Below are 56,616 nucleotides of genomic sequence, written 5' to 3'. Positions count from 1 at the left end.
AGAAGGCCTGCGTGTGATCGTTCAGCTGCCCGCCGACGATGCCACGGCCGCCGCCCTGGACCGCCTCGACGGCCGCCGCCCCGGCGCGCTGCGGGCCGTGGGAGAGGCCGGCTGAGCGGACTCAGCCGTCCAGCTCGTGCGCGTACGGCGGTTCCGCACCCGCCCGTGAGCAGGTGACCGCCGCGGCGCGGGCCGCGAAGCCCAGCAGTTCCGTCCAGCCGTCGGACCCCAGTGCGGCCAGGGCCGGCTCGCTGAGGGCGTCGCGTACCGCGAGCCCGTGCAGCAGCGCCGCGTTGACCGTGTCGCCCGCGCCGATCGTGTCCACGACCTCCACCCGCTCGCCCGGTACGGAGTACTCGCCGCCGTCGGCGGTGAAGACGGTCAGCCCGTCGCCGCCCCGGGTGATCACGACCGCTACGGGGCCGGCCGCCAGCCAGTCCTGGGGCGTGCCGCCCAGCCACTGGGCGTCCTCGGCGGACAGCTTCAGCAGCGACACCGCCGGCAGCCAGCTCTTGAACCGCGCCCGGTAGGCGTCCGCGTCCGGGATCAGCCCCGCCCTGATGTTGGGGTCCAGCGCGGTGAACACTCCCTGCGCGGCGGCCGAACGCATCAGTTCCTCGTACGCGCTCGCCCCCGGCTCCAGCACCAGCGAGCAGGTGCCGAAGGAGACCGCACGGGTGCCCGACGGCAGTGCGGAGGGCGCTGCGAACAGCCGGTCCGCCGTCCCGTCCACATAGAAGGAGTACGCCGCCGAGCCGTCCACACCGACCGTGGCGACGGCGAGGGTCGTCGGCTCGGCACCGCGCTGCACCGACGACACGTCGACGCCGGTCTCGCGCAGCCGGTCCAGCAAAGCTTCCCCGAAGGCGTCGGACGACACCCGGGAGCAGAAGGCGGCGGGGGAGCCTAGGCGGCCCAGTGCCACGGCCGTGTTGTACGGGCCGCCGCCGAGCGCCGGCTGCAGCGCCGCCAGGGCACCCGCGCCCCGCGGTACCAGGTCGATCAGTGCCTCACCGGCGACGACGATCATGCGACGGTTCCTTTCTCGGGCTGTGCGGACTGCTCGAACCGGACCGACTGCCCGGACTCCTCGGGGCAGCCGCAGGAGGTGCGATGGACGAAGGCGGAGGGGAGCCGCACCGTCCGCGCCGGCCGGTCCGGCTCGGCGAGACGCTCCAGGAGCACGTGTACGGCCTGGGCGCCGATGTCCTTGCTGGGCTGTGCGATCGCGGTGAGCCGGGGTGAGAACAGATCCGCCCAGGCGAAGTCGTCGAAGCAGCACAGCGCGATGTCGCCCGGCACGGACAGGCCGCGGGCACGCAGGGCACGCAGGGCCCCGATGGTCATGGCGTTGTTGCCGGTGACCATCGCGGTGGGCGGCACAGCGAGCGACAGCAGGGCCGCGGCTGCCCCTTCGCCACCGGCCGACTCCGAGTCGCCGTGCACGAGGAGCCGTTCGTCGTACGGCAGTCCCGCGAAGGCGAGACCGGTCCGGTAGCCGGCGATCCGCTCGCTCGTGGTGCTGAACCCGGGCCGTCCGGCCACCAGCCCGATCCGCCGGTGGCCGAGGCCGGCGAGATGAGTGACCAGCAGGGACGTCGGTTCGGCGTTGTCGGCGCACACCTGGTCGAAACGCGGATCACCGTCGTCCGCCGGGGCGCCCACCAGCCGGTCGAGGAACACCGCCGGTACGTCGTGCCGCTCCAGGTAGGCGAGCAGCCCGCGCGGATCCGCCGAGGGCGCGACGATCATGCCGTCCACCCGGCGCTCGTGCAGCAGCTGGACGACCTTGCGCTCGTGCTCCGGGTCGTCGTGCGGATCGGCGATCAGCAGGCTGTAGCCGTGCTCCAGGGCACTGGCCTCGACGCCCTGGAGGATCTCCGTGAAGTACGGGTTGCTGATCGCCGAAACCGCCAGCCCGATGGAACGGGTGCGGGACGTCACCAGGGAGCGGGCCAGCGTGTTCGTTGTGTAGCCCAGCTCCTCCACGGCGTCCAGGACCGCCTGGCGGGTGCGCGGCAGCACCGGCCGGGTGCCGTTCAGCACGTGCGAGACGGTCGCCACGGAGACACCGGCGCTCCGTGCGACGTCGGCCATGGTCGCCATGCCGTTCCTCCTCCGCTCCCGGTGTCCCGGCGGGGAACGTATCGCATCCATCGGCGGACGTAAACGCTTGCGCAAGCGTTTACGTCCGACCGAGCCCAGGACCGAGCCCAGGACTGAGCCCGAGACCGCGTCCACAGGCCGCCGCCGAACCCGGTCCCGCGTCGTGACGCCTACTCCCAGTCCCAGCCGATCCCCAGAAACCCGGCCCGCACCCGTGGCTCGACCACATGCACTGACCGGTGCCGTCCGCTCAGTGCCAGGTCCTGGCACCCACTGCGCGGCGCCGCAGCCGAGTGCTGCGCGAACCGGTGGCAGCGCACCGGGACGGCCGCCGTGTCGAAGCACACCTGGAGCGCGTACTGGCCGCCGGGGACGTCGAAACCGCGGACGTACTCGCGCGCCTCGTCCGCCGTCCCGTCCTCGACGCCGTAGCGGAACAGGAACGTGTCCCCGGCCCGCAGCCGGATGTCGAAGAGCAGCTCGGCGGCGAGCATGCCGGTGTCGCGGTGCCAACGGACGCGACCCGTACGGCAGTTCTCCAGGGCATGCACCCTCATGCGCTCGGGCACAGCTCCCCGGTCGCCGTGGTGGACGGCGACGAAGCGGTCGATGCCGTCCCGGTGGGCGCGCACGATGTGGTGCGACTCGCGCTCGGCCAGCTCGCGCCGCGCCCCGATCCGCAGCCGCTCGTGGTGCCCGAGGGTGTGCAGGCCCCCGTCCGGCGGACAGTCCAGCTCGGCCAGCAACTGGTCCAGGGCCCCGGAGGCCTCCACGAGGGATCGATACGACCGGGCCGCGGACCGCTGCCCGGACGCGCCGGCGTCGGACTCGGCGAGCAGCCTGATCAGCGACTCCTCGGGAAGCTCCAGGATCTCTTCCAGTGCACGGACGGCTCGCAGCGACTCGGGGCGCTGCGGACGCCTGGCCCCCTGCTGCCAGTAACTCAGGCTCGTGACACCGACCTTCACGCCGTGGCGGGACAGATGGTGCTGCACGCGTTGCAGCGGCAGCCCGCGGGCCGCGATCGCCGCACGCAGGGCGACGTGGAAGGGGCCACCTCGCAGGGCCGAGTCCAGGTCCGCGCTGGCGACGTCCGCGTGCTGTGTGGCGTGCGGCATGCAGGGGCCTCTCTGTGAGTCGGCAACGGCTGCCCCGAGTTCCACCGCATTGAAGCGTGTTGACCTGGTCCCGACAACACCTGAAGCCGGACAGTGATGTACACCCCGCCGGACATACGAACGCCCGGGGCGGCGTACACCCCGGGCGTTCGTGGCTGACGGTGGGTTTCTAGGAGCGGTCGTTTCCGCTCTGTTCCTCGAGGGCGAGACGCTTGGCCCGCACTATGTCGGGGTCGCGCGGGTCCAGGGCGTCGCGCAGCGCGAACGGCTCGTCCGCGTACCGGCGGGCACGGACCGTCCGCCGGGTTTTCTCGATCCGCATCTGCTTCATCTGCGCAGCCCTCCGACCCGTGGCCCGCCCGCTCCGTGTGGGAAGCGGCCGGTCCGCACTGACATCCTGTGCCTGCACCGACACGGCCCTCGTCCGCCGGACGCCGCCGTGTCCCCGTGGGAAGCCTGCATTCCCGCTACCGGCGTGCCGTAATCCCCGCGGCGGGACATGCCGTTGGAAACTGCCACCGCCAAGCCTGTGATCGTGCCCCGCGCTCCCGTCGGACTGTCGGTGCTCGCCAGTAGGGTGTGAGACATGGCCGACCCCTCCAGCTACCGCCCCAAACCGGGTGAGATCCCCGATACGCCGGGGGTCTACAGGTTCCGCGACGAGCACCGCCGGGTGATCTACGTCGGAAAGGCGAAGAGCCTGCGCCAGCGCCTGGCGAACTACTTCCAGGATCTGGCGGGAATGCACCCGCGCACCCGGACCATGGTCACCACGGCCGCGTCCGTGGAGTGGACGGTGGTGTCCACGGAGGTCGAGGCGCTCCAGCTGGAGTACTCCTGGATCAAGGAGTACGACCCCCGGTTCAACGTCAAGTACCGCGACGACAAGAGCTACCCGTACCTCGCGGTGACGATGAACGAGGAGTACCCGCGCGTGCAGGTGATGCGCGGTCACAAGAAGAAGGGCGTCCGCTACTTCGGGCCGTACGGGCACGCGTGGGCCATCCGCGACACGGTCGACCTCCTGTTGCGCGTCTTCCCCGTGCGCACCTGCTCGGCCGGTGTCTTCAAGAACGCCGCCCGCACCGGCCGCCCCTGCCTCCTCGGCTACATCGGCAAGTGCTCGGCCCCCTGTGTGGACCGGGTCTCCGCTGAGGAGCACCGCGAACTGGCCGACGAGTTCTGCGACTTCATGACCGGCCGGACGAACGCCTACATCCGCCGCCTGGAGAAGCAGATGGGCGAGGCGGCCGAGGAGATGGAATACGAGCGGGCGGCCCGGCTGCGCGACGACATCGGGGCCCTGAGGAAGGCCATGGAGAAGAGCGCGGTCGTGCTCGCCGACGCGACCGACGCCGACCTGATCGCGGTCGCCGAGGACGAGCTGGAGGCGGCCGTCCAGATCTTCCACGTACGTGGCGGACGCGTGCGCGGCCAGCGCGGCTGGGTCACCGACAAGGTGGAGGAGATCACCACCGGGGCCCTCGTGGAGCACGCCCTGCAGCAGCTCTACGGCGAGGAGACCGGCGACGCCGTCCCCAAGGAGGTGCTGGTCCCGGCCCTGCCCGAGCCCGTGGAGCCCGTCCAGGAGTGGCTCACGGGGCGGCGCGGCTCGAACGTCTCCCTGCGCGTCCCGCAGCGCGGCGACAAGAAGGCCCTCATGGAGACAGTCCAGCGCAACGCGCAGCAGTCGCTCGTCCTGCACAAGACCAAGCGCGCCTCCGACCTGACCACGCGCTCGCGTGCCCTGGAGGAGATCGCCGACGCCCTCGACCTGGACAGCGCCCCGCTCAGGATCGAGTGCTACGACATCTCCCACCTCCAGGGCGACGACGTCGTGGCCTCCATGGTCGTCTTCGAGGACGGCCTCGCCCGCAAGAGCGAGTACCGGCGCTTCCAGATCAAGGGCTTCGCCGGGCAGGACGACGTCCGCTCCATGCACGAGGTGATCACCCGCCGCTTCCGGCGCTACCTCGCCGAGAAGGAGAAGACGGGGGAGTGGACCGACGGCGAGAACGCCGATACCCCCGAGGCCGAGACACCTGAGATCGACAGCAACGGCGAGATCGTCGGGACCGGCCTCACCGAGGACGACGGCCGCCCCAAGAAGTTCGCCTATCCGCCCCAGCTCGTCGTCGTCGACGGTGGCGCCCCGCAGGTCGCGGCAGCCCGGCGGGCCCTGGACGAGCTCGGGATCGACGACATCGCCGTGTGCGGCCTCGCCAAGCGCCTGGAGGAGGTCTGGCTGCCCGGTGACGACGACCCGGTGGTCCTGCCCCGTACCAGCGAGGGCCTGTATCTGCTCCAGCGGGTCCGTGACGAGGCCCACCGGTTCGCGATCACCTACCAGCGCGCGAAGCGGGCCAAGCGCTTCCGGTCCAGCCCTCTGGACGACGTCCCCGGTCTCGGGGACACGCGGAAGCAGGCACTCCTGAAACACTTCGGTTCGTTGAAGAAACTGCGATCTGCCACCATCGACCAGATCTGCGAGGTTCCCGGCATAGGCCGAAAGACCGCCGAGACCATCGCGGCGGCCCTCGCCCAGGCGGCCCCGGCCGCACCCGCCGTCAACACGGCGACCGGAGAGATCATGGAAGAGGAACCCGGCACGGAAGCCGGCTCGGAACCCGGCACCATGGGTTCCAGTGGGGAACCCGTGACGATGGGAGCCCCGGACGAACGACGGGGGCAGGAGACATGAATGTGAACGAGCACGACGGGCAAGAACAGCAAGCCGGAGACGGAGCACAGGTGAGCACGGGCACGCCCAACGACAAGGCCCCGGTCCCGGAAGCGGCCATCCCCGAGCTGGTGATCATCTCCGGCATGTCCGGGGCCGGCCGGTCGACGGCCGCGAAGTGCCTGGAGGACCTCGGCTGGTTCGTCGTCGACAACCTGCCGCCCGCGCTGATCCCCACCATGGTGGAGCTCGGCGCCCGCTCCCAGGGCAACGTGGCCCGGATCGCCGTCGTCGTCGACGTCCGAGGCCGCCGCTTCTTCGACAACCTCCGCGAGTCCCTCGCCGACCTGGAGGCGAAGAACGTCACCCGGAGGATCGTCTTCCTGGAGTCCTCCGACGAGGCCCTGGTGCGTCGCTTCGAGTCGGTGCGCCGCCCGCACCCCCTCCAGGGCGACGGCCGCATCGTCGACGGCATCGCCGCCGAGCGCGAGCTGCTGCGCGAGCTGCGTGGCGACGCCGACCTGGTGATCGACACCTCCAGCCTGAACGTGCACGAGCTGCGCGCCAAGATGGACGCCCAGTTCGCGGGCGAGGAGGAGCCGGAGCTGCGGGCCACGGTGATGTCCTTCGGCTACAAGTACGGCCTGCCGGTCGACGCCGACCTCGTCGTCGACTGCCGCTTCCTGCCTAACCCGCACTGGGTCCCGGAGCTGCGTCCGTACACCGGCCTCAACGAGGAGGTCTCCGGATACGTCTTCAACCAGCCCGGAGCCAAGGAGTTCCTCGACCGGTACACGGAGCTCCTCCAGCTCGTCGCCACCGGCTACCGCCGTGAGGGCAAGCGCTACGTGACCATCGCCGTGGGCTGCACGGGCGGCAAGCACCGCTCGGTCGCCATGTCGGAGAAGCTCGCCGCTCGGCTCGCGTCCGAAGGCGTGGAGACAGTGGTCGTACACCGGGACATGGGACGCGAATGACACGACGTACTCCGCGGCTGAGCCGGCTGCGCCGGGTGGTGCCCGACGGCAGCACCGACGCACGGGCCGGCCGGCCCGCCGAGGCCCGGGGCGGCAGACCGCGCCGCCGGGGCACCCAGCCCAAGGTCGTCGCCCTCGGCGGCGGCATGGGCCTGTCCGCCTCGCTGGCCGCACTGCGCCGCATCACCGGCGATTTGACCGCCGTCGTCACCGTGGCCGACGACGGCGGCTCCAGCGGCCGGCTCCGCGACGAGCTGGGCGTGCTGCCGCCCGGCGACCTGCGCAAGGCGCTGGCCGCGCTGTGCGGCGACGACGACTGGGGCCAGACCTGGGCCCGGGTCATCCAGCACCGCTTCCAGTCCCAGGGCGACCTGCACGAGCACGCGGTCGGCAACCTGCTGATCGTCGCCCTCTGGGAGCAGCTCGGCGACCATGTGCAGGCCCTCGACCTGGTCGGACGGCTGCTCGGCGCACAGGGGCGCGTGCTGCCCATGTCCGCCGTCCCGCTGGAGCTCCAGGCCCTGGTCAAGGGCCACGACCCGGAGCGCCCGGAGGAGGTCGACACGGTCCGCGGTCAGGCCACCGTCGCCCTCACCCCGGGCGAGGTGCAGTCCGTGCACGTCGTGCCGCACGACCCGCCCGCCGTGCCCGAGGCGGTCGAGGCCGTCCTGGACGCGGACTGGGTGGTGCTCGGCCCGGGCTCCTGGTTCTCCTCGGTCATCCCGCATCTGCTCGTGCCGGAGCTGCTGGACGCGCTCACGCAGACCAAGGCCCGCCGGGTGCTCTCCCTGAACCTCGCCCCGCAACCTGGAGAAACCGAGGGCTTCTCCCCGCAGCGTCATTTGGAGGTTTTGGGACGACACGCCCCTAAACTCGCCCTGGACGTGGTGCTGGCCGACGAGGCCGCCGTGCCCGACCGTGACTCCCTGACCGATGCCGCGAAGCGGTTCGGGGCCGCGGTCGAGCTGGCGCCGGTGGCCAGACCCGACGGGACCCCGAGGCACGACCCGGAGCTGTTGGCCGCCGCGTACGACCGTATTTTTCGGATGCATGGAAGGATCGGCCCATGGCGATGACGGCAGCGGTGAAGGACGAGATCTCCCGGCTCCCCGTCACCCGGACCTGCTGCAGAAAGGCGGAGGTCTCCGCCATGCTGCGGTTCGCCGGCGGCCTCCACCTGGTGAGCGGTCGGATTGTGATCGAGGCGGAGCTGGACACCGCGATGGCGGCCCGCCGTCTGAAGCGGGACATCCTGGAGATCTTCGGCCACAGCTCCGAACTGATCGTGATGGCACCCGGCGGACTGCGCCGCGGGTCCCGCTACGTCGTGCGCGTCATCGCGGGCGGGGACCAGCTGGCCCGCCAGACCGGCCTGGTCGACGGGCGCGGCCGCCCGATCCGCGGCCTTCCCCCGCAGGTGGTCTCGGGGGCCACCTGCGACGCCGAGGCAGCCTGGCGCGGCGCGTTCCTCGCGCACGGCTCGCTCACCGAGCCCGGCCGCTCCTCCTCCCTGGAGGTGACCTGCCCGGGCCCCGAGGCCGCGCTCGCACTGGTCGGCGCCGCCCGCCGCCTGTCGATCGGCGCCAAAGCCCGTGAGGTGCGCGGCGTGGACCGGGTCGTCGTCCGTGACGGTGACGCCATCGGTGCCCTGCTGACCCGGCTCGGTGCCCACGAATCGGTGCTGGCCTGGGAGGAGCGCCGGATGCGCCGCGAGGTGCGGGCCACGGCGAACCGGCTCGCCAACTTCGACGACGCCAACCTCCGTCGCTCGGCCCGCGCGGCCGTCGCCGCCGGTGCCCGCGTGCAGCGCGCCCTGGAGATCCTCGCCGACGACGTTCCCGAGCACCTCGCCGCCGCCGGCCGGCTGCGCATGGAGCACAAGCAGGCCTCCCTGGAGGAGCTGGGCGCGCTCGCCGACCCGCCGCTGACCAAGGACGCCGTCGCCGGCCGCATCCGCCGCCTGCTGGCCATGGCCGACAAGCGCGCCTCCGACCTCGGCATCCCGGGCACGGAGTCCAACCTCGCGGACGACCTCGCCGACAACCTCGTCGGCTGACCTCACAGGCCGTCAATCAGCCGGTGCCCGGCGCCCACTTGGGTGACCGGCACCGGCTTTTTGCGTGTCGCTGAGGCACCCTTGACTCGATCATGGACTGTCATGAGCCTGGCATCTGTTCGCTGCTGTGGCGAACCCACGCAAGGGGGGTTCATGAGACGAAGAGCGAGATCGATCCTCGCTGTCGGCGCGCTCCTGATCGGCGGAGCGAGCATCGCACCCATCGCCCAGGCACAACCGGGAAGTTCGGCCCCGTCCGACTCGGACGAAGTCAAGGTCTTCCGGGCCGAGGTCACCCAGAAGCAGGTACCCCTGCTGCTGGCGGCCGGCCAGGACGGTCACGAACTCGGCGAGCAGGTGCCCGAGAAGGGCACCGGCACCGTCGAGGTCTATCTCACCGACCAGCAGGCGAAGAAGCTTCGCAAGCAGGGCGTCGGCCTCACCGAGCACAAAGTCTCCGCAGGTGCCGAGAAGCGCGTCAGGAACGCCGCCGAGGGCGTGTTCCGCCCGTACAGCGGAGGGGGCGGCCTGAAGGAGGAGATCCTCCGCGCCGCGCAGCAGCACCCCGGCCTCACCAAGGTCGTCTCCATCGGCAAGACGGTGAACGGCCAGGACGTCCTCGCCCTGAAGCTCACCAAGAACGCGAAGAAGACGAAGGACGGCTCCAAGCCCTCCGTCCTCTACATGTCCAACCAGCACGCGCGCGAGTGGATCACGCCGGAGATGACCCGGCGCCTGATGCACCATTACCTGGACAAGTACAAGACGGACAAGCGCGTCAAGAAGATCGTCGACTCCACCGAGCTGTGGTTCCTCCTGTCGGCCAACCCCGACGGCTACGACCACACCTTCAAGAGCGACGACAACCGCATGTGGCGCAAGAACCTGCGGGACAACAACGGCGACGGCGCCATCGGCACCGGCGACGGCGTCGACCTCAACCGCAACTTCACCTACAAGTGGGGCTACGACGACGAGGGCTCGTCCCCCAACCCCACCAGCGAGACCTACCGTGGCGCGAGCCCGGGCTCCGAGCCGGAGACGAAGGCCCTGGACGCCTTCCAGAAGCGGATCGGCTTCACGTACGGCATCAACTACCACTCCGCCGCCGAACTCATCCTCTACGGAGTCGGCTGGCAGGTGGCCACGGAGACCCCGGACGACGTCCTGTACAAGGCGCTCGCCGGCACGCCCGAGAACCCGGCGGTCCCCGGCTACCACCCGCAGGTCTCCTCCGAGCTGTACACGACGAACGGCGAGGCCGACGGCCACGCGGCGAACGTCAACGGCCTGGCGATGTTCACCCCCGAGATGTCGACCTGCGCGACGGCCTCGAACATCGACCCGAACGACGAGTGGAAGGCGTCCGACTGCCGGTCGGTCTTCACCTTCCCGGACGACGAGAAGCTGATCCAGCAGGAGTTCGCCAAGAACGTCCCGTTCGCGCTCTCGGTCGCCGAGTCGGCCGCCCACCCCGACCGGCCGTCCTCCTCGGTCGGCATGAGCGCCGCCGACTTCACCCCAGCAGCCTTCTCCACGTCCTACTCGCGCGGCGCAGACCAGGAGATCTCCGTCGTCGCACGCAAGTCCGTGCGCGACAAGGAGCTGAGGTACCGCGTCAACGGCGGCCGCACCGAGGACATGGCGCTCAAGCCCTGGAAGGGCGGCGAGACGTACGGCGGTGAGGACAACCTCTACTTCGATGAGTACCGGGCGAAGGTCAAGGACGGCGACCCGGGCGACAAGGTCGAGGTGTGGTTCACCGGGGAGACGAAGAACGGCAAGCCGGTCTCCAGCAAGCGCTTCACCTACACCGTGGCCGAGCTCCCCAGGGCGAACACCCTCGTGGTCGCCGAGGAAGGCGCCACCGCCACGCAGGCGAAGGCTTACGTCGACGCGCTCAAGGCCAACGGCCGCAAGGCGGTCGTCTGGGACGTCGCCCAGCAGGGCGCGCCCGACGCGCTCGGTGTGCTGAGCCACTACGACACCGTCGTCCACTACACGGGCGCGGGCACCCCGGGCGTCGCCACCCAGCTCCAGCTGCGGTCTTTCCTCAACGAGGGCGGCAGGCTGATCGAGGCGGGCGAGCAGGCCGGCGGCAGCGTCGACCTGGGCGGCGGCACCCTGTCGAACGACTTCAGCCAGTACTACCTGGGTGCCTACAGCCGCACCTCGACCCCAGGGGCGACCGGCTTCACCGGCTCCGGCAGGCTCGGCAGCTTCACGGGCACGCTCGCCGGCGCCCCCGGCAACCCGCTGGACAGGGCGGGCACCTACGCGGTCACCTCCGGCGAACTGCCCGCCGACAGGTACCCGCAGTTCGCGAGCGAGGGCGCGGGACAGTTCGCCGGCACGGTGAACCCGTACGGCCCGTACGCGGGCTCCGCCATGGCGGCGGCCGTCCACACCAACGACGGCTACAAGCGCCTCACCCGCACCGTGGACCTCACCGGCACCACGACCGCCGACAAGCCCACGCTGCGCACCCAGTTGCTGTGGGACACCGAACCCGGCTACGACCACGTCCTGGTCGAGGCCCACACCACCGGCGCCGACGACTGGACGACCCTGCCCGAGGCGGGCGGCGCCACCAAGGCCACCGTGCCGGAGGAGTGCGCGGCCGGCTTCTACGTCAATGAGCACCCCTGGCTGAAGCGCTACCTCACCCTCACGGACGACGGCTGCACCGCGTCCGGCAGCTCCGGCCAGTGGCACAGCCTCACCGGTACCTCTAATGGCTGGCAGCAGGTGAACTTCGACCTGAGCGCCTACGCCGGCAAGACGGTCGAGCTGTCGATCAGCTACGTCACCGACCCGGGTACCGGCGGGCACGGCGTCCTCGCCGACGACGCCTCGCTCGTCGTCGGCGGCACGGCGAAGGAGACCGAGGGCTTCGAGACCTCCCTCGGCGCCTGGAAGACGGCCGGTCCGCCCGCGGGCAGCCCGGCCGTCCTCAAGGACTGGACGCGCACCGGGGCGCTGTTCCAGACATTCGGCGCGGTCACCACGGACGACACCGTGCTGCTGGGCTTCGGCCTCGAACACGTCGCCGCGGCGGCTGACCGGACGGCACTGATGAGGAAGGCGCTCGCTTCGCTGGACGGGTGACCTTCCTGCCCTGAAAGGGTGACGTCCCTGGTCAACAGGGACGCGCTCTGTGTAGCGAAATCGAGTGATCTTGATCTCAGCGGTGGGCGGTCCGTACCCCTACTGGCGGGTACGGACCGCCCTGCCGTGTATGGGGCATCTGGATGTCACCACCTGGGGCTCAGGGAGGTAGGGTCGTAGGCGGTCGGGGACATCCCAAACAGAGCTCGCCGGCTCTTCATGGCCGGCGTACCAACGAGGAGATCGGTTCGTGACGATCCGCGTAGGCATCAACGGCTTCGGCCGCATCGGCCGCAACTACTTCCGTGCGCTGCTGGAGCAGGGTGCGGACATCGAAATCGTGGCTGTCAACGACCTGGGTGACACCGCGACCACCGCTCATCTGCTCAAGTACGACACCATCCTGGGCCGTCTCAAGGCAGAGGTGTCGCACACCGCAGACACGATCACGGTCGACGACCACACCATCAAGGTGCTCTCCGAGCGCAACCCCGCGGAGATCCCGTGGGGCGAGCTGGGTGTCGACATCGTCATCGAGTCCACCGGCATCTTCACGAAGAAGGCCGACGCCGCCAAGCACCTCGCCGGCGGCGCCAAGAAGGTCCTCATCTCGGCTCCGGCCAAGGAGGAGGACATCACCATCGTGATGGGTGTCAACCAGGACAAGTACGAGCCGGCGAACCACCACGTCATCTCCAACGCCTCCTGCACCACCAACTGTGTGGCGCCGATGGCCAAGGTCCTCGACGAGAACTTCGGCATCGTCAAGGGCCTGATGACGACGGTCCACGCGTACACCAACGACCAGCGCATCCTGGACTTCCCGCACTCGGACCTGCGTCGCGCCCGCGCCGCCGCCGAGAACATCATCCCGACCACCACGGGTGCCGCGAAGGCCACCGCGCTGGTCCTGCCGCAGCTCAAGGGCAAGCTCGACGGCATCGCGATGCGTGTCCCGGTCCCGACCGGCTCGGCCACCGACCTGGTCGTGACGCTCCAGCGCGAGGTCACCAAGGACGAGGTCAACGCCGCGTTCAAGAAGGCGTCCGAGGACGGCGACCTCAAGGGCTACCTGGCCTACACCGAGGACCAGATCGTCTCCTCGGACATCGTCAGCGACCCGGCCTCCTGCACCTTCGACGCCTCCCTGACCATGGTCCAGGAGGGCAACTCGGTGAAGATCCTCGGCTGGTACGACAACGAGTGGGGCTACTCCAACCGCCTCGTGGACCTTACGGTCTTCGTCGGCAACCAGCTCTGATCAACCGAGCAGGCACGACAGTGTGAGAGCAGGGCTCGGGCAGCGTGACGACGCGCTGCCCGAGCCCTGACGCACGTACAGATCAGAGCTGTTCGATCACGAGCGCTTACGAGCGATCACGAGCTCTTTCAGGAGTCCCCTCATGAAGACGATCGACGAACTCCTCGCCGAAGGGGTCGCGGGCAAGCGGGCTTTCGTCCGCGCGGACCTGAACGTGCCGCTGGACGGCACGTCGATCACCGACGACGGCCGTATCCGCGCCGTGCTGCCCACGGTCAAGGCCCTCGCCGAGGCGGGCGCCCGCGTGGTCGTCGCCTCCCACCTGGGCCGCCCCAAGGGCGCCCCGGACCCGGCCTTCTCCCTCGCCCCCGCCGCCGCGCGCCTCGGTGAACTCCTCGGCGCCGACGTGGCCTTCGCGACCGACACGGTCGACGAGTCCGCCCAGGCCACTGTCGCGGCCCTCACCGACGGCCAGGTCGCCGTCATCGAGAACCTGCGCTTCAACGCCGGCGAGACGAGCAAGGACGACGCCGAGCGGGCTGCCTTCGCCGACCGGCTCGCCGCCCTCGCCGACGTCTACGTCAGTGACGGCTTCGGAGCCGTGCACCGCAAGCACGCCTCCGTGTACGACCTCCCGGCCCGGCTGCCGCACTACGCCGGCCATCTCATCGCGACCGAGGTCGGCGTCCTGAAGAAGCTCACCGATGACGTCAAGCGGCCCTACGCCGTCGTCCTGGGCGGCGCCAAGGTGTCCGACAAGCTCGCCGTCATCGACCAGCTGCTCGGCAAGGCCGACCGCCTGCTCATCGGCGGCGGCATGGTCTTCACCTTCCTCAAGGCCAAGGGTCACGAGATCGGCACGTCCCTGGTCCAGGAGGACCAGCTCCCGGCCGTCCGGGAGTACATCGAGCGCGCCGAGAAGAACGGCGTCGAGCTGGTGCTGCCGGTGGACGTCGTGGTCGCGCCCAACTTCCCGGACCTCAAGACCAAGGCTCCGGCCGGGCCCAGTACCGTCGCCGCGGACGCCATGCCGGCCGGTCAGATGGGCCTTGACATCGGCCCCGAGTCCCGCAAGCTGTACGCCTCGAAGATCGTCGACGCCGCCACCGTCTTCTGGAACGGCCCCATGGGCGTCTTCGAGCACCCTGATTTCGCCGAGGGCACCAAGGCGGTAGCCCAGGCTCTCCTCGACTCCCAGGCCTTCACGGTGGTCGGTGGTGGCGACTCCGCCGCGGCCGTCCGCATCCTGGGCTTCGACGAGAACGCATTCGGCCACATCTCGACCGGTGGCGGCGCCTCCCTCGAATACCTCGAGGGCAAGACGCTCCCCGGCCTCGCCGCACTGGAGGACTGACCCACATGACCGCGCGCACGCCGCTGATGGCGGGCAACTGGAAGATGAACCTCAACCACCTCGAGGCCATCGCCCACGTCCAGAAGCTCGCCTTCGCCCTGGCCGACAAGGACTACGAGGCCGTCGAGGTCGCCGTCCTGCCGCCCTTCACCGACCTGCGCTCCGTGCAGACCCTGGTCGACGGCGACAAGCTCAAGATCAAGTACGGCGCCCAGGACATCTCGGCGCACGACGGCGGTGCCTTCACCGGCGAGATCTCCGGCCCGATGCTGGCCAAGCTGAAGTGCTCGTACGTCGCGATCGGCCACAGCGAGCGGCGCCAGTACCACGCCGAGACCGACGAGCTGGTGAACGCCAAGGTCAAGGCCGCCTACAAGCACGGCCTGACGCCCATCCTGTGCGTCGGCGAGGAGCTGGAGATCCGCGAGGCGGGCAACCACGTCTCCCACACCCTCGCCCAGGTCGAGGGCGGTCTGAAGGACCTCCCCGCCGAGCAGGCCGAGACCGTCGTGATCGCCTACGAGCCCGTCTGGGCCATCGGCACCGGCAAGGTCTGCGGAGCCGGGGACGCCCAGGAGGTCTGCTCGGCGATCCGCGGCAAGATCGCCGAGTTGTACTCGCAGGACCTGGCCGACAAGGTCCGCATCCAGTACGGCGGCTCGGTCAAGGCGGGCAACGTCGCCGAGATCATGGCCCAGGCCGACATCGACGGCGCCCTGGTCGGCGGCGCCTCGCTGGACGCCGACGAGTTCGTCAAGATCGTGCGGTTCCGCGACCAGTGAGTATGCGGTAGCGGCGTAACGTCGTACCCTTGCGGGGTCCAGCCTTGTGCTGGGCCCCGCGTCGTCCGTCAGAATCCGAGGAAGTTGGTCCAGCCGTGGTTATGGGGTTCTCGATCGCCCTGATCGTCTTCAGCCTGCTGCTGATGCTGCTGGTGCTGATGCACAAGGGGAAGGGCGGCGGTCTCTCCGACATGTTCGGTGGCGGCATGCAGTCCTCCGTCGGCGGCTCCTCGGTCGCCGAGCGCAACCTCGACCGAATCACCGTCGTGGTCGGTCTGGGCTGGTTCGCGTGCATTGTCGTGCTCGGCATCCTGATGAAGGTGAACAACTGACCGAGACGCACTCCGCACGGAACTCGTACGCAAGACCCCATGTTCGGTACGCGCAGCTGAGCGCGGCCTATCATGGGGCTTGCGTCTTCGTGTGAGGGTTGTAACTCCAATCACTGGACGCGCGTTGGGCCTTACGTAGACTGAGGCGCTCGCAGCGAAGCGGAACGCCGACTCGCTTCGCGGCACCATCACGCAGGGAGTTACGACCGTGGCAAGTGGCAACGCGATCCGGGGAAGCCGGGTCGGGGCGGGGCCGATGGGCGAGGCCGAGCGCGGCGAGTCCGCGCCGCGGCTGCGCATCTCCTTCTGGTGCTCCAACGGACACGAGACCCAGCCGAGCTTCGCCAGCGACGCGCAGGTGCCCGAAACCTGGGACTGTCCCCGCTGCGGATTCCCGGCCGGCCAGGACCGGGACAACCCCCCGGACCCGCCGCGCACCGAGCCCTACAAGACGCACCTGGCGTATGTACGGGAGCGGCGCAGCGACGCGGACGGCGAGGCGATCCTCGCCGAGGCGCTCGCCAAACTGCGGGGCGAGATCTAGGAATTGACCGGCCGGGCACCAGCAGGTGCCCGGCCGGAGCTGGTTTCCGAGCCCGCCGCCGGCCCGCTCGCGGACCGATTGTCAGTGGTGCCCTCTACGGTTTGTGCATCGGGGCGAACCGTGAGGGGGCGAACAGTGGCGACGGTCGGGGTGGGGAGCGTGGGCGCGCCCGCGTGGCGCGGGGGTTTCGGACGGCTGTGGAGCGCTGCCGTCCTGTCCAGCTTCGGTGACGCGCTGCGTACGGCCGCACTGCCTCTGCTGGCGGTCACACTGACCGACGAGCCGCTGCTCATCGCCTCCGTCACGGCCTGCGGCTATCTGCCCTGGATCGTCTTCGGGCTGCTCGGCGGGGCCGTCGCCGACCGTGTGGACCAGCGGCGCGCCATGTGGATGGCGGACGCGTTACGCGGCCTGCTCGTCGCCGCCTTCGCCGTGGCCGTGGCGCTCGGTCACGCCTCGATCGGCCTGCTCATCGTGCTGGCCGTCGCCCTCACCACCCTCCAGACCCTCTTCGACAACGCCGCGACCGCGCTGCTGCCCGCCCTGGTCGACCGGGACGCGCTGGGCAGTGCCAACGCCCGGCTGATGACCGGCCAGCGGGTCGCGGGCGGCCTGCTCGGCGGACCCGTCGTGCCGCTGCTGCTGGCGGCGGGGGCCGCCGTGCCCTTCGCTGCCGACGCGGTGACCTTCCTGGTGGCCGCCGCGCTGATCGCCACACTGCCGGCGACCCGGACCGACCGGGAGCCGAGGCCGGCGGGCAGCACCCTGCGCCGTGAGATCGCGCAGGGACTGCGCACCCTGTGGCGCGACCACGCCCTGCGCGGCCTGTGCGCCGCCACCGCCCTGTGCAACGTCGGGATGGGCACCCTGCTCGCCCTGCTGGTCGTCCTCGTCTCGGACTGGCTGGAGGCGGGCCCCGCGGGTTACGCGGCGGCTGGCACCGCCTTCACCCTGGGCAGCCTGGCCGGGGGAGTCGTGAACGGCCGGCTGGTGGCGCGGCTCGGCCGGCAGCGGTCGGTGCTGCTCGCCGGATCGGTGCAGACCGCGGCCCTCGTCGTCATGGGCACCGTGCGCAGCCTGACCGTGCTGGTGGGGATGCTGGCCGTCTTCGGGCTCATGAGCATGGTGTGGAACGTCAACACGACGACGCTGATGCAGGAGCGCAGCCCCGCCGGGCTGCTGGGCCGGGTCAGCTCGGCCTTCCGCACCTTGGCCTTCGCCGGCGTACCCCTCGGCGCCCTGCTGGGCGGAGCCGTCGCCACCGCCTGGGGCCCGAACACCCCGCCCCTGCTCACCGCCGCCTTCTTCCTCCTGGCCGTCATCGCGCTGATACCCACGCTCCACGCGAACGTATCCGTTGTTGAACCGGACGACGGTGCCACGACAACCGACGCCACACGCTGATCAATTAGGTTGGTCCGGCAGCGGGGCAAGGTACGCAGGCAGGACAGGAAAGAAGGCTGAAGTCCGAGATGAACGCAGACGGCCGTACCAGGCTCAACCACATGCCCGAGTGGACGGCACTGGCCAAGCACCGGGAGGAGCTGGGCGAGGTCCGGCTGCGCGAGCTGTTCGCCGCCGAGCCCGGCCGCGGCACCGCGTACGCCCTCCGGGTCGGCGACCTGTACGTCGACTACTCCAAGCACCTCGTCACCGACGACACACTGCGACTGCTGCGGGAACTGGCCGACGCGACCGATGTCTTCGGGCTCCGGGACGCCATGTTCCGCGGGCAGAAGATCAACACCACCGAGGACCGGTCCGTGCTGCACACCGCGCTGCGGGCGCCGCGGGACGCGGTGGTCGAGGCCGACGGCGAGAACGTGGTGCCGGGTGTGCACGCGGTGCTCGACAAGATGGCCGGCTTCGCCGACCGTGTCCGCTCCGGGGAGTGGACCGGCCACACCGGCAAGCGCATCCGCAATGTCGTCAACATCGGCATCGGCGGTTCCGACCTCGGCCCCGCGATGGCGTACGAGGCGCTGCGCGCTTACACGGACCGCTCGATGACGTTCCGCTTCGTGTCGAACGTGGACGGCTCTGACCTGCACGAGGCGGTCGGCGATCTGGATCCGGCGGAGACGCTGTTCATCGTCGCCTCCAAGACCTTCACCACCATCGAGACGATCACCAACGCCACGTCCGCCCGTGGCTGGCTGCTGGCCGCGCTCGGTGACGAGGCCGCCGTCGCCAAGCACTTCGTCGCCCTGTCGACGAACGCCGGGAAGGTCGCCGGGTTCGGCATCGACACCGCCAACATGTTCGAGTTCTGGGACTGGGTCGGCGGCCGCTACTCGTACGACTCCGCGATCGGCCTGTCCCTGATGATCGCCATCGGCCCGGACCGCTTCCGGGAGATGCTCGACGGCTTCCGGATCGTCGACGAGCACTTCCGGACCGCGCCCGCCGAGTCCAATGTGCCGCTGCTGCTGGGCCTGCTGGGCATCTGGTACGGCAACTTCCATGACGCCCAGTCGCACGCGGTGCTGCCCTACAGCCACTACCTGTCCAAGTTCACGGCCTACCTCCAGCAGCTCGACATGGAGTCCAACGGCAAGTCGGTGGACCGCGACGGGCATCCTGTCCAGTGGCAGACGGGGCCGGTGGTGTGGGGCACGCCCGGCACCAACGGGCAGCACGCCTACTACCAGCTCATCCACCAGGGCACGAAGCTGATCCCGGCGGACTTCATCGGCTTCGCACGACCCGTCGCCGAGCTGAGCGAGGAACTCAAGGCACAGCACGATCTGCTGATGGCCAACTTCTTCGCCCAGACGCAGGCGCTCGCCTTCGGCAAGACGCCGCAGGAGGTGCGGGCCGAGGGTGCGCCGGAGGAGCTGGTGCCGCACAAGACGTTCCAGGGCAACCACCCGACGACCACGATCCTGGCGCCCGAGCTGACGCCGTCCGTCCTCGGCCAGCTTGTCGCCCTCTACGAGCACAAGGTGTTCGTGCAGGGCGCGGTGTGGAACATCGATTCCTTCGATCAGTGGGGCGTCGAGCTCGGCAAGGTCCTCGCCAAGCGCGTCGAGCCCGCGCTGACCGAGGGCGCCGAGGTCGAGGGCCTGGACGCCTCCACCGAGGCCCTGGTCGCCACGTACCGGGAGCTGCGCGGCCGGCGGTGACGACGAGCCAGGCGGGGAGACGGGCCGGGCGGGAACGCGGGCGGTGGCGCGTCGTCCGCTTCTCGTAGCCCACCGGAGGCGGCATCCCGTGCACGCCCACCGGCAGTACCCCAACGGCGGCTGAGCGGCGAAGCCGACGAGGTCAGGCGACCGCGCTCAGCGTGTCCGCGAGCCGGCGGCGTGCCGCCCGCGCCGCGGGTACGGCGGCCAGTGCGGCCGCGCAGAGCACCGCCGCCGCACCCAGCAGCAGCATGAGCAGGGCCGACGGGCCTCGGGCGATGCCCGCGCCGATGCCGCTCCATCTGCCCTGGGCGTCGATGAGCCAGTGGGCGAGCGGCAGGCCCAGGGCGGTGGCGGCGAGCACGGCCGCCAGGGCCGTGCAGCCGGTGGCCGTGGCCGTGATCGCCGTGATCTGCCGTGGGGAGAGACCGATGGCCTTCAGCGCCAGCAGGTCCCGTTCGCCCTCGCGGACGGCGCCGCCGATCGCGGTCAGCAGTTCGATGAGCCCGATGAGGGCGAGCACGGCGATCAGCCCCGCGACGACGGCCCGCAGTGGGGAGAGCCCGTCGGCGGGGTTGGCCACGGTGTGCACGTCCAGATGGCCGCGCCCGGCCGTGGCGAGCCGGTCGGCGACCTCCCCCGGGTCGGCGCCGGGGTCGAGGCGCAGCTCGTAGAGGGTCGGGCGGAGCCCGGGGTCGTTCGCTCGGAGGGTGTCGAGGGACGTGGAGATGACCCGGCCGGCGTTCTCCGGCTCGATGCTGCGGCCCACGATGTGCAGGATCTGCGGCTGGTCGCCCACGGTCATGCGGACCCAGTCCCCGACGCGCACGTCCAGCAGGTCGAGCAGCCCCTGCCCGGCCACCGCCTCGTCGGCGCCGCGGGCGGCGCGGCCCTCGGCGAGGGTGTACGGGTAGGGGCCCTGCTGGGTGCCGAGGCCGCGCAGGGCGATGGTCGCTGTCTGGCCCGGGACCAGGGCGGCCGTCTCGACGCCGGGGTAGGCGGCGGCGACCTGCGGGTCGCGTTCCAGGAGGGCGCGGGTCTGCTGTTCGTTCAGTCCGGCGTCGGCGCGGACGCTGAGCGAGGTGGGCAGGCCGATCTGCTCCGGCTCGCTGTGGAAGCGGTCGATGGTGGTCCACGCGCTCATCGCCACGACGATGAGCAGCAGTGGCAGGGTGAGGCGGGCGATCGTGGCGAAGGAGCGGGGGCGGCGGGTGAACGCCTTGTGCCAGCCCAGCACCAGCGCGGGCGGGATCCGCAGGCCGAGCGCCCGGCGGGCCATGCCGGAAAGCTGTCCGGTCCGGGGAGCCGCGGGCGGGAGCCTGAGGACCCGGCGCACACCGCTCGCCGGCCGCCTGCCCGGCGAAGCGGAAGCGGGCCGCTCCGACGGGCCGGCGGACCGCGTGCCGCGGCTCCGGCCCGTCGCCCCGGACAACCGCCCGCCCAGTGCCGCCGTGGGCCTCGGCACCGGCACCGGCGGCACCCGTCCCGCCCGCCACGCGGCAAGACCGGTGGTCGCGCCGATGAACAGCACCGCGCCCACCGGGACCACGACCAGCGCCACGGTGTGCCCGGGAAGGCCCTGCCACACCCCGACCGCGTCCCCGAGCCGCCCGGGGATCCGGCTGCCCAGGGCCTCGGCGAGCGCGGCGGCGGCCACGGCGCCCAGCAGGGCGTAGGCGAGGTGCTGGAGCAGGAAGACGCGGACCACCTGGCCCGGGGTGAAGCCGATCGCCTTCAGGACGGAGAGATCCCGCAGGTGGCCGCGGATACGGGTGCTGATCGCCCCGTGCACGGCGAGCCCGGCGGCGACCAGCGCGCCCAGCCCGAACAGCCCCAGCACCTGGCCGAGGAGCCGGTTGTCGCCCTGGGCCTCGGCGCGTGCCTGCTGCCAGGTGGACACCTCGCCGATGGCCCCGGCTCCCAGCACGGTCACGGCACGCTGCACGACGTAGGAGGTGTCGCCGGGGTCCGTCAGGCGCAGCCCGATCACCTGGCCGCCGGGATCAGGCACGGCCGACGGCAGGGCCCACACCAGGCCTGGCTGCTCACCGGGCCGGTAGCGCGGCTCGGCGCTGTCGGCGAGCCCCACCACCGTCAGCTCGCGGGCGGTGCCGGGCACGGTGAGGGTGTCGCCGGGCTCGGCCAGCAGTGCGCGGGCGAGGCGGCTCTCCAGGACCACACCGTTCGGCGTCGCGGGGTCGAGCCAGTGGCCGGAGACGACGGGCGGGCGGCCTACGGAGGGCCGTTCCGGGGTGCCGCGCAGTTCCACGGCGGCGCGGCTGCCCCGTGCGGAGACGGTGGCGTCGGCGGTGGGGTAGGGCCCGGCGACGGAGTCGACGCCGTCCAGGCCGGCCAGCTTCCCGGTGTCCGCGGCGCTGTCGGTGTGCAGCCACACATGCGCGCCGTGAGACTGTGTGAACACACGCTGCCAGGGGTTGGTCGCGTACCCGAACAGGGCCGTGGCCAGCAGCAGCGAGGCGACGATGCCCGCGGTGGCGAGGACGAGGAACAGCGCCTCGCCCCGGTGCGTGCGCAGATCGGAGTGCGCCCAGCGCAGGGTGGCTCGCACGGGCCTCAGCCTCTCGGCCCGGACACCGGGCGGCCGGACACCCGGCCCTTGGGTCCGGGCGGCCCGCTCGCGGCGCGGTCGTCGTACACCCGCATGTCAGTCCTTGAGTTCCAGCACACCGGAGATGCCGGACCGGCGCGGGGGTGTGCCGCCGTCGAGTTCCGCGTCGTCGGCGATCCGGCCGTCGAAGAAGCTGATCACCCGGTCCGCGGCGCTCGCCAGCCGCGCGTCATGCGTGACCAGCAGGATCGTCTGGCCGCGCTGGTGGAAGCGGGACAGCAGCCGCATCACCTCGCGGGTGCCCTTGCTGTCGAGGCTGCCGGCCGGTTCGTCTGCCAGGAGCAGTGGGGGATGGTTGACCAGGGCCCGGGCCAGGGCGACCCGCTGCTGCTCACCGCCGGACAGCTCGCCCGGCATGCTGCGCTCCTTGCCGGTCAGGCCCAGCTCGGCCAGCAGCTGCTCGCGCTCGGTGCGCGCCTGCTTCGGCGAGCTCCCGGCGAGCAGGGCGGGCAGCTCCACGTTGTCGGCGACGGACAGGTTGGACACGAGGTTGAAGAACTGGAAGACGATCCCGATCCGCTTCCTGCGCTCCACCGCCCAGCGGGCCTCGCTGTAGGTGTCGGTGGACTCGCCGTCGAGCCAGAGGTGGCCCGCGTCCGGCCGCTGGAGCCCGCCGAGCAGATGCAGCAGTGTCGACTTCCCGGCGCCTGACGGGCCGGTGATCGCCACGAACTCGCCCTGCCGTACGCACAGGTCCACCCCGCGCACGGCATGGGCGGGCGCGCCCTCGCCGTGGTGGGTCTTCACCAGCCCCTCGGCGCGCAGCACAGGAGCGGGACGGTCGTCGCTCACTCCAGCTCCTCCAGCTCTTCCTGGCACCGCTCCAGCCAGTCGAGATCGGCCTGCAAGTGCAGCATCGCACCCTCTATCAGCAGATGCGCGATGCGGTTGTCGCGGTCTTCGGCGGCGGACAGCTTCGACAGCTGCCGCATGGTGTTCAGATACTGGCGCCGCTGGTGGTTGATCAGGGAGATCTGGTCGGCGAGCCCGGTCTGCGGAGCGAGCGCCAGCTTCATGAAGAAGTCGTCCCGTACCCGCGGCTCGTCCTCGGGCTCCTCGAACCAGGCGCGCAGCGCCTCCCGCCCGGCGTCGGTGAGGTGGTAGACCTTTTTATTGGGCCGGCTGGACTGCGCCACGTCCTCGCCCTCGATCAGTCCCGACTTCTCGAGGCGGCCGAGGGTCACATAGATCTGGCCGACATTCGGCTGAGGGTACGCGGAGCCCAGCAGTTGCTCAAGGTCCTGCTTGAGCTCGTAGCCATGGGCGGGGCCGCGGGCGAGGAGTGCCAGGAGGTGCAGGCGCACGCGTGCAGTCCTCCTGTCCGGTCAATGTGCTCCAGACCCTAGTATCGCCCATACCTAACAGGTATACATGGCCTCTGATTCCGGGCAAGGGTGCCCGACGCCGGTGTACAGGGAGGAACCTATGCGGTGGATCCATGCCGCGGGTAGGGGCCTTCTCGTTCTCGTCGTGGTCCTGACAGGCTATGTCGCCGCCGGAGCGCAGGCAGGAGAGCCGCCGGAGGGCGGCCGTGGACCGCTCACCCTGGCCACCGCCGGGGACCTCACCGGCTATCTCGGCCCCCTGCTGGAGGGCTGGAACCGTACCCACCCCGGCGAGAAGGTGACCCTCGTCGAGCTGCCCGACTCGGCCGACGAGACCCAGGCGCAGATGTCCACCGATCTGCGCGACGGCGACCGCAGCCGGTTCGACGTGCTCAACATCGACGTCAACTGGACCTCGGAGTTCGCCGCCGCGGGCTGGATCAGGCCCCTGCCACGCGACCGCTTCCCGCTGAAGACCTTCCTCCCGCCGGTCGTCGACACGGCGACCTACGACGGACAGCTGTACGCCGTCCCGTACGTCACCAACGCCGGCCTGCTCCTCTACCGCAAGGACGTCCTCGCCAAGGAGGGCGTCGCGCCGCCGCGCACCTGGGCGGAGCTGGAGCGGTACGCGAAGACCATCGCCCCGAAGTACGGCCTCGACGGCTACGCCGGACAGTTCCTGCCGTACGAGGGCCTCACCGTCAACGCGGCCGAGGCCGTCTACTCGGCGGGCGGCTCGATCCTCGGCGACGAGGGCGAGCGCGTCACCGTCGACTCGGCGGCGGCCCGCGAGGGCATCGGCTTCCTGGCGCGCGGCGTGCGAGAGGGCTGGATCCCGAAGGAGGCGCTGACCTACAAGGAGGAGGAGTCCAAGCAGGCCTTCCAGGACGGCCGGCTGCTCTTCCTGCGGAACTGGCCGTACGCGTACGTCGGTGCCTCCGCCCCGGGCTCCCGGGTCGCCGGGAAGATCGGCGCCGTACCGCTGCCCGGACGGGACGGGCCGGGGACGAGTGTCCTCGGTGGCTCCAACCTGGCCGTCAGCACACACGCCCGGCATCCCGACTCGGCCGCCCGCCTGATCGCGTACCTCACCAGTGAGCGCGTCCAGCGGCAGGTCCTCACTCGTGGCGCGCTGCCGCCCGTACGGGCCGATCTCTACAAGGACCCGCAGCTCATCCGCAGGTTCCCGTATCTGCCGACCCTGCGCCAGAGCGTGCTCGCGGCCGCGCCGCGCCCCAAGAGCCCGCGCTACGACCAGGTCAGCCTGGTCGTCCAGGCGGTCGTGCACGACGCGATGGCCGGACACGAGCCGCCGGCGGCGGCGGTGCGCCGTCTGGCGCGGGAGCTCGACGTCATCTCGCGCGGCTAGCGCTTCCGAGCGACCCGCTTCTAGTTACTTGTTAGGTAACGCGGACATCTCATCTGGCTGAGAAATGCCCGATTGATGCGCATAAGCGCCACATCAACTGCTCAGTAGCTTGCGCCTTTTCATTGACACCCTCTCGACACGCCTACTTAACATGCATGCATAACCGCTGCCCTCCTCAGAGACAGGTCGATGGGTTGAACAGGCACCACTGGTGGCGTGACGCAGTGATCTATCAGGTCTACGTCCGCAGCTTCCTCGACAGCACCGGCGACGGCGTCGGCGACCTCGCCGGCGTCCGGGCCGGACTGCCGTATCTGAAGAAGCTCGGCGTCGACGGGATCTGGCTGAGCCCCTTCTATCCCTCGCCGCAGCACGACCACGGCTACGACGTGGCCGGCTACTGCGACGTCGACCCGCTCTTCGGCGACCTCGCCGAGTTCGACCTGCTGGTGGGCGCCGCGCGACGGCTCGGCGTCAAGGTGCTGCTCGACATCGTCCCGAACCACTGCTCCAGCGAGCACCCCTGGTTCCGCGAGGCCCTCGCCGCGTCTCCCGGCAGCGAGGCCCGCGCCCGCTTCCACTTCGCCGACGGCCGCGGTCCGGACGGCGACGAACCGCCCAACAACTGGCACGCGATGTTCGGCGGCCCGGCGTGGAGCCGGGTGACCGAGGCGGACGGGCGGCCCGGCCAGTGGTACCTCCACATGTTCACGCCCGAGCAGCCCGACTGGAACTGGCGCGACCCGGAGGTCGCCGCCGAGTTCGACCGGGTGCTGCGGTTCTGGCTGGACCGGGGCGTCGACGGCTTCCGCATCGACGTCGCCGCCGGTCTCTACAAGCACCCGGAGCTGCCCGACTCCGACGACCCGGAGGCCGACGCCCGCACCCGCGACTCGGTCAACCCGCTCGCCTGGAACCAGCCCGAGGTGCACGACGTGTGGCGGCGCTGGCGCTCCATATGCGAGGAGTACACCGAGCGCGACGGCTGCGAACGCCTCCTCGTCGGCGAGGTCTCCGTCCCGACCGCCCGCGAGCACGCCCGGTACGTCCGCTCCGACGAGCTCCACCAGGCCTTCTTCTTCGACTTGCTCAGCGCCTCCTGGGACGCCGAGGCCTTCCAGAAGGTCATCGCGGAGGCCATGGACGACATCGCGGGCACCGGCTCGACCGTCACCTGGGTCCTCAACAACCACGACCAGGTCCGCACCGTCACCCGCTACGGCGAACCCGCCACCGAAGGCAGCGGCCTCGGGGCCGCCCGGGCCCGCGCCGCCGCGCTGCTGATGCTGGCACTGCCCGGCGCCGCCTACATCTACCAGGGCGAGGAGCTCGGCCTTCCCGAGGTCGTCGACCTGCCCGACGACGTGCTCACCGACCCGATCTTCCACCGCACCGGCAGCCGGGCCCGCATCCGTGACGGCTGCCGGGTGCCGCTGCCCTGGTCGGGGCAGGCCTCGCCCTTCGGCTTCACCTCCGGCGAGGAGAGCGCCAAGCCGTGGCTGCCGCAGCCGGAGTACTTCGCCGAGTACGCCACCGACCGCGCCCTCGCCGACACCCGCTCCTTCTGGCACCTGTACCGCGACGGCCTCCAACTCCGCGGCACCCTGCCCCAGCTGGGCGAGGGCACGCTGCGCTGGCTGGACGCCCCGCCCGGCGTCCTGGCCTTCGCCCGCGGCGACGACCTGGTGTGCGCCGTCAACTTCGGTACGGCACCCACCCCCGCGCCGGTCCCCGGCACCCCCCTGCTCGCCAGCGGCCCGTGCCCCGCCGGGGTACTGCCCGGCTCCACGGCCGCCTGGTGGATCCGTTCCTGAACTCCCCACAAGGCAACTCCTCGCAGGTCAACTCCCCGAAGGGACATCAACGATGATGCGACGACGTACCACCCTGCTCACCGGCTGCACCGGCATCCTTGGCGGACTGGCGCTCGGCGCGACCGCCTGCGGCGGCGGCCCCGTCACGGCCGGCGGCGGCGACAAGGCGCTCAGCGGCCAGACGGTCACCGTGGCCGGCGTCTGGTCCGGCACCGAGCAGAAGAACTTCCAGAAGGTGCTGGACGCCTTCACCGAGAAGACCGGCGCCAAGACGCAGTTCACGTCCACCGGCGACAACGTCTCCACCGTCGTCGGCAGCAAGATCGAGGGCGGCAACGCCCCCGACGTCGTGATGGTCCCGCAGGTCGGCGTGCTCAAGCAGTTCGCGCAGAAGGGCTGGCTCAAGCCGCTGTCGAAGAAGACCGAGCAGTCCGTGGACGCGGGGTACGCCCCCGTGTGGAAGAAGTACGGCAGCGTCGACGGCACCCTCTACGGCCTGTACTTCAAGGCCGCCCACAAGTCGACCGTCTGGTACAGCCCCGACGCCCTCTCCCAGGCCGGAGTGAAGCCGCCCAAGTCGTACGACGAGATGCTGAAGGCCGGGCAGACCGTGTCCGACTCCGGGCTCGCCGCGTTCTCCGTCGCCGGACAGGACGGCTGGACCCTCACCGACTGGTTCGAGAACGTCTACCTCTCCCAGGCCGGACCCGAGAAGTACGACGCCCTCGCCGCGCACAAGCTGAAGTGGACCGACGCGTCGGTCGTCGACGCCCTCACCACACTGGGCAAGCTCTTCAAGGACAAGCAGCTCATCGCCGGCGGCCAGAAGGGCGCCCTGAACACCGACTTCCCCGGTTCCGTGGAGAAGGTCTTCGGGCCGGAGCCCGAGGCCGGCATGGTCTACGAGGGCGACTTCGTCGCAGGCGTCGCCAAGGACCAGTTCGGCAAGACCGTCGGGAAGGACGCGAACTTCTTCCCGTTCCCCGCGGTCGGCGGCGGCGAGGCGCCTGTCGTCAGCGGCGGTGACGCGGCTGCCGTCCTGAAGGACGGCAAGAACCAGAAGGCCGCGCAGGCTCTCACGGAGTACCTGGCCACACCGGAGGCCTCCGCGGTCTGGGCCGAGGCGGGCGGCTTCCTCTCCCCGAACAAGGAGCTCGACCTCGCCAAGTACGGCGACGACGTCACCCGCGCCACCGCCAAGTCCCTCGTCCAGGCCGGCGACTCGGTCCGCTTCGACATGTCCGACCAGGCCCCCGCGGCCTTCGGCGGCACGAAGGGCACCGGCGAGTGGAAGCTGCTCCAGGACTTCCTGCGCGACCCGTCCGACCCGAAGGGCACCGCGGCGAAGCTGGAGGCCGCGGCGGCCAAGGCCTACCAGGACTGATACGCCATGACAGCGACCCTCGTGAAAGAGACGAGCCCCCCGCCGCCCGGCACGATCGCCGACCGCACGCGGCGCCTGCGCCGGCGCGGCAAGGTCATCGCCCTGCTGTTCGTGCTGCCCGCGCTGCTGCTGCTCGGCGCGCTCGTCGTCTACCCCGTGCTGTTCAGCATCGGCCGCAGCTTCTTCGACGCCTCCGGGACGACCTTCGTCGGCGGCGACAACTACGCCGAGATGTTCAGCGACCCGGCGACCCTCAACGCCGTCCGCAACACGGCCATCTGGGTCGTCGTCGCACCGGCCCTGCTGACCGGCCTCGGGCTGATCCTCGCCGTCCTGGTGGAGAAGGTCCGATGGGCCACCGCCTTCAAACTGCTCCTCTTCATGCCGATGGCGGTCTCCTTCCTCGCCGCCGGCATCATCTTCCGCCTCGCCTACGACGAGGACCCCGACAAGGGCGTCCTCAACGCGGCGGTGGTCTCCGTCCACGACGCGTTCGAGGGCTCCTCGTCCTACCCGACGGCCCGGGCGCGTGACGGGCAGGGGCTGACGAAGGAGAAGGACGGGTCGTACCGCACGAGTCAGAGCGTGTCGCCTGGCAACGCGGTATCGCTCGGTCTGGTCGGCGTACTCCCCGACGACCTTCCGGCCGGGACCGAGCCCGCGTACGAGGCGGCCGGACAGAAGGCCGCCTCCGGCGAAGTCCGGGGCGTGGTCTACCTGGACTTCACGCCCGGCGGGGGAGGGGAGCAGGGCAAGGTCGACCGGAAGGAGAGCGGACTGCCCGAGATGAAGGTCGAGGCGGTGCGCGACGGCAAGCCGGTCGCCACGGCGACCACCGCGTCCGACGGCTCCTTCCGCTTCGTGGGACTCGAACCGGGCTCCTACGCGGTGCGGTTGCCGTCGTCCAACTTCGCCCCGCCCTACGAGGGCGTCTCCTGGCTCGGACCGGCGCTGGTCACACCGGCGATCATCGGCGCGTACCTGTGGATCTGGACCGGCTTCTCCATGGTGCTCATCGGCGCCGGCCTGGCGACGCTCCCGCGGGACACGCTGGAGGCGGCACGGATGGACGGTGCCAACGAGTGGCAGATCTTCCGGCGGATCACGGTGCCGCTGCTGGCGCCCGTCCTGACGGTCGTCTTCATCACCCTGGTGATCAACGTGATGAAGGTGTTCGACCTCGTCTACATCATCGCGCCCGGGCCGGTGCAGGAGGACGCGACCGTGCTCGCGACGCAGATGTGGCTGGTGTCGTTCGGCGGCGGCAACAACCAGGGGCTCGGCAGCGCGCTCGGGGTGCTGCTCCTGCTGCTGGTGGTCCCGGCCATGGTGTTCAACGTCCGCCGTTTCCGAAGGAGTCAGCGATGAACGCGGTTCGGCGCGGGTTGGGCAACGGGGTCGTCCAGGCCTTCCTCGTGATCGTGGGTCTGGTGTGGATGACGCCCCTGGCCGGACTGTTCCTGTCCTCGCTGCGGTCCGCCGAGGACACCGCGAAGGGCGGCTGGTGGACGGTGTTCACCAGCCCCGGGCAGCTGTCCTTCGACAACTACTCGGAGCTGCTGGGGAACGCCGGGATCACGACGGCGTTCTGGAACACGGTGCTGATCTCGGTGCCGACGACGGTGCTGGTCGTCGTCATCGCGGCGCTCGCGGGGTACGCCTTCGCGTGGCTGGACTTCCCCGGGCGGGAGTCGGTCTTCCTGCTCGTCGTCGCGTTGCTGGTGGTGCCCGTGCAGATCGGACTGCTGCCGGTCGCGAAACTCTTCGGGCAGCTGGGGCTGTTCGGGACGATCCCCGGTGTCGTGCTCTTCCACGTCGCCTACGGACTGCCGTTCGCCGTGTTCCTGCTGCGGAACTACTTCTCCGAGATACCGAAGGAGATGCTGGAGGCCGCGCGCATGGACGGGGGCAGCGAGTGGCGCATCTTCACGCGGCTCGTCCTGCCCGTGGGGCGGCCGGCGATCGCCTCCCTGGCGATTTTCCAGTTCCTGTGGGTGTGGAACGACATGCTGGTGGCGCTGCTGTTCGCGGACAGTTCCTCGCAGCCGCTGACGGTGGAACTCCAGTCGCAGATCCGGCAGTTCGGCAGCAACATCGATGTGCTGGCGCCGGGGGCGTTCGTGTCGCTGGTCGTCCCTGTCGTCGTGTTCTTCGCGTTCCAGAAGCACTTCGTGCAGGGTGTCATGGCAGGGTCGGTCAAGTAGCAGCTGTACCAGGGGGCTCCGCCCCTGGACCCCCGCCTGTGCCCACCCGCCACCTGAAACTGCCCTTGAATGGGGCAACTCGCGAGTCCAGCCTCCTGGCTGACAGCATCGGGTGGTGGGTGGGCGAACGTCCGGAGGTCCAGGGGGCGGAGCCCCCTGGTACGTCAGGCCGACGCCGGCGGATACAGCGAGCGCGGAAGCTGAGAGGCCGCCGCCCCGTCCAGCAGCCACAGTGTCCGGCTGCGGCCGTACGCCCCGGCCGCCGGGGCCTGGATCTCGCCCGCGCCCGAGAGCGCGATCGCCGCGGCCCGGGCCTTGTCCTCGCCCGCGGCCAGGAGCCACACCTCACGAGCCGCCCGGATCGCCGGCAACGTCAGCGTCACCCGGGTCGGCGGCGGCTTGGGCGCGCCGTGGACGCCGACCACCGTACGGTCCGTCTCGCGTACCGCCGGCAGCTCCGGGAACAGGGACGCGACGTGGGTGTCCGGACCGACGCCCAGCATCAGGACGTCGAACGTCGGCACGGGGCCGTGGTTCTCCGGGCTCGCCGCCCGCGCCAGTTCCTCCGCGTACGCGGTCGCCGCCGCGTCCACGTCGGCGCCGTGGGGGCCGTCCGACGCGGGCATCGCGTGCACCCGCTTCGGATCGAGCGGCACCGCGTCCAGCAGTGCCTCCCTCGCCTGCGTGATGTTGCGCTCCGGGTCGCCCTCGGGCAGGAACCGCTCGTCGCCCCACCACAGGTCGAGCCGGCTCCAGTCGACGGCGTCCCGGGCGGGCGCCCCGGCCAGCGCGGCCAGCAGGCCGTTGCCGTTGCGGCCGCCCGTGAGGACCACGGACGCCGAACCCCGGGAGGCCTGCGCGTCCACGATCTTCGTGATCAGCCGCGCCGCCGCGGCCTGCGCCATCAGCTCCTTGTCGCGGTGCACGACCAGCTGCGGTGCCGTACTCACTTCGTCGTAGCCCTCACTTCGTTGTAGCCTTCCGTACCGGTTCCAGCCTGGGAGGTTCCGGCTTCACCGGTTCCTGCGCCGTCGCTTCCGCAGCGGGTGCTTGCGCAGCCCTTTCGACGGGAGCGGGGAGGGCGAGGCGGCCTCGCCCGTCACTTTTGGGCTCTCCGCTCTCTCCTTTGGCCACCGACTCGCCGGAGACCCGAGGGACCGGCGCCGACCAGGAGGACTTCAGCCGGTCCACCCCGTACCGCAGGGCAGACGCGTATGTGTCGTCCGGGTCGAGCCGCCGCAGCTCCTCCGCTATCAGCTCGGCCGTCTCCCGGCGCTTGAGCGCCACTCCACGGTCCGGCTGGCCGTCGATGGAGAGCGTGGCGAGGGAGCCGTCCGCGCGGTCCAGCTTGATCGGGCCGCAGTTGGTGTCCAGGCGGACCGCCGTCAGACCGGGGCCGCCGGACAACGAGCGCTTCACGGGGACGTCCAGCCGGTCCGCGAGCCACATCGCCAGCAGCTCGCAGCTCGGGTTGAACTCCTCGCCCTCCACCTCGACGGCCCTGACCTCGCAGGTGACCTGGTCGAGGGCCGCCGCCAGCATGGAGCGCCAGGGCGTGATGCGGGTCCAGGACAGGTCCGTGTCGCCGGGGGTGTAGGTCCCGGACCGGGTCGCCAGGTCGCGGACCGGCTGCTCGGAGGCGTAGGTGTCGGTGACCCGGCGCTGGGCGAGGGCGCCCAGGGGGTCCTTCGCCGGGTCGAGCGGCGCGCTCACCGGCCACCACGCCACCACCGGGGCGTCCGGCAACAGCAGCGGCAGCACCACCGACTGGGCGTGCTCGGCCACCTCGCCGTACAGGCGGAGCACCACCGTCTCGCCCGAGCCGGCGTCCGCGCCCAGCCGGACCTCCGCGTCCAGGCGGGACTGTGTGCGGTCGCGGGGCGAGCGGGAGACACGCTTGATGACGACGAGCGTGCGCGAGGGATGCTCGTGCGAGGCGTCGTTCGCCGCCTTCAGCGCGTCGTAGGCGTTCTCCTCGTCCGTCACGATGACCAGCGTGAGCACCATGCCGACCGCCGGGGTGCCGATCGCCCGGCGGCCCTGCACCAGCGCCTTGTTGATCTTGCTGGCGGTGGTGTCCGTCAGGTCTGTCTTCATGGCCGGCGCCAGCTCCGTCCGTGTCGCTCGAGCATTTCGTCCGCCTCGACGGGCCCCCAGGTACCGGCCGGGTACTGGGCGGGCTTGCCGTTCTTGTCCCAGTACTCCTCGATCGGGTCGAGGATCTTCCAGGACAGCTCGACCTCCTCGGTGCGCGGGAAGAGGTTCGAGTCACCGAGGAGAACGTCCAGGATGAGACGCTCGTACGCCTCCGGGCTGGACTCCGTGAAGGACTCGCCGTACGCGAAGTCCATGGACACGTCCCGGATCTCCATCGACGTACCGGGGACCTTCGAGCCGAAGCGGACCGTCACGCCCTCGTCCGGCTGGACGCGGATGACGATCGCGTTGGAGCCCAGCTCCTCGGTGGCCGTCGTGTCGAAGGGGGAGTGCGGGGCGCGCTGGAAGACGACCGCGATCTCCGTCACCCGGCGGCCGAGCCGCTTGCCCGTGCGCAGATAGAAGGGGACACCCGCCCAGCGGCGGTTGTCGATCTCCAGCTTGATCGCGGCGTAGGTGTCGGTCTTCGACGAGGCGTTGATGCCGTCCTCGTCGAGATAGCCGGTCACCTTCTCGCCGCCCTGCCAGCCGGCCGAGTACTGGCCGCGCACGGTGTCCCGGCCCATGTCCTTCGGCAGCCGTACGGCGCCGAGCACCTTGGTCTTCTCGGCGGCCAGCGCGTCCGCGTCGAACGAGGCCGGCTCCTCCATGGCGGTGAGCGCCAGCAGCTGGAGCAGGTGGTTCTGGATGACGTCACGGGCGGCGCCGATGCCGTCGTAGTACCCGGCCCGGCCGCCGATGCCGATGTCCTCGGCCATGGTGATCTGCACATGGTCCACGAGGGACCGGTTCCAGATCGGCTCGAACATCGTGTTGGCGAAGCGCAGGGCCAGGATGTTCTGGACGGTCTCCTTGCCGAGGTAGTGGTCGATCCGGAAGACCTGCTCCGGGGCGAACACCTCGTGGACGACCTTGTTGAGCTCCTCGGCCGACTTCAGGTCGTGACCGAAGGGCTTCTCGATGACCGCGCGTCGCCAGGAGCCGCCCTGCTGGTCGGCCAGCTGGTGCTTCTTCAGCTGCTGGATGACCACCGGGAAGGACTTCGGCGGCACGGAGAGGTAGAAGGCGAAGTTGCCGCCCGTGCCCTGTGCCTTGTCCAGCTCCTCGATCGTCGAGCGCAGCCGCTCGAACGCGTCGTCGTCGTCGAAGGTGCCCTGGACGAAGCGCATGCCCTGGATGAGCTGCTGCCAGACCTCCTCGCGGAAGGGCGTGCGGGCATGCTCCTTGACCGCGTCGTGGACCTCCTGCGCGAAGTCCTCGTGCGCCCACTCACGGCGCGCGAAACCCACCAGCGAGAAGCCCGGCGGCAGCAGGCCCCGGTTGGCGAGGTCGTACACGGCGGGCATGAGCTTCTTGCGTGAGAGGTCGCCCGTGACGCCGAAGATGACCAGGCCCGACGGCCCCGCGATACGCGGGAGCCGTCGGTCCGCGGGGTCACGCAGCGGGTTGCTGCTCGACACCTGTTCAGCCCTCCGAGGGGGCGAGGCGCTGAAGCTCGGCCTCGGTCGACTTCAGCAGGTCGGTCCAGGACGCCTCGAACTTCTCGACGCCCTCCTCCTCCAGCAGCTGGACCACGTCGTCGTACTTGATCCCGAGCCGCTCGACCGCGTCGAGGTCGGCGCGGGCCTGCTCGTACGTGCCGGCGAGGGTGTTGCCGGTGATCTCGCCGTGCTCCTCGGTGGCGTACAGGGTCGCCTCCGGCATGGTGTTCACCGTGTTCGGCGCGACCAGCTCGTCGACGTACAGGGTGGACTTGTACGCCTTGTCCTTCACCCCGGTGGAGGCCCACAGCGGACGCTGCTTGTTGGCGCCCGCACGCTCCAGCGCGCTCCAGCGGTCGCTCGAGAAGACCTCCTCGTACGCCTGGTAGGCGAGCCGGGCGTTGGCGATGGCGGCCTTGCCGCGCTGCGCCTTGGCCTCGGGGGTGCCCAGGGCGTCGATGCGCTTGTCGATCTCGGTGTCGACGCGCGAGACGAAGAAGGACGCCACCGAGTGGATCGTGGACAGGTCCAGGCCCTTGGCCTTGGCCTTCTCCAGACCGGTCAGGTAGGCGTCCATCACCTCGCGGTAGCGCTCCAGCGAGAAGATCAGCGTGACGTTGACGCTGATGCCGTTGCCGATCGTCTCGGTGATGCCCGGCAGACCCGCCTTGGTGGCCGGGATCTTGATGAGCGTGTTGGGGCGGTCCACCAGCCAGGCCAGCTGCCGGGCTTCGGCGACCGTCGCTTTGGTGTTGTGCGCGAGGCGCGGGTCGACCTCGATCGAGACCCGGCCGTCCTGGCCGCCGGTGGCGTCGAAGACGGGGCGCAGGATGTCGGCGGCGTCGCGGACGTCCGCCGTGGTGATCATGCGGATGGCCTCTTCGACGGTGACCTTGCGGGCGGCGAGGTCCGACAGCTGCTGGTCGTAGCCGTCACCCTCGGAGATCGCCTTCTGGAAGATCGTCGGGTTGGTGGTGACGCCCACGACGTGCTGCTGGTCGATCAGCTCGGCGAGGTTGCCGGACGTGATGCGCTTGCGCGACAGGTCGTCCAGCCAGATCGCTACGCCTTCCTCGGAGAGGCGCTTGAGTGCGTCTGTCATGGAAATTCCATCTCCTACGTGTCGTATATGAGCGTCAGCGCTGAGCTGCGGCGATCTCATTCCCGGAATCAAGCACTGCCCGGGCGGCGGCGGCCACGTTCTCGGCGGTGAAGCCGAACTCGCGGAAAAGGACCTTGCCGTCGGCCGAGGCACCGAAGTGCTCCAGGGAGACGATGCGGCCCGCGTCCCCGACGTACTTGTGCCAGGTCAGGCCGATACCGGCCTCGACCGCCACGCGAGCCTTCACGGCCGGCGGAAGGACGCTGTCCCGGTACCCCTGGTCCTGCTGCTCGAACCACTCCACACACGGCATGGACACCACGCGCGTGGGCACGCCGGCGCTCTGGAGCTGCTCGCGCGCCTCGACAGCGACGTGCACTTCCGAGCCGGTGGCGATGAGGACGACCTCGGGCTCGCCGCCGTCGGCCTCGAACAGGACGTAACCGCCCTTGGCGGCATCCTCGTTGGGCTCGTACGTCGGCACACCCTGACGCGTCAGCGCCAGACCGTGCGGCTGCCCCTTGCCGAACTCCTTCGTCCAGCGCTTGAGGATCTCGCGCCAGGCGATCGCGGTCTCGTTGGCGTCCGCCGGGCGCACGACGTTCAGACCCGGGATCGCCCGCAGCGACGCCAGGTGCTCGATCGGCTGGTGCGTCGGGCCGTCCTCGCCCAGACCGATCGAGTCGTGCGTCCACACGTACGTCACCGGAAGGTGCATCAGCGCCGACAGCCGCACCGCGTTGCGCATGTAGTCGGAGAAGACCAGGAACGTGCCGCCGTAGATCCGGGTGTTGCCGTGCAGCGCGATGCCGTTCATCTCGGCGGCCATCGCGTGCTCACGGATACCGAAGTGGATCGTGCGGCCGTACGGGTCCGCCTCCGGCAGCGGGTTGTCCGCCGGGAGGAAGGAGCTGGTCTTGTCGATGGTGGTGTTGTTGGACCCCGCCAGGTCGGCCGAGCCGCCCCACAGCTCGGGGATGACCCCGCCGAGGGCCTGCAGCACCTTGCCGGAGGCGGCACGCGTGGCCACGCCCTTGCCGACCTCGAAGACCGGGATCTTCTCCTCCCAGCCCTTGGGCAGGTCACCCTTGGCGACACGGTCGTACTCGGCGGCGAGGTCGGGGTGGTTGTCCCGCCACTGCTGGTACGCCTTCTCCCACACGGCCCGGGCCGCCTGGCCCCGCTCCAGCGCCTTGCGGGTGTGCGTGATGACCTCGTCGGAGACCTCGAAGCTCTGCTCCGGGTCGAAGCCCAGGACCCGCTTGGTCGCGGCCACCTCGTCGTCACCCAGCGCCGAGCCGTGCGCGGCCTCGGTGTTCTGCGCGTTCGGGGCGGGCCAGGCGATGATCGAGCGCATCGCGATGAACGACGGCCGGTCGGTGACGGCCTTGGCCGCCTCGATCGCGTCGTAGAGCGCGTGCGGGTCCAGGTCGCCGTCCGGCTTCGGCGCCACCCGCTGCACGTGCCAGCCGTACGCCTCGTACCGCTTCACCGTGTCCTCGGACACGGCCGTCTCGGTGTCGCCCTCGATCGAGATGTGGTTGTCGTCCCACAGCAGGACCAGGTTGCCCAGCTTCTGGTGGCCCGCCATCGACGAGGCCTCGGCGGAGATGCCCTCCTGCAGACAGCCGTCACCGGCGACGCAGTAGACGAAGTGGTCGAACGGGGACTCGCCCTCGGCGGCCTCCGGGTCGAACAGACCGCGCTCGTAGCGGGCGGCCATCGCCATGCCCACCGCGTTCGCGACGCCCTGTCCGAGCGGGCCGGTCGTCGTCTCCACACCGGTCGTGTGCCCGTACTCGGGGTGACCCGGGGTCTTCGAACCCCAGGTGCGGAAGGACTTCAGGTCGTCCAGCTCCAGGCCGAAACCGGCCAGGTACAGCTGGGTGTAGAGGGTCAGCGACGAGTGGCCGGCGGACAGCACGAAGCGGTCCCGCCCGACCCAGTCGGCGTCCGCCGGGTCGTGCCGCATCACCTTCTGGAAGAGGGTGTAGGCGGCAGGCGCCAGGCTCATCGCCGTACCCGGATGGCCGTTACCGACCTTCTGTACGGCATCGGCGGCCAGGACACGCGCGGTGTCGACGGACCGCTGGTCCAACTCGGTCCACTCGAGGTCTGTGGTGGTCGGCTTGGTGCTCACCCTGGGTCAGGGCTCCTCTCCACATGTTCGGATACCGGTGTATCGGGGCGCCCACCGGCCGCAGTCGAGCCTACCCCCGTGGGACATGCGTTCTTCCGGGTCGTTCCAGAGTGCCGGGCCTCCTCCCGATCCGCCTCCTGACTGGGCCGAACCGCATGAGACATGTGAATACGCAGCCGCTCATCCGGGTGCTCAATCGAGCTTCCACGCGCCCGTCGGAACCCTCCCCTCAACACGACCCGACCCCCGCGAATGTCCGACTCTGGGCAACGTCTAAAGTGGCGTGGTACGCGCGAGCCTTTACCGGGACTTCACACGGCTGAGGCTTGCTGGGATGTCTCTGTAGGGGTGTGCGTGACGGCCGTTGAATCCCGTCCAGCGGGGATGACCGGGACGGACCAGAGCCCGGCCCACCGGCCGCTCGGGGCCCGTGTCATGGCGTTCGTGGCTCTCACCAAGCCGCGGATCATCGAGCTGCTGCTGATCACCACGGTTCCGGTGATGTTCCTGGCGCAGCAGGGTGTGCCCGACCTGACGCTGGTGCTGCTGACGTGCGTCGGCGGTTACCTGTCGGCGGGCGGCGCCAACGCGCTCAACATGTACATCGACCGCGACATCGACGCGCTGATGGACCGCACCTCGCAGCGCCCGCTGGTCACCGGGATGGTCAGCCCGCGCGAGTGCCTGGCCTTCGGCATCACCCTGGCCGTGGTCTCCACGCTGCTGTTCGGCCTCGCGGTCAACTGGCTCTCGGCCTGGCTCTCCCTCGGCGCGCTCCTCTTCTACGTCGTCGTCTACACGATGATCCTCAAGCGTCGTACCTCGCAGAACATCGTCTGGGGCGGCATCGCCGGCTGCCTGCCCGTGCTGATCGGCTGGTCCTCGGTCACGAACTCCATGTCGTGGGCGCCGGTCATCCTGTTCCTCGTCATGTTCTTCTGGACGCCGCCGCACTACTGGCCGCTGTCCATGAAGGTGAAGGAGGACTACGCGCGCGTGGGCGTGCCGATGCTGCCGGTGGTCGCCTCCAACAAGGTGGTCGCCAAGCAGATCGTGATCTACAGCTGGGTCATGGTCGCCGTCTCCCTCCTGCTGACCCCGCTCGGCTACACGGGCTGGTTCTACACGGCGGTCGCCCTGCTGGCCGGCGGCTTCTGGCTGTGGGAGGCACACGGCCTGCAGAACCGCGCCAAGGCAGAGGTGACGGGCGCCAAGCTCAAGGAGATGCGCCTCTTCCACTGGTCGATCACCTACGTGTCGATCTTGTTCGTGGCCGTCGCGGTCGACCCGTTCCTGCGCTGACGTACGTCACAGGGCCCTGCCCTCGCCAGTGGATCTACTCGTGAGTAGCATCCTGGCCATGGCAGACACGCAGCAGGTTGACCCGAAGGCCGAGCGCAAGGTCGCCCGGCTCGCCAAGCAGATCTCCTCCTTCTCCAAGGACCACGGCGGCGCCGAGGGCCAGATCGCCTACCTCGGCGAACGCGGAGCCCGCATCGTCCTCGTCGGCGACGACGGCAACTGGGGCGACTTGGTGGCCCCCTCCTTCGAGATCGCCGAGCAGGCCGTGGAGAAGTCGGGCATCACCCGCCACGAGTCCTTCGACGGCGAATTCGCGGCGAAGGTGACGACGGGCCGCTACGAGTGGACGCGCATGGCCGGAATCCAGGTAGGCGGCCCCAAGAACGACTGACCTCAAGGGCGCGGGGAACTGCACGAGCGACCAAACGCGGCCCGCAGCCGCCGTACGTCACCGGCACCCCACCCCCGGACCGCGACCTCGAACCCGGTTCACCCGTTAGGACCCTTGAGAGCAACAGGGTCCACACCGGGAGGCCCGGATGATCGAAACGCCGTCCCTAGTAGACCAGTACTGCCACGGAGTACTCCGCACGGAACTGGGCCTCGGCACCTTCGAGGCCCACCTCTCCCGCACCGAGGGCCCACCCGCCCCCGGCACCACCCTCTTCGACACCCAGACCGGCTTCGCCGTGCGGCGCTGGTGCCCGCCCCTGCTCGGCCTGGAACCTCACTGCACCCCGGCCCACTACCTGGCCCGCCGCCGTGAACTCGGCGTCCTGGAGTCCGGCCGCCGCCTCCTGCGCGGCAGCGGCATCACGACGTACCTCGTCGACACCGGCCTGCCCGGCGACCTCACCGAGCCCCGCGAGCTGGCCTCCGCCGGCGCCGCCGAGGCCCATGAGATCGTGCGCCTGGAACTCCTCGCCGAGCAGGTCGCCGACACCTCCGGGACCGTGGAGTCCTTCCTCGCCAACCTCGCCGAGTCCGTGCACGCCGCCGCCGCGCACGCCGTCGCCTTCACCTCGGTCGCGGGTGTCCGGCACGGCCTCGCGCTCGCCCCCGAGCCGCCGGGGCCCGGCGAGGTGCGGGGGGCCGTGGGCCGCTGGCTCGCGGGGCGCGGGGTCGGCGGGGAGCTGAGCGACCCCGTGCTGCTGCGGCATCTGCTGTGGAGCGCCGTCGCCTCGGGCCGGCCGCTCCAGCTGCACGCGGGGCTCGGGGCGCCGGGCCTGCGCATCGACCGTACGGACCCGGTGCTGCTGACGGACTTCGTACGGGCCACGGCCGGGCTCGGCACGGACCTCGTCCTGCTGCACGGCTACCCGTACCACCGGCACGCCGCCCATCTCGCCGGCGTCTTCCCGCACATCTATGTCGACTGCGGCGCCGCCCTGGTCCGTACCGGCGCCCGGGCCGCGACCGTCCTCGCGGAGATCCTGGAGCTGGCCCCGTTCGGCAAGATCCTCTTCTCCAGCGGCGCCCAGGGACTGCCCGAACTGCACGTGGTGGCGGCCCGGCTGTTCCGCGAGGCACTCGGCCGGGTGCTCGGCACCTGGGTCGCCGAGGGCGCGTGGTCGCTGACCGACGCGCAGCGGGTGGCGGGGATGCTGGCGTCGGGGAACGCGCGCAGGGTGTACGGGCTGGATTAGGCCTTCGTCAGAGTGGCCTCGGCGGTCGGACCGGGCAGGTCCACGCCCGCCTCGGAGCGCTCCCGCAGCGACATCACCACCAGCAGCACCCAGATCCACATCACGGCCGAGCCGAACATGTGCAGGCCGACCAGGACCTCGGGCAGGTCCGTGAAGTACTGGACGTATCCGATGACGCCCTGCGCGAGCAGGATCAGGAACAGTTCGCGGGTGCGCTTCAGCGGGCCCTTCGGGGCGTCGACCGCCTTGAGGACGAACCACAGGGCGAACGTCAGCGTCACCACGATCCACGCCAGCACGGCGTGCAGCTTGCTCACCGTCTCCCAGTCGACCGGCATCCGCTCGACCTCGCTGGAGTCGCCCGCGTGCGGGCCCGCGCCGGTCACGACCGTGCCGATGAGGATGAGCAGGACGGCGGCCGCCGTCAGGCACCACACCAGCTGCCGCACGGCCTTGCCGACCAGCGGACGCGGCGCGGTGTCGCCCTCACGGGTGCGCTGCCACATCACCGTGGCCACCGCGATGAGCGCGGACGTCGCCACGAAGTGGGCCGCGACCGTGTACGGGTTGAGACCGACCAGCACCACGATGCCGCCGAGCACCGCGTTGCTCATCACGATCCAGAACTGCGCCCAGCCCAGCCGGACCAGGCCCCGCCGGTACGGCTTCTGCGAGCGCGCGGCGATGATCGCCCAGCCGACGGCCGCGCACAGCACGTACGTCAGCATGCGGTTGCCGAACTCGATGACGCCGTGGACGCCCATCTCGCTGGTGGCGGTGAGGGAGTTCTCGGTGCACTTGGGCCAGGTCGGGCAGCCCAGGCCCGAGCCGGTCAGCCGTACGGCACCGCCGGTGACCACGATGAGCACCGACATCACGACGGCGGACATGGCGGCCCGCTGGACGGTCCGGGGTTCCGGGGTCCAGCGTGCGGCGATGAAGGCGAGCGGGTTGCGCAGGGCGGCCTTGGCGTCGGCGCGGGTCACTTTTGGCACGCGACCCATCGTAGGGCGCTGCTTGTGCACGCTTTCACGAGGGTCCCTCATGGCCTTACTCCCAGCGGAAGAACCGTCCGGCCGCGGCCAGCCCGGCCACGGCCCAGACCGCCAGGATCCCCAGGTCGGCCCAGGGTGTCCCGGCGCCGTGCTGGAGCACGTCCCGCAGCCCGTCGGACAGCGCCGAGATGGGCAGCAGGCCGAGGACGTCCTGCGCGGCGGAGGGGAACTTGTCCAGCGGGACGACGACCCCGCCGCCGACGAGCAGCAGCAGGAACACCAGGTTGGCGGCGGCCAGCGTCGCCTCTGCCTTCAGCGTCCCGGCCATCAGCAGGCCGAGGCCCGAGAAGGCCGCCGTGCCGAGGATCAGGAGCAGCAGGACGGCGAACGGGTTTCCTTGCGGCGACCAGCCGAGCGCGAAGGCGATCACCGTCAGCAGGACCACCTGGAGCACCTCGGTGACCAGCACGGACAGTGTCTTCGCGGTCATCAGCCCCCAGCGCGGCAGAGGCGAGGAGGCCAGCCGCTTCAGCACGCCGTAGCGGCGCTCGAAGCCGGTCGCGATCGCCTGGCCGGTGAACGCCGTCGACATCACCGCGAGCGCGAGAACGCCGGGGGCGAGGAAGTCGACCGCCTCACCGGAGCCCGTGTCGACGATGTCCACAGTGCTGAAGAGGACGAGCAGCAGGGTCGGGATCACGACCGTCAGCAGCAGCTGCTCGCCGTTGCGCAGCAGCATCTTCGTCTCGAGCGCGGCCTGGGCCGCGATCATGCGGGACAGGGGCGCGGCCCCCGGCTTCGGCGCATAGGTGCCGGTGGCGGTCACGAGCGCAACTCCTTACCGGTCAGCTCCAGAAAGACGTCCTCCAGGGAGTGCCGCTCCACCGCGATCTTCTCCGGCATCACGCCGTGCTGGGCGCACCAGGAGGTGACCGTCGCCAGCAGCTGCGGGTCGATCTTGCCGACGACCCGGTAGGAACCCGGCGTCAGCTCGGCGGCCGAGGAGTCGGCGGGCAGGGCCTTGAGCAGCGAGCCCACGTCCAGACCGGGGCGGCCGGTGAAGCGGAGGGTGTTCTCGGCGCCGCCCTTGCACAGCTCCTCCGGGGAGCCCTGCGCGATGACCCGGCCCGCGTCGATGATCGCCACGTCGTCGGCGAGCTGCTCGGCCTCGTCCATGTAGTGGGTGGTGAGGATCACCGAGACGCCGTCGGCGCGCAGGTCCCGGACCAGGTCCCAGGTCGCGTGGCGGGCCTGCGGGTCGAGACCGGCGGTCGGCTCGTCCAGGAACACCAGCTCGGGGCGCCCGACCACGGCCATCGCCAGCGCGAGCCGCTGCTGCTGCCCGCCCGAAAGCCGCCGGTACGTCGTACGCCCGCAGGAGCCGAGCCCGAGGCGCTCGACGAGCGCGTCCACGTCCAGCGGATGAGCGTGCAGCTTGGCGACATGGCGAAGCATCTCGTCGGCCCTGGAGCCCGAGTACACACCGCCGGACTGGAGCATCACGCCGATGCGGGGCCGCAGCCGCCCGGACTGTCTCACCGGGTCGAGGCCCAGGACGCGCACCGTGCCGGCGTCCGGCTTCCGGTACCCCTCGCAGGTCTCGACCGTCGTCGTCTTGCCCGCCCCGTTGGGGCCGAGCACGGCGGTCACACCCTCCCGGGCCACCAGGTCGAGCCCGTCCACCGCGGTCTTCGGGCCGTACCGCTTCACCAGGGCCTGGACCTGGACCACGGGCTCACTTCGCATGGGTCCAGAGTCTAGGTACGCGGGGCCGGGCTCAGACCGGGGGGTGCGGGAACTCCTCCTCGCGGGGCCGGTGCACCGCCAGCCACCGTTCGGCGTAGGCCACCGCGTCCGCCACCGGGAACAGCCGGGCCTCGGCCGCCCCCACCTTCCCGCGTACGACGGGACGGTCCCGTTCGAAGTCGTAGCCCAGCTCGTCGAAGCGGTCCGAGCTGATCGACACCTCGGTCACGGTCTCCCAGCCATCGGGACCCGGTCGGCCCACGGCCACGCGCGGGGACGGTATCCGGTACTCGGCGAGGTGGAAGCTGGTGCAGGAGGCGTAGCCGGCACCGAGCAGCAGGACCCGGGCGCCGGTCGCCTCCAGCTTCGCGAGCGGGCTGCGCTCGCCGAGCCTGCAGTCGGGTGCGTGTCCCCCGGTCAGCTCCGCCGCGCGCGGCCCGACCGCCGCGAACGAGGTCTGCGGATGGGCGCTGCGCAGTGCGCCGGGCCAGGTCCGCACCGTCTCCGGGACGACGCCGACCCCGCGTGCGGGCGTGATCCGGGGGTCGTACGCGGGCATCGTGGCGCGAATGGCCGCCCACCATTCCGGGGGTACGGGCGGCTTGCGCCACAGGACGGGGTCGGAGAGGTCCCCGGTCTGGGTGGGGACCACCAGGGTGCCCTCCGGGCCGAGCGCGTCGAGCAGTCCCCGCACCACCGCGACGGCGCCGCCGTTGACCCAGCCGAGGGCGCTGAGCGAGGAGTGCACGAGGAGGGTCTCACCGGGCCGCACGCCCAGTTCGCCCAACTGCGTCCGCAGTGTGTCCCGGGTGACAAGAGGGCCGGTCGGAGGGGGTGTGGACATGGTTCCGGAGTGTCCCCGAAGGGGCTCCGGCATGCCACCGGTTTGATCGATCAATGATCGTTTCCGCAGGTCAGGTTAGCTTTACCTAAGTGACGCAAGGCACCGTCGAGTGAGCCGGACGCGGCTTGCCCGGTCCTGAAGAATTACGCAACAATGGCGTTGTGAAAAACGTCGGCGAGGCTCGGGAGGCTCCCATGGGTGCCCCACAGGAGGAGCTCGCGACCGGTGAGCGGTCCACCCGCAACCGTGTCGCGCGGTCCATCCTGGACCACGGCCCGTCGACCGTCGCCGAGCTCGCCGAGCGGCTGCGCCTCACCCATGCGGCCGTGCGCCGGCACCTCGATGCCCTCGCGGGCGACGGTGTCGTGGAAGCGCGCGAGCAGCGGGTCTACGGCGCGCGCACCCGGGGCCGCCCCGCCAAGGCCTTCGCCCTGACGGACTACGGCCGGGACGCCTTCGACCAGTCGTACGACAAGCTCGCGGCGGACGCGCTGCGCTGGATCGCCGACCGCGAGGGCGGCAACGAGGCGATCGCCGCCTTCGCCCGCGCCAGGATCGCCGCGCAGGCGGGCGCGTACCGCGCGGCGGTCGAGGCCGCGCCGCCCGAGAAGCGGACCGAAGCGCTGGCCAAGGCCCTGAGTGCGGACGGGTACGCTGCTACGGCGCGCAGCGCTCCCCACCCGCAGAAGGGTGAACAGCTCTGCCAGCACCACTGCCCGGTCGCCCACGTCGCCGAGCAGTTCCCCCAGTTGTGCGAGGCGGAGACGGAATTTTTCGCCGAGCTGCTCGGTACGCACGTACAGCGGCTCGCCACCATCGCGCACGGCGACGGCGTCTGCACGACGTTCATCCCCAAGATTTCCCACACGCACGTTCATAGTGACAACGCATCCGCAAGCACGGCCGGGAGGAACCCCGCATGACTCTCCCCACGGAGACTGCCCACCCTGAGCTCGAGGGCCTGGGCAAGTACGAATACGGCTGGGCCGACTCCGACACGGCCGGCGCCTCTGCCAAGCGCGGCATCAACGAGGACGTCGTCCGCGACATCTCGGACAAGAAGAGCGAGCCGGAGTGGATGACCAAGCTCCGTCTCAAGGGTCTGCGCCTGTTCGAGAAGAAGCCCATGCCGAACTGGGGCTCGGACCTGTCGGGCATCGACTTCGACAACATCAAGTACTTCGTTCGCTCCACGGAGAAGCAGGCGGAGTCCTGGGAGGACCTGCCCGAGGACATCAAGGCCACCTACGACAAGCTCGGCATCCCCGAGGCGGAGAAGCAGCGCCTCGTCGCCGGTGTCGCGGCCCAGTACGAGTCCGAGGTCGTCTACCACCAGATCCGCGAGGACCTGGAGGAGCAGGGCGTCATCTTCCTGGACACCGACACGGCTCTGAAGGAGCACCCGGAGCTCTTCAAGGAGTACTTCGGGACCGTCATCCCCGTCGGTGACAACAAGTTCGCGTCGCTGAACTCCGCCGTGTGGTCGGGCGGCTCCTTCATCTACGTGCCGCCGGGCGTCCACGTGGAGATCCCGCTCCAGGCCTACTTCCGGATCAACACGGAGAACATGGGCCAGTTCGAGCGGACCCTGATCATCGTCGACGAGGGTGCCTACGTGCACTACGTCGAGGGTTGTACGGCCCCGATCTACAAGTCGGACTCGCTGCACTCCGCGGTCGTCGAGATCATCGTCAAGAAGAACGCCCGCTGCCGCTACACGACCATCCAGAACTGGTCGAACAACGTCTACAACCTGGTCACCAAGCGTGCCGTGGCCTACGAGGGCGCGACCATGGAGTGGGTCGACGGCAACATCGGCTCCAAGGTGACGATGAAGTACCCGGCCGTCTACCTGATGGGCGAGCACGCCAAGGGCGAGACCCTGTCCATCGCCTTCGCCGGCGAGGGGCAGCACCAGGACGCGGGCGCCAAGATGGTCCACATGGCCCCGAACACGTCGTCCAACATCGTCTCGAAGTCCGTCGCGCGCGGCGGTGGCCGCACCTCCTACCGCGGTCTCATCGAGATCGGCGAGGGCGCCCCGGGCTCCAAGTCCAACGTGCTCTGTGACGCGCTGCTGGTCGACACCATCTCCCGCTCGGACACCTACCCCTACGTGGACGTCCGCGAGGACGACGTGTCCATGGGCCACGAGGCGACCGTCTCCAAGGTCTCCGAGGACCAGCTCTTCTACCTGATGAGCCGCGGTCTGTCGGAGGACGAGGCCATGGCGATGATCGTGCGCGGCTTCGTCGAGCCCATCGCCAAGGAGCTCCCCATGGAGTACGCGCTGGAGCTCAACCGGCTGATCGAGCTGCAGATGGAAGGCGCGGTCGGTTAATCCCACCGCAGTCCATCAAGCCCTTACGTAACGGAAAGCGAGCACTACGACAGCCATGGCTGAGGCCCAGAATTCCCCGGTGGGGTCCACCACCACCGGCTCGATCGCGGTGGCGGCCGAGTCGACCGTCGCCACCCGCATGAGCGCGCCCCCCTCCTTCGACGTGGCGGACTTCCCCGTCCCGCACGGCCGGGAGGAGGAGTGGCGGTTCACCCCGCTGGAGCGCCTGCGCGGTCTGCACGACGGCACCGCCGTGGCGAACGGCAACGGCGTGAAGGTCGACGTCCAGACCCCCGAGGGCGTCACCGTCGAGGCCGTCGGCCGTGACGACGCGCGGCTCCGCAAGGCGGGCACCCCGGTGGACCGGGTCGCCGCCCAGGCCTACTCCGCCTTCGAGAAGGCCTCGGTCGTGAGCGTCCCCAAGGAGACCGTCCTCACCGAGCCCATCCGTATCGCGGTGCACGGCGAGGGCGGGACCGCCTTCGGTCACCAGGTGATCGAGCTGGGCGCCTTCGCCGAGGCCGTCGTGGTCATCGACCACACCGGTGACGCGGTGCTCGCCGCCAACGTCGACTACCTCCTGGGCGACGGCGCCAAGCTGACCGTCGTCTCCGTCCAGGACTGGGACGAGAAGGCCGTCCACGTCGCGCAGCACAACGCGCTCGTCGGCCGCGACGCCTCCTTCAAGTCGGTCGTCGTCACCTTCGGCGGCGACGTCGTCCGGCTGCACCCGCGCGTCACGTACGCCGGCCCCGGCGGCGAGGCCGAGCTCTTCGGCCTGTACTTCACCGACCAGGGCCAGCACCAGGAGCACCGCCTCCTGGTCGACCACAACGTCCCGCACTGCAAGTCGAACGTCGTCTACAAGGGCGCGCTCCAGGGCGAGGCGGCGCACGCGGTGTGGATCGGCGACGTGCTCATCGAGGCCAAGGCCGAGGGCACCGACACGTACGAGATGAACCGCAACCTGGTCCTCACGGACGGCGCGCGCGTGGACTCCGTACCCAACCTCGAGATCGAGACCGGCGAGATCGTCGGCGCCGGCCACGCCTCGGCGACCGGCCGCTTCGACGACGAGCAGCTCTTCTACCTCATGGCCCGCGGCATCCCGGAGCACGAGGCCCGCCGCCTCGTGGTCCGCGGCTTCTTCGCCGAGCTGGTCCAGCAGATCGGCCTCCCGGACATCGAGGAACGCCTGATCGCCAAGATCGAGGAAGAGCTGGAGGCGTCGGTGGCATGAGCCTCGCATTCGTACGCGTCTGTGGCCTGAGCGAGCTGGAGGACGACACCCCGAAGCGGGTGGAACTCGACGGCACGCCCATGTCCATCGTGCAGACCGAGGGCGAGGTGTTCGCGGTGTACGACATCTGCTCGCACGCGAACGTCTCCCTGTCGGAGGGCGAGGTCGACGACTGTCACATCGAGTGCTGGCTGCACGGCTCGCGCTTCGACCTCCGTTCCGGCAAGCCCGACGCCCTTCCGGCGACGCGCCCCGTCCCCGTATACCCCGTAAAGATCGAAGGGGACGACGTGCTCGTCTCCCTCACCCAGGAGTCCTGAGGCACCCATGGCAACGCTTGAAATCCGAGACCTGCACGTCACCGTCGAGGCCGACAACGCCACGAAGGAGATCCTCAAGGGCGTCGACCTCACCGTGAAGCAGGGCGAGACGCACGCCATCATGGGCCCGAACGGCTCCGGCAAGTCGACCCTCGCCTACTCCCTCGCGGGTCACCCGAAGTACACGATCACCGGCGGCACCGTCACCCTCGACGGCGAGGACGTCCTGGAGATGTCCGTCGACGAGCGGGCCCGCGCCGGCCTCTTCCTCGCCATGCAGTACCCGGTCGAGGTCCCCGGCGTTTCCGTCTCCAACTTCCTGCGCACCTCCGCCACCGCCATCCGCGGCGAGGCCCCCAAGCTGCGCACCTGGGTGAAGGAGGTCAAGGAGGCCATGCAGCGCCTCAACATCGACCCCGCCTTCGCCGAGCGCAACGTCAACGAGGGCTTCTCCGGCGGTGAGAAGAAGCGCCACGAGATCCTCCAGCTGGAGCTGCTCAAGCCGAAGGTCGCGGTCCTCGACGAGACCGACTCCGGCCTGGACGTCGACGCCCTGCGCGTGGTGTCCGAGGGCGTCAACCGCGTCCGTGAGACGGGCGAGGTCGGCACCCTGCTGATCACCCACTACACGCGCATCCTCCGCTACATCAAGCCCGACCACGTGCACGTCTTCTCTGGCGGCCGCATCGTCGAGTCCGGCGGCGCCGAGCTCGCCGACAAGCTGGAGAACGAGGGCTACGAGGCTTACACGAAGGGTGGCGCATCCGCGTGACATTGCTGCCGGGCCTCCTCGACACAGAGGCGATCCGCAAGGACTTCCCCATCCTGGACCGCCAGGTCCACGAAGGCCGGAAGCTCGTGTACCTGGACAACGCGGCGACCAGCCAGAAGCCGCGCCAGGTGCTGGACGCCCTGAGCGAGTACTACGAGCGCTACAACGCCAACGTCCACCGCGGTGTGCATGTGCTCGCCGAGGAGGCCACGGCGCTGTACGAGGGCGCGCGCGACAAGGTCGCGGAGTTCATCAACGCGCCCTCGCGCAACGAGGTGATCTTCACCAAGAACGCCTCGGAGTCGCTCAACCTCGTGGCGAACATGCTGGGCTGGGCCGACGAGCCCTACCGCGTGGACTCCGAGACCGAGATCGTCATCACGGAGATGGAGCACCACTCCAACATCGTGCCGTGGCAGCTGCTCGCGCAGCGCACGGGCGCGAAGCTGAAGTGGTTCGGCCTCACCGACGACGGCCGCCTCGACCTGTCCAACATCGAGCAGGTCATCACGGAGAAGACGAAGATCGTCTCCTTTGTGCTGGTCTCCAACATCCTGGGCACCCAGAACCCGGTCGAGGCGATCGTGCGCCGCGCCCAGGAGGTCGGTGCGCTGGTGTGCGTCGACGCCTCCCAGGCCGCGCCGCACATGCCGCTGGACGTACAGGCCCTGCAGGCCGACTTCGTGGCCTTCACCGGCCACAAGATGTGCGGCCCGACCGGCATCGGCGTCCTGTGGGGACGGCAGGAACTCCTGGAGGACCTGCCCCCGTTCCTCGGCGGCGGCGAGATGATCGAGACGGTGTCGATGCACTCCTCGACCTACGCCCCGGCGCCCCACAAGTTCGAGGCGGGCACGCCCCCGATCGCCCAGGCGGTCGGGCTCGGCGCGGCGATCGACTATCTCAACTCGATCGGCATGGACAAGATCTTCGCCCACGAGCACGCGCTCACCGAGTACGCGGTGAAGCGGCTCCTGGAGGTGCCCGACCTGAGGATCATCGGCCCCACCACGGCCGAGGAGCGGGGCGCGGCGATCTCCTTCACCCTCGGGGACATCCACCCGCACGACGTGGGCCAGGTCCTCGACGAGCAGGGCATCGCGGTCCGGGTCGGCCACCACTGCGCGCGGCCGGTCTGCCTGCGCTACGGAATTCCCGCGACCACGCGAGCGTCGTTCTATCTGTACTCCACGCCGGCTGAGATCGACGCACTCGTCGACGGCCTGGAGCACGTACGGAACTTCTTCGGCTGAGAGGCGTGCGGAAACCGTGAAGCTGGATTCGATGTACCAGGAAGTCATCCTGGACCACTACAAGAACCCGCACGGGCGTGGTCTGAGGGATGGCGACGCCGAGGTGCACCACGTGAACCCGACGTGCGGCGACGAGATCACGCTCCGTGTGAAGTACGAGGGCACGACGATCAAGGACGTCTCGTACGAGGGCCAGGGCTGTTCGATCAGCCAGGCGAGCGCGTCCGTACTGAACGAACTCCTCGTCGGCAAGGACCTCTCCGAGGGGCGGAAGATCCAGGAGACCTTCCTGGAGCTGATGCAGTCCAAGGGGAAGCTCGAGCCCGACGACGTGATGGAGGACATCCTGGAGGACGCGGTCGCGTTCGCCGGGGTGTCCAAATACCCGGCTCGGGTCAAGTGCGCCCTGTTGAGCTGGATGGCCTGGAAGGACGCTACGGCCCAGGCCCTGGGCGAGCCCGACGCCGAAAGGAAGACGACGGCATGAGTGAGACCATCGAGATGAAGCCGGCCTCGGAGGACGAGGTCCGCGAGGCCCTGTACGACGTCGTCGACCCCGAGCTGGGCATCGACGTCGTCAACCTCGGGCTGATCTACGGCATTCACATCGACGACGCGAACATCGCGACGATCGACATGACCCTGACGTCGGCGGCCTGCCCGCTCACCGACGTCATCGAGGACCAGGCGAAGTCCGCCACGGACGGCATCGTGAACGAACTGCGCATCAACTGGGTCTGGATGCCCCCGTGGGGCCCCGACAAGATCACGGACGACGGCCGGGAGCAGCTTCGGGCTCTCGGGTTCAACGTCTGAGATCCACGCATGACGAAGGGGCGGCACCCTCCCGGGGTGCCGCCCCTTCGTCATGCTCAGTCCAGCCCGGCCACCAGCCGGAACGACGCGTCCGCACGGTACTGGCTGTCGTGCTGGTACGGGTCGAGGCGGAGCTGGAAGCTGCGGTGGCGCAGGAAGCGGCCCGGGTAGTTCACCGACTCGAGCATGACCGCGCCCGAGGGGTACACCGGTCGGGGACAGAAGGTGGCGTCCTGGCGGAAGAGGGCCGAACCGTCGTCGCTGTTCTTGACCAGGACGAAGCTGCGGTGGCGGAGGTAGCGGCCGTCCGCGGTGGTGAAGGAGTAGCAGGAGGAGTCGGCGAGCCCGGTGACGCGCCGGAACGTGGCGTCCTCACGCTGCTCGGGGCCGGAGCCGATCGAGTCCAGGCGCACATAGCCGTCGCGCACACGCCAGTAGCGGTCGGGGTAGTTGACCGAGCGTATGGATATCCCGTGGGGCTTCGGAGGCTTCGGAGGCTTCGGGGCCGGTGAAGTCCGGTGGGACGCCGGGGGCTTCGGCGCCTTCGGGCGGGGCTTCGCGGAGGCGCTCGGGCTGGCGGGTGCGCTCGTCGTGGGAGTGGGGGACGGGCGTCCGCGCTCCTTGCCGGGCGGGTGCGTGCTGTTCTTGGAGGGTGTCGCGAAGGAGATCAGGCCGCCAGGGGCCGAGTTGCCGAGTGTCGTCGGCTCCGCCGACTCGGGTGTCGGTTCGCCGGACTGACTGTCCATCACGGCGATCGCCGTCACACACGCGGTGACCGTGGCGAGGGCGAGGGCGCCCGCCAGCCAGAGCCTTCGCGTTCCCGGTGCCCGGGTGGTGTCCGGGGCCCAGCCGCTCTCCCACGGACGGTCCTGTGGCGGCCGGGACTTGTCTTTTGTCATGCGCTTGTTCCTCCATCGGGCACCCTTGACGGCGGCGCAGTTGTGGTGGCCCGGTGCGTGATCGGTGACACCGTAGTGGACGTGCGGGATCACTGGAGGCGTTATGTGAGAGCGGTTTCCGTCCTGTGATGTGTACGGCCGTACAGATGGTGTGTACGCTCGTACACATGGGTTATCTGCTACTGACCGCGGCCATCGCCGCCGAAGTGGGTGCGACCACTGCCATGAAGTACAGCGACGGCTTCAGCAGGCTCGGGCCCTCGCTGATCACACTCCTCGGATACGTCGTCTCCTTCGCGCTGCTCGCGCAGACGCTGAAGACCGTCTCCGTCGGCTCGGCCTACGCCATCTGGTCCGGCGTCGGTACCGCGGCCATCGCCACCATCGGGATCCTGTTCCTGGGGAGGGCATGACCACGGCCAAGGCCGCCGGTATCGCGCTGATCATCGTCGGGGTCGTGGTGCTGAATTTGGGAGGCGGTCACTGATGCCTCGGCGCTACGACCCCGAGCGGCGGCAGCGGATCATCGACGCGGCGATCCGGGTCGTCGGGGCGAAGGGCATCGCGGGGCTGAGCCACCGCAGTGCCGCCGCCGAGGCCGATGTGCCGCTCGGCTCCACGACCTACCACTTCAAGACTCTCGACGAACTGATGGTCGCGGCGCTGCGGCAGGCCAACGAGGGGTTCGCCAAGGTGGTCGCCGCGCGCGGCGGACTGGAGGATCCGCGAACCGACCTCGCGGACGAACTCGCCGGGTGGATGGGCGAGTGGCTCGCGGGCGACCGCACCGGCGTCGAGCTGGAGTACGAGCTGTATCTGGCCGCCCTGCGGCGACCCGCCCTGCGCCCCGTCGCCTCCGAGTGCACCGAGGGACTGGCCGAGGTGCTGTCCCGGCGCACGGATCCGGTCACCGCGCGGGCGCTCGTGGCGCTCATCGACGGCATCTGCCTTCAGGTGCTGCTGACGGGTGTGCCGTACGACGAGGCGTATGCGCGGGAGGTGCTGGGACGGGTCGTCGCGGGGGCGGGCGAGTGAGACCGGTGACGGGTCCGCCGCCGCGCGTCGCCGACCAGCACGGGAGACGTACCGCCCGGCACGTGAGACGGCCCCGTACCGGTTCGCATCGATCGCCGTCCGCCGGTTAGGTTGCCCTCATGACCGACACGACTGCTCCTCGCACCACCGGCGCCGTGGCCGCCGGCCTCGCCACGATCGCCGCCGACGGCACCGTCCTCGACACCTGGTTCCCCGCACCCGAGCTGGCCGGCGAGCCCGGCCCGTCCGGCACCGAGCGGCTGTCCGCCGAGCGTGCCGCGGAGCTGCTCGGCGGCGGCGCGACCGCCGCCGTCGGCCCCGACGCCCGCCGGGGCGTCGAGGTGGTCGCGGTCCGTACGGTCATCGCCTCGCTCGACGAGAAGCCGGTCGACGCGCACGACGTCTATCTGCGCCTGCACCTGCTCTCGCACCGTCTGGTGAAGCCGCACGGCCAGAGCCTCGACGGCATCTTCGGCCACCTCGCGAACGTCGCCTGGACCTCGCTGGGCCCGGTCGCCGTCGACGACCTGGAGAAGGTCCGCCTGAACGCGCGCGCCGAGGGCCTGCACCTGCAGGTGACGAGCGTCGACAAGTTCCCGCGCATGACGGACTACGTGGCCCCAAGGGCGTCCGCATCGCCGACGCCGACCGGGTCCGCCTCGGTGCGCACCTCTCCGAGGGCACCACCGTCATGCACGAGGGCTTCGTCAACTTCAACGCCGGCACGCTCGGCACGTCGATGGTCGAGGGCCGTATCTCCGCGGGCGTCCTGATCGGCGACGGCTCGGACATCGGCGGCGGCGCCTCCACCATGGGCACGCTGTCCGGTGGCGGCAACGTCATCATCTCCATCGGCGAGCGCTGCCTGATCGGCGCCGAGGCGGGCGTGGGCATCGCCCTCGGCGACGAGTGCGTCGTCGAGGCCGGCCTCTACGTCACCGCCGGCACCCGCGTCACCATGCCCGACGGCCAGATCGTCAAGGCCCGCGAGCTGTCCGGTGCCTCCAACATCCTGTTCCGCCGCAACTCGGTCACCGGCACGGTCGAGGCCCGGCCGAACAACGCGGTGTGGGGCGGGCTGAACGAGATCCTGCACAGCCACAACTGATCGGCGTCGGTCATCGCCGAGCGCCCTCCCAGGCCCGTGGACGGCTGGGAGGGCGTTCGTGTGTTCACGGGCGTTCCGCCGCCTTGACCTCAAGCAAAGTCGAGGTCCTAGCCTGCCGGGCAAGTGATCGATATCTGAGGGCAGGAGCGGGCGGCGATGATTCTTGTGACCGGTGCGACCGGGAACATCGGAAGGGCTCTGCTGGGGGAGTTGGGCCTGGGGGGTTCCGTGGCCGTGCGGGCGCTGGCGCGGGATGCGGGGCGGGTCTCGTTTCCCGAGGGGGTCGAAGTCGTCGAAGGTGATCTCGCGCGGGCGGATTCCCTGAAGGGCGCGCTAAGGGGGATACGTTCGCTGTTCCTGCTGTCGGGGATGGGAGCCGAAGGAGAGGTTCTCGCGGCTGCCCGGCAGGCGGGTGTGGAGCATGTGGTGCTCGTGTCGTCGATCACCGTGCAGACCCATCCGCACCTGCCCGCGGCGGGCGAGAAACTGGCCGTCGAGCGGTCGCTCAAGGACAGCGGCATGGCTTGGACGATTCTGCGGCCGACGCAGTTCGCCTCGAACACTCTGTGGTGGGCGCAGTCGATCCGTGCGGAGGGCGTGGTCCGGGCGCCGTATGCGGACGTCGGGCTTCCCGCCGTGCATCCCGCGGACATCGCCGCTGTCGCCCGAGTGGCGCTGACCGAGCCGGGGCATCGAGGGCGGACGTACGCACTGACCGGGCCGGTACGCGTCACCGTCCGGCAGCAGGTCGCGGCCGTGGCGGCGGCTCTGGGGCGGGCGGTGACCCTCGTCGAGATCAGCCCGGAGGAGGCGCATCGGCAGATGGCGTCCTTCCTGGGGGACGAGACCGCGCACGCGGTGCTCGATCTCCTGGGCGGGGACGTCAACGACGAGTTGCTGACGGTGCGCGACACGGTTGCCCAGGTCACCGGTTCCCCGGCCAGGTCGTTCCGGCAGTGGGCAGCGGAGAACGGCGACGCCTTCCGCTGAGCCGGGACGCATACGGACGCATGAGCGGGCGTGACCTCGTGACGGGCCAGGCAGATGAACCGGTGGGCGCAGAGTCCGATCTGACGTCCAACCGATGAAACGAGGACCGGGGCATGAGGAACGAGCGGGAGCGGGTTGTGGCGCGTCGTCTGGCCGGGGTGGTCGCGGTACTGACGGTGTGCTGGCTTCCGGCGGGGGCCGCGCACGCCGACGAGACCAACACGAACTCGCACAACGGCCACCGGTTCGGTCTGGTCAACGTCAGCACCGGGCAGGTCGACGACCCGGCGGAGGACGTGCTGGAGCACACGCTGCTGTTCGGCGACGGGTATGCCTGGAACTGAGCCGGCAGCGCGACTGCGGGGTGGGGTGCCGGGGTTCGTGTCGCACGTGGGTGCGGTGCGGACCCCGACCTGTTGGCGGGGCAGAGCCCACCCTCGGGGCTGGTCAGGTGGTGGTCAGGGTCCTGTGGAGCGACAGGAGTTCGTCGGTCCTGGCGCGGTCGGCGGGGCGTAGGGGAGCGCGGACCGGGCCCGCCGGGAGGTTCAGTGCGGTGAGGAGTGCCTTCGTGGTGACGGTGCCCGGCAGGCCTGCCGACATGATCGCCTCGATCAGGGGGGTGGCTCGCTGCTGGAGGCGGGCCGCGAGTGTGGTGTCGCCGGCGTCGAACGCGTCCAGGACCGCCCGTAGGTGGCCCGGGATCACGTTCGCGACCGTGCTGACGTAGCCCGTGCCGCCTACGGCGTACAGCGCCAGATTGTGCTCGTCGCAGCCCGCGTAGTACGCCAGGTCCGTGCGGGCCAGTACCTTCTGGGCGCCCAGGAAGTCGTACGAGCAGTCCTTGACCGCGACGATCCGGGGGTGCTCGGCGAGGCGCAGGATCGTCTCGGGTTCGACGCGGGTGCCGGTGCGGATCGGGATGTCGTAGAGCATGAGCGGGAGTTCGGTGGCGTCCGCGATCTCGCGGAAGTGCGCCTCGATCGCGTCCTGAGGGGGTCTGCTGTAGTACGGCGGGATCACCAACAGGCCGTCCGCGCCCGCCTTCTCGGCCTCCCGGGCCAGGTCGGCGGTGTGCCTCGTGTCGGCGGTGCCGATGCCCGCGACGATCGACGCGCTGTCGCGCACGGCTTCTCGGACGGCGGTGATCAGGGCGGACTTCTCTGCGTCCGTGGTGGTGGGGGATTCGCCGGTCGTGCCGGAGAGCACGAGGCCGTCGCAGCCGTGTGCGATGAGGTGGGTGGCGAGGTGCTGGGCTCCGTCGAGGTCCAGGGTTCCCGTCTCGGTGAACGGGGTGATCATGGCGCAGAGGGTGCGACCGAACGGTGTCGTCGTCATGTCAGTAGTGTCGGCGCCATGATTGTGTAGCTCCACTTAAATTTACTACCAGGTATTGGTCAGATTTGCTTCGAGGTTGTGTGAGGGTGGTGGGGGTACTCGGGGGTTCCTACTTCGAGAGAGGAGGCGGAACGCTGTGACCGAGACCATGGAACGTCGGGTCGTGCACGACGAGCACCACTCCGTGGGGGAGCTCGTCGGACAGGCCGCGGAGCAGCTCTCCCTGCTCGTGCGGCAGGAAGTGGCTCTCGCCAAGGAGGAGCTGGCCGAGAAGGGCCGGCGTGCGGGGCGTGGTGGTGGGCTGCTCGGTGCGGCGGGGGCGGTCGCCTACGCCGGGTTCCTCGCGCTGGCCGGGACGGGGATCGCCGCCCTCTCGCTGGTGCTGTCCGTGTGGGCTGCGGCGCTCATCGTGACGGGGGTGCTGTTCGTCATCGCGGCCGTGCTGGGTGTGGTCGGCCGAGGACAGTTGCGTCGGGCCACGCCTCCCACGCCTGAGGAGGCTCTTGGCAGCGTGAAGGCGGACGTGGAGGAGATCAGGGAAAGGGCGCATCGATGACGGACGCGACGGGCGGGGCCAAGGGGCCCGATGAGCTGCGGCGGCAGATCGAGCGGACTCGGAGTGAACTCGGCAACACCGTGGAGGAGTTGGCGGGGAAGGCGGATGTGAAGGGGCGGGCGCGGGCGCGGGCGGCTGATCTCCGGGACAAGGCCGGGGCGATGACCGTGCAGCTGCGCAGCAGTGCGGTGGAGGCTGGGCACACGGTGCAGGGCAGGGCGACGCATGCGGGGCCCCAGCCGGTGCGGAGCGCTGTTCAGGCCGGGTTGCGGCATCCGCGGCCGGTGCTGGTGGTGGGGGCGGCCGCGGGCGCCGTGGTGGCTGTCGGGGTGTTGCGGCGGAGGCATCACGGGCGTCGGTGATCGAC

General features: G+C 70.3%; 52 protein-coding genes and 2 pseudogenes (1 of these 54 only partly in view). 36 read left to right on the top strand and 18 right to left on the bottom strand.

The annotated features are described in order from the left end of the window. Window positions 1-115, top strand: the final stretch of a protein-coding gene (locus ACQEV8_RS10680) for a helix-turn-helix domain-containing protein (protein WP_432959316.1). It extends 749 nt beyond the left edge of the window; 115 of the gene's 864 nt are visible here — the last part of the coding sequence; its start codon lies off the left edge, out of view; it ends in the stop codon at window positions 113-115. A 6-nt stretch (window positions 116-121) separates the two neighbouring features. On the opposite strand, the gene ACQEV8_RS10675 is transcribed toward ACQEV8_RS10680, so the two are convergent. The 4 genes from ACQEV8_RS10675 to ACQEV8_RS10660 form a co-directional block, all read right to left on the bottom strand. Beyond that, window positions 122-1,030 (bottom strand): carbohydrate kinase family protein, encoded by a 909-nt coding sequence (locus ACQEV8_RS10675; RefSeq protein WP_432959314.1) that lies wholly within the window; start codon window positions 1,028-1,030, stop codon window positions 122-124. Further along, window positions 1,027-2,106 (bottom strand): LacI family DNA-binding transcriptional regulator, encoded by a 1,080-nt coding sequence (locus ACQEV8_RS10670; protein WP_432959312.1) that lies wholly within the window; start codon window positions 2,104-2,106, stop codon window positions 1,027-1,029. The genes ACQEV8_RS10675 and ACQEV8_RS10670 overlap by 4 nt, the downstream gene beginning before the upstream one ends. 170 nt (window positions 2,107-2,276) lie before the next feature. Beyond that, window positions 2,277-3,224 (bottom strand): hypothetical protein, encoded by a 948-nt coding sequence (locus tag ACQEV8_RS10665; RefSeq protein WP_432959310.1) that lies wholly within the window; start codon window positions 3,222-3,224, stop codon window positions 2,277-2,279. A gap of 169 nt (window positions 3,225-3,393) precedes the next feature. Next, window positions 3,394-3,546 carry a hypothetical protein gene (locus tag ACQEV8_RS10660; RefSeq protein WP_432959308.1) on the bottom strand — a complete coding sequence of 51 codons (153 nt, stop codon included), beginning with the start codon at window positions 3,544-3,546 and terminating at the stop codon, window positions 3,394-3,396. Window positions 3,547-3,810: 264 nt separating this feature from the next. Between ACQEV8_RS10660 and uvrC the strand changes: the two genes are divergently transcribed. From uvrC to pgi, 12 genes are all read left to right on the top strand, one after another. Next, window positions 3,811-5,925, top strand: coding sequence for an excinuclease ABC subunit UvrC (gene uvrC / locus ACQEV8_RS10655; protein WP_432959307.1), 2,115 nt, complete (start codon window positions 3,811-3,813; stop codon window positions 5,923-5,925). Beyond that, window positions 5,922-6,881: an RNase adapter RapZ gene (gene rapZ, locus ACQEV8_RS10650; protein ID WP_432959305.1), complete on the top strand. Its 960-nt coding sequence runs from the start codon at window positions 5,922-5,924 to the stop codon at window positions 6,879-6,881. Before uvrC ends, rapZ begins: the two co-directional genes overlap by 4 nt. Next, window positions 6,878-7,957 carry a gluconeogenesis factor YvcK family protein gene (locus ACQEV8_RS10645; protein ID WP_189731002.1) on the top strand — a complete coding sequence of 360 codons (1,080 nt, stop codon included), beginning with the start codon at window positions 6,878-6,880 and terminating at the stop codon, window positions 7,955-7,957. Before rapZ ends, ACQEV8_RS10645 begins: the two co-directional genes overlap by 4 nt. Then, on the top strand, window positions 7,948-8,937 hold the full coding sequence (whiA, locus tag ACQEV8_RS10640; RefSeq protein WP_382498783.1) for a DNA-binding protein WhiA: 990 nt from the start codon (window positions 7,948-7,950) through the stop codon (window positions 8,935-8,937). Before ACQEV8_RS10645 ends, whiA begins: the two co-directional genes overlap by 10 nt. A 153-nt stretch (window positions 8,938-9,090) precedes the next feature. Next, entirely contained in the window at window positions 9,091-12,045 is a 2,955-nt protein-coding gene (locus ACQEV8_RS10635; protein ID WP_432959302.1) for a M14 family zinc carboxypeptidase, read from the top strand. A gap of 250 nt (window positions 12,046-12,295) precedes the next feature. Next, window positions 12,296-13,306: a type I glyceraldehyde-3-phosphate dehydrogenase gene (gene gap, locus ACQEV8_RS10630; RefSeq protein ID WP_432959300.1), complete on the top strand. Its 1,011-nt coding sequence runs from the start codon at window positions 12,296-12,298 to the stop codon at window positions 13,304-13,306. A 142-nt stretch (window positions 13,307-13,448) separates the two neighbouring features. After that, window positions 13,449-14,660, top strand: coding sequence for a phosphoglycerate kinase (locus ACQEV8_RS10625; protein WP_432959298.1), 1,212 nt, complete (start codon window positions 13,449-13,451; stop codon window positions 14,658-14,660). Between the two features lie 5 nt (window positions 14,661-14,665). After that, a complete protein-coding gene (gene tpiA, locus ACQEV8_RS10620) occupies window positions 14,666-15,442 on the top strand; it encodes a triose-phosphate isomerase (protein ID WP_382595734.1) in 777 nt (258 codons plus the stop codon). Between the two features lie 101 nt (window positions 15,443-15,543). After that, entirely contained in the window at window positions 15,544-15,774 is a 231-nt protein-coding gene (gene secG, locus ACQEV8_RS10615; RefSeq protein WP_184596855.1) for a preprotein translocase subunit SecG, read from the top strand. Window positions 15,775-15,982: 208 nt separating this feature from the next. Next, window positions 15,983-16,318 carry an RNA polymerase-binding protein RbpA gene (locus ACQEV8_RS10610; RefSeq protein WP_003976875.1) on the top strand — a complete coding sequence of 112 codons (336 nt, stop codon included), beginning with the start codon at window positions 15,983-15,985 and terminating at the stop codon, window positions 16,316-16,318. A 135-nt stretch (window positions 16,319-16,453) separates the two neighbouring features. After that, window positions 16,454-17,722 (top strand): MFS transporter, encoded by a 1,269-nt coding sequence (locus ACQEV8_RS10605; RefSeq protein WP_432959295.1) that lies wholly within the window; start codon window positions 16,454-16,456, stop codon window positions 17,720-17,722. A 68-nt stretch (window positions 17,723-17,790) separates the two neighbouring features. After that, window positions 17,791-19,443, top strand: coding sequence for a glucose-6-phosphate isomerase (gene pgi, locus ACQEV8_RS10600; RefSeq protein ID WP_432959293.1), 1,653 nt, complete (start codon window positions 17,791-17,793; stop codon window positions 19,441-19,443). Between the two features lie 142 nt (window positions 19,444-19,585). On the opposite strand, the gene ACQEV8_RS10595 is transcribed toward pgi, so the two are convergent. The 3 genes from ACQEV8_RS10595 to ACQEV8_RS10585 form a co-directional block, all read right to left on the bottom strand. Then, on the bottom strand, window positions 19,586-22,012 hold the full coding sequence (locus ACQEV8_RS10595) for an ABC transporter permease (protein ID WP_432959291.1): 2,427 nt from the start codon (window positions 22,010-22,012) through the stop codon (window positions 19,586-19,588). A 96-nt stretch (window positions 22,013-22,108) separates the two neighbouring features. After that, window positions 22,109-22,864 (bottom strand): ABC transporter ATP-binding protein, encoded by a 756-nt coding sequence (locus ACQEV8_RS10590; RefSeq protein WP_382498767.1) that lies wholly within the window; start codon window positions 22,862-22,864, stop codon window positions 22,109-22,111. Next, window positions 22,861-23,376, bottom strand: a complete 516-nt coding sequence (locus ACQEV8_RS10585; RefSeq protein WP_432959289.1) for a PadR family transcriptional regulator — start codon at window positions 23,374-23,376, stop codon at window positions 22,861-22,863. Before ACQEV8_RS10585 ends, ACQEV8_RS10590 begins: the two co-directional genes overlap by 4 nt. Before the next feature lie 121 nt (window positions 23,377-23,497). Between ACQEV8_RS10585 and ACQEV8_RS10580 the strand changes: the two genes are divergently transcribed. The 5 genes from ACQEV8_RS10580 (at window position 23,498) to ACQEV8_RS10560 (ending at window position 30,171) form a co-directional block, all read left to right on the top strand. Further along, window positions 23,498-24,769: an ABC transporter substrate-binding protein gene (locus ACQEV8_RS10580; RefSeq protein WP_432959287.1), complete on the top strand. Its 1,272-nt coding sequence runs from the start codon at window positions 23,498-23,500 to the stop codon at window positions 24,767-24,769. Window positions 24,770-24,924: 155 nt separating this feature from the next. Then, on the top strand, window positions 24,925-26,583 hold the full coding sequence (locus tag ACQEV8_RS10575) for a glycoside hydrolase family 13 protein (RefSeq protein ID WP_432959285.1): 1,659 nt from the start codon (window positions 24,925-24,927) through the stop codon (window positions 26,581-26,583). Window positions 26,584-26,635: 52 nt separating this feature from the next. Further along, a complete protein-coding gene (locus ACQEV8_RS10570) occupies window positions 26,636-27,967 on the top strand; it encodes an ABC transporter substrate-binding protein (RefSeq protein ID WP_432959283.1) in 1,332 nt (443 codons plus the stop codon). 6 nt (window positions 27,968-27,973) lie between these two features. Then, complete coding sequence (locus tag ACQEV8_RS10565) at window positions 27,974-29,335, top strand: ABC transporter permease subunit (protein WP_432959281.1); 1,362 nt, start codon at window positions 27,974-27,976, stop codon at window positions 29,333-29,335. Further along, window positions 29,332-30,171, top strand: a complete 840-nt coding sequence (locus tag ACQEV8_RS10560) for a carbohydrate ABC transporter permease (protein WP_432959279.1) — start codon at window positions 29,332-29,334, stop codon at window positions 30,169-30,171. The genes ACQEV8_RS10565 and ACQEV8_RS10560 overlap by 4 nt, the downstream gene beginning before the upstream one ends. A 164-nt stretch (window positions 30,172-30,335) precedes the next feature. Here the strand turns inward: ACQEV8_RS10560 and pgl are convergent, their stop codons facing one another. The 5 genes from pgl to tkt are packed head-to-tail and all read right to left on the bottom strand — an operon-like array spanning window position 30,336 to window position 37,051. Further along, the gene (pgl, locus tag ACQEV8_RS10555; protein ID WP_432959278.1) at window positions 30,336-31,121 is read right to left on the bottom strand and encodes a 6-phosphogluconolactonase; all 786 of its coding nucleotides are present in this window, start codon (window positions 31,119-31,121) and stop codon (window positions 30,336-30,338) included. A 13-nt stretch (window positions 31,122-31,134) separates the two neighbouring features. Then, a complete protein-coding gene (gene opcA, locus ACQEV8_RS10550; protein ID WP_432959277.1) occupies window positions 31,135-32,268 on the bottom strand; it encodes a glucose-6-phosphate dehydrogenase assembly protein OpcA in 1,134 nt (377 codons plus the stop codon). Then, window positions 32,265-33,788 carry a glucose-6-phosphate dehydrogenase gene (gene zwf / locus ACQEV8_RS10545; protein WP_432959275.1) on the bottom strand — a complete coding sequence of 508 codons (1,524 nt, stop codon included), beginning with the start codon at window positions 33,786-33,788 and terminating at the stop codon, window positions 32,265-32,267. Before zwf ends, opcA begins: the two co-directional genes overlap by 4 nt. 4 nt (window positions 33,789-33,792) lie before the next feature. After that, complete coding sequence (gene tal, locus ACQEV8_RS10540) at window positions 33,793-34,911, bottom strand: transaldolase (RefSeq protein WP_432959273.1); 1,119 nt, start codon at window positions 34,909-34,911, stop codon at window positions 33,793-33,795. A gap of 34 nt (window positions 34,912-34,945) precedes the next feature. Beyond that, entirely contained in the window at window positions 34,946-37,051 is a 2,106-nt protein-coding gene (gene tkt, locus ACQEV8_RS10535) for a transketolase (protein ID WP_432959272.1), read from the bottom strand. A 384-nt stretch (window positions 37,052-37,435) separates the two neighbouring features. On the opposite strand from tkt, the gene ACQEV8_RS10530 reads away from it, so the two are divergent. The 3 genes from ACQEV8_RS10530 to ACQEV8_RS10520 all read left to right on the top strand — a co-directional run bounded on the left by ACQEV8_RS10530 (window position 37,436) and on the right by ACQEV8_RS10520 (window position 39,999). Further along, window positions 37,436-38,353, top strand: a complete 918-nt coding sequence (locus ACQEV8_RS10530) for a heme o synthase (protein ID WP_432959270.1) — start codon at window positions 37,436-37,438, stop codon at window positions 38,351-38,353. Between the two features lie 58 nt (window positions 38,354-38,411). Continuing rightward, window positions 38,412-38,744 (top strand): hypothetical protein, encoded by a 333-nt coding sequence (locus ACQEV8_RS10525; RefSeq protein ID WP_432959268.1) that lies wholly within the window; start codon window positions 38,412-38,414, stop codon window positions 38,742-38,744. A 148-nt stretch (window positions 38,745-38,892) separates the two neighbouring features. After that, entirely contained in the window at window positions 38,893-39,999 is a 1,107-nt protein-coding gene (locus tag ACQEV8_RS10520) for an amidohydrolase family protein (RefSeq protein ID WP_432959266.1), read from the top strand. On the opposite strand, the gene ACQEV8_RS10515 is transcribed toward ACQEV8_RS10520, so the two are convergent. Genes ACQEV8_RS10515 through ACQEV8_RS10500 form a run of 4 tightly spaced genes read right to left on the bottom strand, consistent with a single transcriptional unit; the run spans window position 39,996 to window position 43,584 of the window. After that, window positions 39,996-41,045, bottom strand: coding sequence for a COX15/CtaA family protein (locus ACQEV8_RS10515; RefSeq protein WP_432959264.1), 1,050 nt, complete (start codon window positions 41,043-41,045; stop codon window positions 39,996-39,998). The two genes, ACQEV8_RS10520 and ACQEV8_RS10515, sit on opposite strands and share 4 nt — an antisense overlap. A 4-nt stretch (window positions 41,046-41,049) precedes the next feature. Continuing rightward, window positions 41,050-41,766: an ABC transporter permease gene (locus tag ACQEV8_RS10510; RefSeq protein ID WP_432972589.1), complete on the bottom strand. Its 717-nt coding sequence runs from the start codon at window positions 41,764-41,766 to the stop codon at window positions 41,050-41,052. Window positions 41,767-41,816: 50 nt separating this feature from the next. Next, entirely contained in the window at window positions 41,817-42,740 is a 924-nt protein-coding gene (locus ACQEV8_RS10505) for an ABC transporter ATP-binding protein (RefSeq protein ID WP_432959262.1), read from the bottom strand. Window positions 42,741-42,771: 31 nt separating this feature from the next. Next, window positions 42,772-43,584 (bottom strand): aminoglycoside N(3)-acetyltransferase, encoded by an 813-nt coding sequence (locus tag ACQEV8_RS10500; protein WP_432959260.1) that lies wholly within the window; start codon window positions 43,582-43,584, stop codon window positions 42,772-42,774. 161 nt (window positions 43,585-43,745) lie between these two features. Here ACQEV8_RS10500 and ACQEV8_RS10495 point away from each other — a divergent pair, with 161 nt between their 5' ends. From ACQEV8_RS10495 to ACQEV8_RS10460, 8 genes are read left to right on the top strand one after another with little or no spacing between them, the layout of a single operon-like run. Beyond that, window positions 43,746-44,507 carry a helix-turn-helix transcriptional regulator gene (locus ACQEV8_RS10495; protein ID WP_432959258.1) on the top strand — a complete coding sequence of 254 codons (762 nt, stop codon included), beginning with the start codon at window positions 43,746-43,748 and terminating at the stop codon, window positions 44,505-44,507. Further along, window positions 44,504-45,925, top strand: coding sequence for a Fe-S cluster assembly protein SufB (gene sufB, locus ACQEV8_RS10490; RefSeq protein ID WP_053670664.1), 1,422 nt, complete (start codon window positions 44,504-44,506; stop codon window positions 45,923-45,925). Before ACQEV8_RS10495 ends, sufB begins: the two co-directional genes overlap by 4 nt. A gap of 55 nt (window positions 45,926-45,980) precedes the next feature. Further along, window positions 45,981-47,165 carry a Fe-S cluster assembly protein SufD gene (sufD, locus tag ACQEV8_RS10485; RefSeq protein ID WP_432959257.1) on the top strand — a complete coding sequence of 395 codons (1,185 nt, stop codon included), beginning with the start codon at window positions 45,981-45,983 and terminating at the stop codon, window positions 47,163-47,165. After that, window positions 47,162-47,485: a non-heme iron oxygenase ferredoxin subunit gene (locus ACQEV8_RS10480; protein ID WP_189731059.1), complete on the top strand. Its 324-nt coding sequence runs from the start codon at window positions 47,162-47,164 to the stop codon at window positions 47,483-47,485. The genes sufD and ACQEV8_RS10480 overlap by 4 nt, the downstream gene beginning before the upstream one ends. Window positions 47,486-47,492: 7 nt before the next feature. After that, on the top strand, window positions 47,493-48,257 hold the full coding sequence (gene sufC, locus ACQEV8_RS10475; protein WP_215122217.1) for a Fe-S cluster assembly ATPase SufC: 765 nt from the start codon (window positions 47,493-47,495) through the stop codon (window positions 48,255-48,257). Continuing rightward, window positions 48,254-49,510: a cysteine desulfurase gene (locus ACQEV8_RS10470; protein WP_432959255.1), complete on the top strand. Its 1,257-nt coding sequence runs from the start codon at window positions 48,254-48,256 to the stop codon at window positions 49,508-49,510. The genes sufC and ACQEV8_RS10470 overlap by 4 nt, the downstream gene beginning before the upstream one ends. A 16-nt stretch (window positions 49,511-49,526) precedes the next feature. After that, window positions 49,527-49,997: a Fe-S cluster assembly sulfur transfer protein SufU gene (gene sufU / locus ACQEV8_RS10465; protein WP_432959253.1), complete on the top strand. Its 471-nt coding sequence runs from the start codon at window positions 49,527-49,529 to the stop codon at window positions 49,995-49,997. Then, entirely contained in the window at window positions 49,994-50,326 is a 333-nt protein-coding gene (locus tag ACQEV8_RS10460; protein WP_184596910.1) for a metal-sulfur cluster assembly factor, read from the top strand. The genes sufU and ACQEV8_RS10460 overlap by 4 nt, the downstream gene beginning before the upstream one ends. 56 nt (window positions 50,327-50,382) lie before the next feature. On the opposite strand, the gene ACQEV8_RS10455 is transcribed toward ACQEV8_RS10460, so the two are convergent. After that, on the bottom strand, window positions 50,383-51,225 hold the full coding sequence (locus ACQEV8_RS10455) for an AbfB domain-containing protein (RefSeq protein WP_432959251.1): 843 nt from the start codon (window positions 51,223-51,225) through the stop codon (window positions 50,383-50,385). Between the two features lie 167 nt (window positions 51,226-51,392). On the opposite strand from ACQEV8_RS10455, the pseudogene ACQEV8_RS10450 reads away from it, so the two are divergent. From ACQEV8_RS10450 to ACQEV8_RS10430, 5 genes and pseudogenes are all read left to right on the top strand, one after another. Beyond that, window positions 51,393-51,712 (top strand): annotated as a pseudogene (locus tag ACQEV8_RS10450) (DMT family transporter). Next, window positions 51,712-52,260, top strand: a complete 549-nt coding sequence (locus tag ACQEV8_RS10445; protein ID WP_432959249.1) for a TetR/AcrR family transcriptional regulator — start codon at window positions 51,712-51,714, stop codon at window positions 52,258-52,260. The pseudogene ACQEV8_RS10450 and the gene ACQEV8_RS10445 overlap by 1 nt, the downstream one beginning before the upstream one ends. Before the next feature lie 119 nt (window positions 52,261-52,379). Beyond that, a pseudogene (gene dapD / locus ACQEV8_RS10440) lies at window positions 52,380-53,368 on the top strand (2,3,4,5-tetrahydropyridine-2,6-dicarboxylate N-succinyltransferase). Between the two features lie 156 nt (window positions 53,369-53,524). Continuing rightward, window positions 53,525-54,358, top strand: a complete 834-nt coding sequence (locus ACQEV8_RS10435) for an NAD(P)H-binding protein (protein ID WP_432959248.1) — start codon at window positions 53,525-53,527, stop codon at window positions 54,356-54,358. 113 nt (window positions 54,359-54,471) lie between these two features. Beyond that, on the top strand, window positions 54,472-54,702 hold the full coding sequence (locus ACQEV8_RS10430; protein ID WP_432959246.1) for a hypothetical protein: 231 nt from the start codon (window positions 54,472-54,474) through the stop codon (window positions 54,700-54,702). A gap of 103 nt (window positions 54,703-54,805) precedes the next feature. Here ACQEV8_RS10430 and dapA read toward each other — a convergent pair whose 3' ends face one another. After that, window positions 54,806-55,693 carry a 4-hydroxy-tetrahydrodipicolinate synthase gene (gene dapA, locus ACQEV8_RS10425; RefSeq protein ID WP_432959245.1) on the bottom strand — a complete coding sequence of 296 codons (888 nt, stop codon included), beginning with the start codon at window positions 55,691-55,693 and terminating at the stop codon, window positions 54,806-54,808. A 148-nt stretch (window positions 55,694-55,841) separates the two neighbouring features. On the opposite strand from dapA, the gene ACQEV8_RS10420 reads away from it, so the two are divergent. Continuing rightward, on the top strand, window positions 55,842-56,249 hold the full coding sequence (locus ACQEV8_RS10420) for a phage holin family protein (protein WP_432972586.1): 408 nt from the start codon (window positions 55,842-55,844) through the stop codon (window positions 56,247-56,249). Further along, on the top strand, window positions 56,246-56,611 hold the full coding sequence (locus ACQEV8_RS10415) for a DUF3618 domain-containing protein (protein WP_432959243.1): 366 nt from the start codon (window positions 56,246-56,248) through the stop codon (window positions 56,609-56,611). Before ACQEV8_RS10420 ends, ACQEV8_RS10415 begins: the two co-directional genes overlap by 4 nt. The last annotated feature ends 5 nt before the right edge of the window (window positions 56,612-56,616 follow it).

Origin of the sequence: Streptomyces sp. CA-179760 (genome assembly GCF_050937045.1) — a bacterium.
In the GTDB taxonomy this organism is placed as follows: domain Bacteria; phylum Actinomycetota; class Actinomycetes; order Streptomycetales; family Streptomycetaceae; genus Streptomyces.
This window is presented reverse-complemented; position numbering and strand designations above follow the sequence as displayed.

Coding starts and splice junctions, on each gene's coding strand:
- ACQEV8_RS10675 (WP_432959314.1), bottom strand. CDS start 1,030: ATGATCGTCGTCGCCGGTGAGGCACTGATCGACCTGGTACCGCGGGGC.
- ACQEV8_RS10670 (WP_432959312.1), bottom strand. CDS start 2,106: ATGGCGACCATGGCCGACGTCGCACGGAGCGCCGGTGTCTCCGTGGCG.
- ACQEV8_RS10665 (WP_432959310.1), bottom strand. CDS start 3,224: ATGCCGCACGCCACACAGCACGCGGACGTCGCCAGCGCGGACCTGGAC.
- ACQEV8_RS10660 (WP_432959308.1), bottom strand. CDS start 3,546: ATGCGGATCGAGAAAACCCGGCGGACGGTCCGTGCCCGCCGGTACGCG.
- uvrC (WP_432959307.1), top strand. CDS start 3,811: ATGGCCGACCCCTCCAGCTACCGCCCCAAACCGGGTGAGATCCCCGAT.
- rapZ (WP_432959305.1), top strand. CDS start 5,922: ATGAATGTGAACGAGCACGACGGGCAAGAACAGCAAGCCGGAGACGGA.
- ACQEV8_RS10645 (WP_189731002.1), top strand. CDS start 6,878: ATGACACGACGTACTCCGCGGCTGAGCCGGCTGCGCCGGGTGGTGCCC.
- whiA (WP_382498783.1), top strand. CDS start 7,948: ATGGCGATGACGGCAGCGGTGAAGGACGAGATCTCCCGGCTCCCCGTC.
- ACQEV8_RS10635 (WP_432959302.1), top strand. CDS start 9,091: ATGAGACGAAGAGCGAGATCGATCCTCGCTGTCGGCGCGCTCCTGATC.
- ACQEV8_RS10625 (WP_432959298.1), top strand. CDS start 13,449: ATGAAGACGATCGACGAACTCCTCGCCGAAGGGGTCGCGGGCAAGCGG.
- tpiA (WP_382595734.1), top strand. CDS start 14,666: ATGACCGCGCGCACGCCGCTGATGGCGGGCAACTGGAAGATGAACCTC.
- secG (WP_184596855.1), top strand. CDS start 15,544: ATGGGGTTCTCGATCGCCCTGATCGTCTTCAGCCTGCTGCTGATGCTG.
- pgi (WP_432959293.1), top strand. CDS start 17,791: ATGAACGCAGACGGCCGTACCAGGCTCAACCACATGCCCGAGTGGACG.
- ACQEV8_RS10580 (WP_432959287.1), top strand. CDS start 23,498: ATGCGGTGGATCCATGCCGCGGGTAGGGGCCTTCTCGTTCTCGTCGTG.
- ACQEV8_RS10575 (WP_432959285.1), top strand. CDS start 24,925: ATGCATAACCGCTGCCCTCCTCAGAGACAGGTCGATGGGTTGAACAGG.
- ACQEV8_RS10570 (WP_432959283.1), top strand. CDS start 26,636: ATGATGCGACGACGTACCACCCTGCTCACCGGCTGCACCGGCATCCTT.
- ACQEV8_RS10565 (WP_432959281.1), top strand. CDS start 27,974: ATGACAGCGACCCTCGTGAAAGAGACGAGCCCCCCGCCGCCCGGCACG.
- ACQEV8_RS10560 (WP_432959279.1), top strand. CDS start 29,332: ATGAACGCGGTTCGGCGCGGGTTGGGCAACGGGGTCGTCCAGGCCTTC.
- opcA (WP_432959277.1), bottom strand. CDS start 32,268: ATGAAGACAGACCTGACGGACACCACCGCCAGCAAGATCAACAAGGCG.
- tal (WP_432959273.1), bottom strand. CDS start 34,911: ATGACAGACGCACTCAAGCGCCTCTCCGAGGAAGGCGTAGCGATCTGG.
- ACQEV8_RS10530 (WP_432959270.1), top strand. CDS start 37,436: ATGACCGGGACGGACCAGAGCCCGGCCCACCGGCCGCTCGGGGCCCGT.
- ACQEV8_RS10525 (WP_432959268.1), top strand. CDS start 38,412: ATGGCAGACACGCAGCAGGTTGACCCGAAGGCCGAGCGCAAGGTCGCC.
- ACQEV8_RS10520 (WP_432959266.1), top strand. CDS start 38,893: ATGATCGAAACGCCGTCCCTAGTAGACCAGTACTGCCACGGAGTACTC.
- ACQEV8_RS10515 (WP_432959264.1), bottom strand. CDS start 41,045: ATGAGGGACCCTCGTGAAAGCGTGCACAAGCAGCGCCCTACGATGGGT.
- ACQEV8_RS10510 (WP_432972589.1), bottom strand. CDS start 41,766: ATGATCGCGGCCCAGGCCGCGCTCGAGACGAAGATGCTGCTGCGCAAC.
- ACQEV8_RS10505 (WP_432959262.1), bottom strand. CDS start 42,740: ATGCGAAGTGAGCCCGTGGTCCAGGTCCAGGCCCTGGTGAAGCGGTAC.
- ACQEV8_RS10500 (WP_432959260.1), bottom strand. CDS start 43,584: ATGTCCACACCCCCTCCGACCGGCCCTCTTGTCACCCGGGACACACTG.
- sufB (WP_053670664.1), top strand. CDS start 44,504: ATGACTCTCCCCACGGAGACTGCCCACCCTGAGCTCGAGGGCCTGGGC.
- sufD (WP_432959257.1), top strand. CDS start 45,981: ATGGCTGAGGCCCAGAATTCCCCGGTGGGGTCCACCACCACCGGCTCG.
- ACQEV8_RS10480 (WP_189731059.1), top strand. CDS start 47,162: ATGAGCCTCGCATTCGTACGCGTCTGTGGCCTGAGCGAGCTGGAGGAC.
- sufC (WP_215122217.1), top strand. CDS start 47,493: ATGGCAACGCTTGAAATCCGAGACCTGCACGTCACCGTCGAGGCCGAC.
- ACQEV8_RS10460 (WP_184596910.1), top strand. CDS start 49,994: ATGAGTGAGACCATCGAGATGAAGCCGGCCTCGGAGGACGAGGTCCGC.
- ACQEV8_RS10455 (WP_432959251.1), bottom strand. CDS start 51,225: ATGACAAAAGACAAGTCCCGGCCGCCACAGGACCGTCCGTGGGAGAGC.
- ACQEV8_RS10445 (WP_432959249.1), top strand. CDS start 51,712: ATGCCTCGGCGCTACGACCCCGAGCGGCGGCAGCGGATCATCGACGCG.
- ACQEV8_RS10435 (WP_432959248.1), top strand. CDS start 53,525: ATGATTCTTGTGACCGGTGCGACCGGGAACATCGGAAGGGCTCTGCTG.
- ACQEV8_RS10430 (WP_432959246.1), top strand. CDS start 54,472: ATGAGGAACGAGCGGGAGCGGGTTGTGGCGCGTCGTCTGGCCGGGGTG.
- dapA (WP_432959245.1), bottom strand. CDS start 55,693: ATGACGACGACACCGTTCGGTCGCACCCTCTGCGCCATGATCACCCCG.
- ACQEV8_RS10420 (WP_432972586.1), top strand. CDS start 55,842: ATGGAACGTCGGGTCGTGCACGACGAGCACCACTCCGTGGGGGAGCTC.
- ACQEV8_RS10415 (WP_432959243.1), top strand. CDS start 56,246: ATGACGGACGCGACGGGCGGGGCCAAGGGGCCCGATGAGCTGCGGCGG.